Source organism: Kiloniella laminariae DSM 19542 (assembly GCF_000374005.1).
Taxonomy (GTDB): Bacteria; Pseudomonadota; Alphaproteobacteria; order Kiloniellales; family Kiloniellaceae; genus Kiloniella; species Kiloniella laminariae.
Window position 1 is genome coordinate 800,823 of the sequence record NZ_KB893134.1, and the last position, 56,867, is coordinate 857,689.

The following is a 56,867-nucleotide window of genomic DNA, read 5'->3' on the forward strand; positions in this document are numbered from 1 at the left end:
CGCGGAAATTTCCGGGCACTATCCGGTTTGCTGGATGATGTGAAGCCGCTGAAGATAAACTTTGGATCGCTGGCAGCAGAGAATACCACCGCTAAACGTATGTTCATGCTGATCGCCCAGATCATCAAATATGTAGATGCTTCTGCCCCGATACGCTTCCTGATTGCTGAATGCGACACGCCCTTTACCATTCTTACCGCGCTTTATTACGCGCGCCTGTTTGGTGTTGACGATGTTCTTGATATTTCGCCGCTGTTTGAAACCGGCACAGCACTTGAGCGCGGCAGTGAAGTTATCGCGGAGCTGCTGGAGAACGAACACTATCGGGCTTATGTACAAAAACGCGGTCGCCTCTGTATACAAACTGGGTTCTCTGATGCAGGACGTTATCTGGGGCAGGTTTCAGCGTCTCTGGCGATAGAACGGCTTCACATGAAGCTGGCGCGACTGATGGCTGACCAGAAGCTGTCTGGTGTCGAGGTGGTGATCTTTGATACCCACGGGGAGTCCATCGGACGAGGGGCCCATCCGGTCAGTTTCGCAGATCGACTGAAGTATGTGTCTTCGCCGATGACCCGTTCGCTCTTTGCCAAAAACCAAATTCCGCTGAAGCATGAGGTCAGCTTCCAGGGGGGGGATGGGTATCTGTATTTTGGTACACCCAAACTGGCGATGACGACTTTGACCCGTTTGCTGGAACATGCCCTGGGCAAACCCGAGGCAGACGACGACGATGCGTTCTATACCAACACAGACTATTCCCTCGATTTTTTCCTGAGTCTCAAGTCGTTTCATGAGACAACACTGGAAAACCGCGATTATGCAGCCTTGCTGGGTTCTTTCAGTACCAACCTGCTCTATCAGACAGGATCCCGTAAAAGTAAACGGCAACACGAAAAGCATCATGGCATTGATCGTGGGCACCCTTCGCAGATACGGGCGATCCCGCACAATGCCATCCTGCAACAGCTGGGGTATCTGGCCAATACAGCTGGCGGGTTCGGGACGGCAATTTCGCGGGATCTTGATGCTTTCGTCAAATTGCACGGTGAATCAGATCGCGTACGGCGCTTCATGGATATGGTCTCCTACGCCAAAGGCTTGAGCAGTCTCAATACGCCGGAAGCCTATGCGGCTTTGTTTAATCCACGTTACTGGCTGGCAAAAGCTTACGCTGTCAAACATACCTTAAGATCGGAAGACCAGCTCCGTCTCTCTGAGCTTGTGGCTGATACGGGACGTTATGACGGTATGAGCCGAATGCTCCAATCCTTCCGCCGGGATGCCATCAGCCTGCATCGCGGGCTTGATGCCCTCAGTGCAGATGGTCAGGAAAAGGTCTTCCCGTTCGATACCCGTCGCCGGATCAATCTGATTATCCTGCATGTTGTGCGGTTGTGTCTGATACAGGAAATTTTCCTTCTGGCCATGCGTATTCCCCCTTTTGCCACGCGGAATGACCTGACACTTGATGATCTGATTCAGGATATACTGGCGATGGAAATTCCTGCGGCTATCGCGGAATTGAAAGCTACTTTTCCAGTGTATCAGACCCAGACACATTTTGATGAAGGGGACTACGGCGAACCAAGCGAATATCGCGATAATGAAAACCGGGATTACTCAAAAGAACACAGAAGCATCTTTGGTCCTATAGAGGAACTCTATGATCTTTGTCGCCGGATTTCCGTGGCGGTTTCAAACAGTATCGGTGCCCATGGCTGATCTCCGTTAATCAGCAATGCTGGAACATCAGGGAGCTGTCAGCTCCCTGATTTGTTTGGGATATGGTTTTGGTCACGGGTTTGACTTGGCCGGGTAAAAAGCGAAACAATGCACGGCTTCAGGGCTTGATGACTTAATGGAGGATGCTGTGATTGAAGAGGTGTTGGAGTTCTGGTTTGCTGAGGGAATGGATCAAAGATGGTTTGTTAAGGACCCTGAATTTGATGCACTGATCCGTGATAAACTGTTACCTCTTTATGAACAGGCCGCCGCCGGGGAGCTGGAAAGCTGGCGTCGGGATGGCAGAGGCTGTCTGGCCTTGTGCATCCTTCTTGATCAGGCTCCAAGGAATCTCTTTCGGAATGATCCCCGTTCTTTCGCTACAGATGGTTATGCACTGCAGGTTGCCAGGGATGCCGTTTCCAGGGGATGGGATGAGTCCTTGCAAGAGGAAGAAAAGGTTTTCCTTTATTTGCCTTTTGAACATAGCGAAGAGCTTGAGGATCAAAGGACGTCTCTGGAGCTCTTTGCCGGGATCGGGCGCGCTTCCGGTTGGTACAGTTATGCTGTGAGGCATGAGGAAATCATCCGTCGTTTCGGGCGCTTTCCGCATCGCAATGCAGTCCTCGGGCGAGAAACAACACCCGAGGAAGCCGCTTTCCTGCTTGAGCCAGGGTCATCCTTTTAAAAAAGGCAGGGTCGATCAGCGACCATGTGGCTGGCTGTAGTCGATCTCGGGGCCTGTCGGGATGATACCTGTGGGGTTGATTGTCGCGTGGCTGCCATAATAATGCGCCTTGATATGAGGAATGTTCACCGTTTCGGCAACACCCGGATATTGGTAAAGCTCCCGGGTTAAAGCCCAGAGGTTTGGATAGTCCACCAGCCGCTTCTTGTTGCATTTGAAGTGCCCGAAATAGACCGGATCAAAACGGATCAGGGTGGTGAAGAGCCGCCAGTCAGCTTCGGTCAGATGATTTCCTGTCAGGTATTTCTGGTGATCCAGACGGGCCTCGAGCTCATTCAGCGTGGAGAAAAGGGCTGAATAGGCTTCTTCATAAGCCTCCTGGCTCGTAGCGAAACCACATTTGTATACCCCGTTGTTCACGGCATTATAGACCAGTTCGTTTACCTGATTGATTTCCTGCTGCAAGGCTGTTGGATAAAAGTCCGGGGCCTCCTTTTCGGCAAAGGCATCAAAGGAAGAATTCAGCATGCGGATGATTTCTGCAGATTCATTGCTGACGATAGTCTGGTCCTTCTTGTCCCAGAACACTGGTACCGTGACCCGTCCGGTATAGAGTGGATCTGCCCTGGTATAGATCTGATGCAGATAGTCTTTGCTATAGAGATGATCTTCGGTCGCCCCCAGATCGCCGGGCTGAAACTCCCAGCCATTTTCTTTCATGCGCCAATGGACAACGGAAACAGAGATGGCTTTCTCAAGTCCTTTGAGCTTTCTGAAAATCAGGGTGCGATGCGCCCAGGGGCAGGCCAGATTGACATAGAGGTGATAGCGCCCACTCTCTGCCGGATATCCTTTTTCACCATTGGGACCTGATGACCCGTCAGGGGTGACCCAGTTCCGGAACTGGGAATCCTTGCGCTGGAACCGGCCATTGCTGGCTTTGGTTTCGTACCATACATCATGCCATTTTCCTTCTACGAGCTTGCCCATACTATTCTCCTGTTATTCTTTTGTCTTAGATGAATGTGATAATTTATGGCTGATCCTGATCAGGCTGCCGGTAAGTCGAGAAAGAGGATTTCAGCATTTTCTTCTGCCTTCAGTTCCAGAAATTCCTCCTCCTGAATCAAGGCTGCATCCCGTTCGCCAAGAGTTGAGCCGTTCAGGTCAATCTGTCCTGCGGCAACAACCAGATATCCCTGGCGACCATGAAGGATCTCTTGTTTAAGGCTTTCGCCCTTTGCCAGGTGACTGCCAAACAGAGTCGCATCCTGATGAATATGCAAGGCTTCAGGGTAGTGTTGCTGACCAGAAGCCAGGGCGTGAAAGCGACCCTGATAATCTTCAGCAGCAAAAACCTTTTGTTCCCACCGGGGGGGAAGATTTTTTACAGAAGGCTGGATCCAGATCTGAAAGAGGGTCGTCGCTTCTGGGCCATGATTGTATTCACTGTGAAGAATGCCGCTTCCAGCGCTCATAACCTGGATATTGCCCGCGGGTGTCAGCCCCTTGTTGGAGAGGTGGTCTTCATGGGAAATTGTCCCCTTTCTGACATAGGTAATGATCTCCATGTCCTGATGGCCATGCATCGGAAAACCGCTTCCTGGTTGAATTTCATCATCGTTCCAGACCAGGAGAGGTCCAATGCCTCTGCGGGATGGATTGTTATATCCTGCAAAACTAAAATGATATCGGGCATTGAGCCAGTCATTCGAAAAGCGGCCGAGTGAACCAAAAGGGCGGATATCAATCATCGTTTTATTCCTTGATAACGCGTTGCTTGGATAACGCATTTTTTGCTGTTCTCTTTAAAATAGTTATGTTGATATCAGAGTGTAATATGTGAAAATGGAACAAGATTGTTTCTATTTGGAAACAGTCAGGATGCAAAACTTTGAATTTAAATGAAATGGCGGTTTTCGCTGCCGTGGTTGAACATGAGAGCTTTACGGCCTCAGCCAAGGCACTGGGAGTGAGCAAGTCTGCAGTGTCAAAGCAGATTAATCGTCTGGAAGATCGCCTGGGAATTCGTCTGCTAAACCGTACGACACGGAGACTTTCTCTAACGGAGGCAGGTGCCGTTTTCTTTGAGGGATGCCAAGAGGTCATGTCCGTGGCCCAAGGAGCCGAACAGGCTGTATCCCGTCTGAGTAATACCCCGCGCGGTGTGCTTAAAATCAATGCGCCCATGTCATTTGGCATCAAGCAGATGGGGCCGCTTTTGACCGCGTTCCAGAAGGTCTATCCCGAGATAGAAATTGATCTGGTTCTCAACGATCAGCTGGTGGATCTGGTCGATGAAGGGTTTGATGTGGGGATCAGGATCGGGAGCTTGATGGACTCCCGTCTGATGGCAAAGAAGGTTGCCGATTGCCGTATGGCGGTGGTTGCTTCACCCAGCTTGTTATCTCCAGAGGAAACACCCAGAGTTCCAACCGAACTGAGTGGGTTGAATTATCTGCAGTATAGCTATCTTTCCCGGAAATCAGGATTGAAATTCTCCAGTGATGAAGGGCAAGTTATGGTTCAGGTAAAAGGAAAAATGACGGCCAACAACGGGGATTTTATTCTTTCTGCTGTTATGGCAGGGATGGGGATTGCCTGTATGCCAACATTTATATGCGGGGATCTTATTCAACAGAAGCGTCTGGTGCAGTTCCTGCCGCAATGGGAAATCGACACGGATATTGCGATCTATCTGGTTTATCCTGTAAATCGCAACCTACCACCCAAGGCCCGGGCCTTTATTGATTTTACTTCAAAACATTTTGCTGGGCGACCGGCGTGGGACGAAGGTTTTTGATTGTGTCGTATCATTTTGATTCATTGAGCTTATCCGAAGAATTCATACGATAGAGAAAGTTTTCTTTGAGTTGTTTAAAATTCATGCTATCGAGAAATAGCACTTAGAAATCCTTGAGCAGGGCCTTATCGCTTTATGCAAAAGTTAGTTGAACAGCTGCGACGACGACGAACCTGCCCTCGAACATCAGTTCGCAGGGCGGTGGATTTGTATGTCGTTAAAAGGGCTGTCCAGTAACTTGATTTTCAGGTGACCCTGCACAAACCAGAGACAACAGTCTGCTTTATGTCTCTTTATTTTTGTAACCCCGATCTAAGGGGTTAACTGCAGGATATCCCATGTGTGATTTTACAATCTTTCCCCAGGCCCTTGAAGACGCGATTCTTCTCGACCCTCTGCTGGATATTACCTTTGGCAGTGATCGGAAAGCCCGTCCTTCCTATCGGCTCCGTGATGGTATCGATCCGGTTGAGCAGCTNTGTTTTTCAGCCAAATCACCAGAGGGTGATTTTCTGGCAACCTTGCGTTTTTGGCCGGTTTTGATCGGGGGAGAGGAGGCTGTACTGCTCGGACCTCTGGCGGTCCAGCCACATCTACAGGGTAAGGGGATCGGCAAGGCGCTTGTTGCCCACGGCGTGAAGAAAGCCAAAGACCTGGGGTACAGGATCTGTTTCGTGGTTGGTGAGCAGCGGTATTATGCTCCCTATGGCTTCGTTCCGGCACATGCCCTTGGTTTTGATATGCCGGTATCTGTTGATACTGACAGATTCCAGGTCAAGACGCTGCAAGGCACAGATTTTGAGCTTTTGCCCAAAGGAGTGATTGAAATCTGGAACAGAGCTCCGGTCCGAAAGAGGAAGGCGCTTTAACGCCCTTCGCGGTACCAGGCGGCAATGGCCGTAAACAACATCAGACTCAGGAATAACCAGGGAGGCAGCAGATCTACTCTGCTGTCACCAATAACGCGTTCTGCTTTTCTGGGTAAGAAGCCAAGCCAGTTATTTCCATGCAAGACGGTTCTGCCGGGAGTGAGGCGTAATTGAGGCACCTCTGCTTTTTGTAATGATATGATCCCACCTCCCCGGCTTTCTATGAGTGGTGTCAGAGGGGCTGGGTCAGTAATGACCTTCTCATGTTCTGGGCCATTTTGGTGTTGCTGGGCCACAAGTGAGCGCGGACCGTCATTGATTGTGTAAACGCCGGGTTCCGGGGCCTCAATAGTCTTGATGGCGAGACCATTGTTTCCGGGTTCAAGGGGAAGAGGGAGAATCTTGCCGGAAGGGGATTCGACTGTGAGCTCTACAGGGGTGTCAGACAAACTCTGCCGGTGGATTGTCAGGCGGTCATTAACCAGACTGGCTTTGAGCTGTTCTTCATCGAGTTCAGGTTCTTTCATCAGCCAGTGCACCAAGCGGCGGATTAGCTCTGTTTGAGGGCCACCCCCTTCTACGTTTCGGCCCCAGAGCCAAATATGGTCACTGGTAATTTGGGCGACCCTTCCTTTACCAAAGTGATCAAGCACGAGCAGGGGTTGGTCCTTTGCGCCTGTCATAACTGTCCATCCACTCAGGGTGTCTGTGTCTACCTGGCGGAACCAGCGCCCCCAGGTGGGGGGCTGAATGTTATCTGTATTGGCATCGGGCAGGGACGCAGTCACCGGGTGCCGTAGCCCCAATTCTGTGACGAGTGGATGAAAAGCTGTCTCGCTGATGGTGCCCAGAGGTTCTGCAGGCAGCATCGTACCCAGAGATGTATTGTAAAGGGATGCGGGGGACGCATAACCCGGGCCTCCGACTTCGAGCAAGGCTCCTCCCTGTTCTACATAGCGTACAATGTTGGTGAGATAGTGGCTGGGCAGAAAACCTTGCCGTTGATACTGGTCGAATATGATCAGGTCAAAATCGGCGAGTTTGACTTCGAACAGTTCATGGATCGGGAAGGCAATGAGCGAAAGCTCCCGGATGGGGGTTCCATCCTGTTTCTGAGGGTGACGCAGGATAGTGAAGTGAATAAGATCAACGGATGGATCCGCCTTGAGAATATTCCGCCAGGCACGTTCACCGGGGTGCGGTTCTCCCGAAATCAAAAGAACTTTCAAACGATCTCTGACGCCATTGGTTTCGAAAATGGCCCGGTTATTGATCTCGGTAATTTCGTTAGGCAAGGGTTCTACTGAAAGATCAAAGGTGGTCAGTCCCCGGTTTTCAAGGAACAGTTCCTGGGTAAAGGGAATGCCAACTGGAACCTGTATCTCTGAAATTTTTTCGCCGTTCTGCCGCAGGGTAACCCAGGCAGGTAACGAGAGATCCTCCGCATTGTCATCGATAATCCTGTAGGTGAGTTTGGCGGTTTGGCCGATAATGCTGAAAGCAGGGGCTTGCTCGATGATCAGTCGCCTGTCCTGACGCTCGGGGTTTCCGGCCAGAAGCAGGTGAAGCGGGATCTCATCTGGAATGTCTGTTTCTGCGACGGAAGCCGGGACATCATGAACCAGCCCATCAGAGATGAAGACAATACCGGACAAACGGTTTTTTTCTTCCTGGGTCAAATTGATGTTGGCAAAGATGTTTGTACCCTGTGCTTCGGTTCCGCTTACGCTGACTGTTTTTAAAACCAGGTCGCTGCGTTTGTTGACCTGGTTATGTAAGTCACTCAGTGCATCGGATGCCTGCCTGCGCCTCTGGCCATAGGTCATGGAGGGACTGTTGTCGACGACAGCCATTATCAGTTCAGGGAGAGGCTCGCTGATTTTCTCGTGCAGGGTCGGATTGGCAATAAAGAGAGTGATCAGGGCAATGAAAATGCTTCTGAAGAAACTGCCTTTGCTTTTGAGAAGAAAAAGGCCGAGCAGGGTGACAAGAGACAACCCGATAAACAGATAAATCACTGCCCAGGGTAACAGAGGTGCCCACTCTATTCCGTAGTTGGTTATCATTGGCCCAATCTTTCAAGAATATGAGGGATGTGAACCTGATCCTCTTTATAATTTCCGGTCAGAGCGTACATAACAAGATTGATGCCAAAGCGATAGGCCAGCTCTCTCTGGCGTTCTCCTCCCCTGATCATGGGATAGAGGGGAAAGCCTTCAGGGGTCATTGCCCAGGCCTTGGCCCATTCATTTGATCCCACGAGAACTCTGGCAACCCCGTCATGTCTGTAGCGGTCAGTCTTTTCAGCCCAAAGATCCCTGTTGTTATGGTGTCCGGGGAAACTTTCCAGCAGATAGAAAGAACGGGTGAGCACGTGATCAGGGGGAATAAGCTCCAGATCAGGGATGGCAATTTCTTTTGTCAGCCTGAGGAGGTGCCCATTATTCCCCGCACTGCCGATGGCAGAATTTAAAAGGGCGGTGGCTTCTCTCAAATCAAACAGGATCAGGCCACCATTCTGGATATAGAGGTTAAGCCGACGTTTCGCCGCAATAGAGAGCAAGGGTTGAGATGGTGTAACTGGCCAGTAAAGCAGGGGATAAGGGGAAAGCTGGTTCAGATCCAGATCTATCCCGGTGACCTGGACATTCTCGACTGCTGTGCGCCGATGGAGCTGTCTGGACAGGCCTTCAAGCCCTGCCTGGCTATTCCTGTCCACCTCGAGATCTCCGGTAATGACAAAAGCCAGATAGGTACCAAGTGTGGCTTCAATTGCTTTGGGATCAAGAGGTTCTGATTGAGCTTTGAGAGGCTGAGGTACAAGTAAGGTCAGGAAAATCAGGGAAACAATAGAGATGGTGCTTTTGCTGAGTCCTCGTAATCCTATCAGGCCACGCAGCCAGAGCGAGAGCGTCTGGTCGAGCAAGAACAGCAGCAGGGCACAGAGAAGCAGTGGGATCTGCAGAGGGCTTTCCTGTTGGTCGCCGTAGATAATCTTGTCTTGTCCGGGCACAGTGACAGCCTGTTGAGGGGGGATTGATCCAGCAAGATTGACAGCTTTTTCAGGCTCGTTTCTGCCGTAAAATCCAGGAGGTGTTGCGGGGGTTGCTGTTACGTCCCGGGAAGAGATCGGGATAGACAGACTGCTGTTTTGTACCGGGGTGAGGACCCCGTAAGCGTCCATCATATCATGTAGAGGCAGATCTATCCCCCGGTCTTCGGGGCTGACAACACCCTGACCGTATTCCAAAATACGTTCGAGCATCTCGACAAACAATCCCGACAAAACAAGGTTTGACCACCTGGTATTGGCTGTGGTGTGGACCAGAATAATATGTCCCTTGCCCCTGGTTTGCGCGGTGATCAGGGGGGTGCCGTCAAGAAGGCTGGCCCAGGTCTGCTGCTCGAGCTCGGGGGTCGGTTGGGCGAGGAGCTGACCTGAAACAGTAACATCCGAGGGAATTTTCAGTCCCTTTAAGGGAGAGTTTTCAGCAAAGTCCTTAATGGCCAAAGGCTGTTCCCATGTCAGGCTCCCGGCAAGATTGCGGTAGCCACTGCGCAGGGGTACAGGCAAGAGACTATCTCGTTGTGCAGCAAGATTTGGGCCGGCAAACCTGAGCAACAAGCCTCCCTGTTCAACCCAGTTTTGCAATTTCACTTCTTCTGCGGGGGCAATAACTTCTTCGTCAATGACAACGATGGCCGAAAGTTCTCGGGAAAACAGCCGGTCGATCGGTCCGTCACGAACGTCCGTGAACAATCCCAGGGCTCTGTTGAGATAATAGTGTTCTCCGAGCAGAGTGCTGTCGTCAACAGCCCCTCCGCTATTTAACAGACCTACGGGGAAGCGTCGGTTGCTACGATCCATCAGATATTGTGTTGCTGCCGTTTCAATGCCTGAGATGCTGATCTTATGTATCCGGTTGTGCAGTTCATTCGGAAGGGTAAGCAGAGCAGTTGCTTCTGTGATACCAGCTGAAAGAACAAGTTTCTGGGAGGCAAGAACCTCGTTGTTTTTTGACAGGGCAGTGATGGTTCGTTCGTCATCCAGACCAGAGGACAGCCGAGCCAGTTGTATACTAAGACCTGATCCTTCGGAGGTGATCTTTTCTATCCACAAGGGGAGAGAGATCGACGGAGGGGCGTAGAGAGAAACATCCCCCAGGCTGGTCAGGCGCTGATGCAGGATGTTGTCGGGATCAGCAGCTTGCAAGCCCGAGGACAGCCAGGAAATCTGGAGAGGAGATTCTTTTTTCAGGACGGTCTCTATTGATAGCAGGGCATTGTTCTGATCGGCTTCCCAGCCTTTGGGAGAGGGAAAGTGTGGTATCTCTGCCAACAAGTTCTCTACCTTTTGAAAACCAGTAAATTCAAAAGTGCCATCTGTGTCGGCTGCGGTGAAAAGAACGGCGACCTTTGTATTTGTAGCCTCAGTATGATCCAGGATTTGTCTCAGACGGTTGATCTGATTTTGCCAGCTTGATGCAGCTGACCAACCATTATCAAGCAAGATCAAAGTGGTCTGGCTGGTTGTTGACCTTTTGTCCGGTGCATATATGGGGTCGGCCAGGGCCAGAATAATGAGCAGAAGGATCAGGGAGCGAAGAAGAATAAGCCACCAGACCGTTTTGAGGGGTTTGGCATTGGTACCCTTTAATCCCATCAAAAGACGCAAGGGCGGGAAAACTACTTTTCTGGGTGCGGGAGGGGTGATGCGAAGCAGGAGCCATAGAGCCGGGAAACTCAGCAAACCAAGAAGAAGCCAGGGATTGAGAAATCCGATAAGCCCGAGGTCAAGCATAGCGACCTCCGGCTTTATTGCGTGAATCATATTTTCTGGAACTTATGCTCTGGCGTTCGGACACGTCGCTATAAAGTGCCAGCAATGCCTTGCTTGCGGGTTGATCTGTCGCATGTATCAGGTGTCTCCACCCCAGTTTATTTGCCAAGAGAGCAAGATCTCTGTTGTGTTCTTCAATTCGCTCTTTGTAGCTTTCCCTGATTGAATCAACATCAGGGTGCAGCCATTCATTACCGGGGTGATGGCCTTTGCTGTTCAGGCCTTCAAAAGGGAGCTGGAATTTCACACGCCCGCTATAAGGCAATTTCAGCTCTGCCGGGTCCAGAATCTGGACCAGCCAGACTTTCAGCTTCAGGGCAGCCAGTCGATCAAATGTTTCCTTTTGTTCTTCGATCGGGGACAGAAAATCAGAGAAGCAGATCAAGGCAGCATGCGGCGTGACGTGTAGATTGGCGGGGAGATTATCCGAATTCCCCGCTTTCTGTTCCAGTTGCTGTGCCAGAAACTGCACCGTGGTTCTGGCCGATGACGGGGGGCGTCCGCTCCCGGCCAGAGCAATTTTTTCTCCGCCGCGGAGCAACAGGGTGGCGAGAGCGAGAGCGATGACAGAAGCTCTGTGGTGCTTGCTGCAAGATGACCAGGGAGACATCCAGTCCATACCAGGATCACCTGCGGTCCATAGCCAAAGGCTCTGGGCTGTCTCGCGTTCTTTCTGTCGGATAAAAACACCCGAGTTGTCAGCTGTGGAGCCCGCTTTGGCAGAGCGCCGCCAATCAATACTTCTGGGAGTGTCGCCGGGATTGTAACGACGATACTGCCAGAACTCGTCGCCCTGTCCCGGATGGCGTCGGCCATGCGTTCCCTGAAACACTGTGGCTGCAACACGCTCTGCCTCGATTTGAAGCGGTGATAATGTTGATGCCAGCTTCTCGGCTTCTGTCTCTCGCGTTGTCAACAGCTTGCTCATACAGTGATCCGCTACGTCAGAGGAGTGATCAGGCGATTTATAATATCAGTCAGGGTGATGCCTTCGGCACGTGCCGTGAAATCCAGATGTATCCGGTGACGCAAAACAGGCATGGCAAGAGCAACGACATCTTCCAGAGAAGGGCTTAATCGTCCCTGAAGAAGACAACGTGCCTTACTGGCCATCAAGAGCGCCTGGCTGGCCCGGGGGCCGGGTCCCCAGGCGACAAACTGGCGAACCAGTTCATCGTTGGTGTCTTCCGGACGACCGTTGCGCACCAGTGCCAGGATACCTTCAAGAACGTCCTCACCGACCGGGATCTCTCTCACTAGTCTCTGGGCTTCGAGCAGTTCCTTGGCTGTCAGAACGGTTTCTGCGGTGGGCTCACTAGTCCCTGTTGTGGCAAGAAGCATCTGGCGTTCGGCTTCTTTGTCGGGATAACCGACATAGATCTCGAGCAGGAAGCGGTCAAGCTGTGCTTCCGGCAGGGGATAGGTTCCTTCCTGCTCCAGGGGGTTCTGGGTTGCCAGAACATGAAAGGGTGCTGGCAATTTATGGCTGATACCAGCAACGGTTACAGTATGTTCCTGCATCGCCTGTAGAAGGGCAGATTGCGTACGGGGGCTGGCCCGATTGATTTCATCGGCCATCAGAAGTTGAGAAAAAACGGGGCCGGGAATAAAGCGAAAAGAGCGTCGCCCTGTTTCATTCTCTTCAAGAACCTCTGCACCGATGATGTCAGAAGGCATCAGGTCAGGAGTACACTGAATACGTTTTTCGTCCATGCCGAAGACGATACCCAGATTTTCGACCAGGCGGGTCTTGGCGAGGCCTGGAGCGCCAACCAGCAGCGCATGCCCCCCGGCGAGCAATGTTATCAGGACCTGCTCGATAACATCCTCCTGCCCAAAGATGACTTTGCCAAGGTTGGCATTGAGCTGGGCAAGGCGTTCACACAACAGATCGGCTTTCCGGGTAAGATCGTCGCTGGTTCCCTGGGAGTCCTGTCTCAAAGTATCCTTGCTCCTGTATTTGATGTCCATATGTCATGCTCTCCCGGATAAATTGTCTTTGGACCGACGGGGTTTATTGCTCGGTGATATCCAAAGATAGTATCATGAGTCCTGCTACAGGTATGTTAACACCTTGGTTATAATGGACAGAAACACGAACTCTGCCTAGGGGAATTACCTCTTTCAGACGATTGGGTGAAGGCAGTTACCCGGAGGAGAGGCTATTCATGGAAAAAGATAAACAGAAAATAACTGATGACACTGCCATAAAAGAAGCTGTTGCTGCTCTGCCATTGACCAGTGATGTCGACATGAGAATCGCGCGGGATGGGCAGTGGTATCACGAGGGCCGGAGGATTGAACGCAAACCTCTTGTCCGGCTGTTTTCAACTGTTCTTAGGCGGGATGCAGAAGGAGCCTACTGGTTGGTGACACCCGTTGAACGGGCCAGGATACTTGTTGAGGATAGTCCTTTTGTTGCCGTCGAAATACGCCATAGTGGCGAGGGGCAGAACAGGATTGTTTCCTTTCGAAACAATGTTGATAGCTGGTTTGATCTGGATGGAGATCATCCGATTCGGTTTGAGACGGAGAGTGGAGCTGCAGGAGAGATACAGAATAACAGTGAAAAAGAGGTTCCGGTTCCCTATCTATTGGTGAGAGACGGGCTGGAAGCACGTGTATTACGCTCGGTTTACTACCAACTCGTTGACCTCGCCGAGGTCCGAGAAGACAAAATTGGGGTCTGGAGCAAAGGAAAGTTTCATGTTTTCGGGAATGTCGAACAAATAGATGAGTGACTGGGAAAGAGACTGGACCGCAGGACAGCTGTCATCCTTATTTGCTGGAATTTCGCTTGATGGAGAGAAACGAAATGCAGTATCTGGAGCTGTGATTGACAGTGCCCAGTCGCGGAACGAGATTTTTGTCCGTGGTGATCACGATATGAACCCCGATTTTTATGAACCGGATAAAGCTCTTGTTGCTGCTGCTGTCATTGTGCCCTTGGTCGAGCGCCCTGATGGTTTCACGCTTTTGTTGACACGTCGTACCGATCATCTCCATGACCATGCCGGGCAGGTCAGTTTCCCTGGCGGGCGCATTGATCCGGGGGATCTGGATCAGGAAGATGCCGCCCTGCGGGAGTTCGAAGAAGAGGTTGGTGTCCCTCGAAGCCATGTTTCCCTGATTGGTCGCCTGGATACCTACATTACCCGGACAGGTTTTGAGATTACGCCGGTTGTTGGCCTTATCAAACCACCTTTCCCTGTCGACCCGGACAGTTTTGAGGTTGCCGAGGTGTTTGAAGTCCCCTTGAGTTTCTTTCTCAAACCGGGAAGCCGCCAACGGCATAACAGGGAGTTTGAAGGGCGCAAAAGATATTATTATGCCTTCCCCTATCAGGAATACTTTATCTGGGGGGCGACAGCAGGGATGATTGTCAATCTCTGTGATATTCTTGCTCGCCCTGAAACTCTGGATTCTGAACGGATAGAAAACAGCTGATGTTGACACGTCTCCTTCTGATTTTACTGCCTGTTGTTTTGCCCTTTGCGCTTTACTTTATCTATTATCTGCTGACGCGGAGCAAAAGAACCACTGTTGATGGAGAGCAGGACGAGGCCGAACTTCCCTGGATCGAACGTGGCCCCTGGGCCGGGTTGTTTCTCGCGGGTGTTGTCCTGTCTGGAATGGCTCTTGCTTTCCATTTTTCCCGCTCTACTGGCCCTGCGCCAGGAGACAGTCTGACGCCGCCCAAATACACCCCCCCATCGATTGAAAAACCTGTCTCTGATTTATGACTGATACTTTCCAGCTAGAACCACAGTCCTGGATGCAGGTGCCGGAAACCTTGCGCGTTATGCGGGCCTTGAGTGCTGCAGGGCAGGACGTGAGATTCGTCGGCGGATGTGTCCGCGATGCCTTGGCCGGGCGCGAGATCAAAGATATCGATATTGCCACGCCGGATTTGCCAGAAGTTGTTATGGAACTGCTCAAGTCTTCAGGGATCAAAGCTGTTCCTACCGGGATTGATCACGGAACCATCACCGCTGTCTGTAATCATAAAACCTATGAAATCACAACGCTGCGGCTGGATTTGGAAACCGATGGGCGGCATGCCAAAGTTGCCTATACCGATAACTGGGTGGAGGATGCGGCGCGCCGAGATCTGACGATCAATGCTCTTTCCTGTTCGCTCACCGGACGGGTTTTTGATCCTTTTGGTGGGGTTGAGGATCTGAAACAACAGCGCGTCCGTTTTGTTGGCGATGCAGCGACCAGGATCGAGGAGGATGCCTTGCGGCTGCTGCGGTTTTTCCGCTTTCAAGCTTGGTATGGTGGAGAGACGATAGATTCCCTCGGTCTTGCAGCAACACGGGACAAGGCGCATCTGCTCAAGGGGCTGTCGGCGGAACGTGTTCGATCAGAGTTGCTGCGGTTGCTGGCGGCTCCGAATCCTGTACATGCTGTTCAGTCCATGCTGGAAAACGGAATTTTCCGACACTTTCTGCCCGATGTTGAAGATACCTTGGTCTTTGAGCGCTTTATCAAGCTTGAAGGGCGCCGGGATCCTCTGGCTCGGCTGGTTGCTCTGACGGCAGGGAGTGTGGAAGAAGAGCTAAAGAGCCTGCCTGAAAGGTTACGGTTCTCCGGTGCAGAGCAGCAACATTTCCTTTCTCTTGCCCTGCCGGAACAGAAGGTAAATCTGGAGCTGACACAGGAAGAAGTTCGCGCTGTGCTCTATCGTTTGGGAGCGGGGCTTGTATCTGATTTGCTGCGACTTGATATGGCTGTTCAGTCTCAGAACTTCGAGCCCGAAAATGCCCGGTGTATCAAGGAACAGATTGCACTTTGGCGTCCCGTCTTTTTTCCTCTTCAGGGCCGGGATCTTCTCGCTGCGGGGATGGCGCCAGGCCCCCGTGTGGGGCGTGTGATAAAAACAACAGAAGACTGGTGGATTGAACAGGATTTCAAACCGACAGTGTCAGAATGTGTGGCCTTTGCCTTGGGCAAGGAACGCCTCTGAAGAAAGCGCGACAGAACAAATAGCTGAAGCACTTTTTTCCGTTTCTGATTATACCAAAGACGCTTTAGGCATAATAACGGCTATCGGTATCATATCCTTCAAGGCGGAATTCATAGAGGAATTTCAGGCCAATTTTTTCGAGTACTCTGGCTGAGGCCTGATTGTCGGGACTGGTTATTGCAACAATCTTATCAAGTTTCAGAATATTCCTGCCATAGTCGAGAACAGCTCTTGCCGATTCTGTGGCATAGCCTTTGGCACAGTGCTCGGGCATAAAGGCGTATCCGATATCAGGGTGATCAAGCCCGGGTCTGCTGACCAGCCCGCACATGCCGATAGGACTACCGTTCTCTTTTAATTCAGTGAGATAAAGTCCAAAGCCATTTTTCCGGTAGCTGGCGATCGGGCCGGTTTTTATATAATCTCTTGCCTGTTCAAGGGTTCTGACGCCCTTGTCCACGATGTACTTGATGAAGGAGGGATCGTTGAGAAGCGCCAGGATAAAAGGTGCATCGCCTTCGTTGAGTTCTCGCAGCCTCAAGCGGTCAGTTTCAATCAGTGCAGCACAGGAATGTTGGCTCATTGTTTCAGGTCTCTGCTCAGGGCCAGGCTGCCTCGGGGGGCATGGACATTAGAATGGCTTCGACGTTGCCGCCGGTTTTTAATCCGAACATGGTGCCACGGTCATAAAGCAGATTAAACTCGGCGTAGCGTCCGCGGCGGAACAGCTGATGTTTGCGTTGCTCGTCTGTCCAGCTTTTCCGCATGTGCCTGCGCACCAGTTGAGGATAGATCTCCAGAAAAGCACGGCCAATATCCTGTGTGAAGGAAAAATCGGCAGCCCAGTCACCAGTGTTGAGGTAATCATAAAAAATTCCGCCAACACCCCGCGCCTCGTTGCGATGAGGAATGAAGAAATATTCGTCACACCATTCCTTGAAGGTTGGGTAATAACCGGGATTATGCCTGTCGCAAGCCGTTTTGTATGCCTGGTGAAAGTCCTTTGTGTCCTGTTCGACCGGATACATTGGATTGAGATCACCGCCCCCGCCAAACCAGCTGGTCGTGGTTACAATGTGACGGGTATTCATGTGAACAGCCGGAACCAGGGGGGAGCGCATGTGGGCAACAAGTGAAATGCCACTCGCCCAGAAACGCCGGTCTTTGCTGGCTCCTGGAATGCGCTGGGCAAATTCTTCGCTGAATTCCCCCATCACGCTAGAGATATTGACGCCAACCTTTTCGAACAGGCGCCCATGCATGATCGACATTTCACCGCCTCCGCCACCATCTCGTTCCCAGACTTTGCGTTCAAATCGGCCTGCTGCCGGGCTGCCTTGCCCCTCAAGAACAGGGCCTGCCAGTTCGTCTTCCAGCGTTTCAAATACTGCACAGATCTGATCACGCAGACTGCGGAACCAGTCCTGCGCCTGTTCTTTATGGTTTGCCGGAGCAGCGTGATCTGGAAAGTCTTTATTCGGAGCCTGGCGTTCGTACATTAATAATCTCGTCTGTTTCTTTTCAGATGATCTGGGGACAGAAGATGGGGGCAACGTAGAATTTTTATAGAACTTTCAGTTCAGGAAAGCTAGCTGTCTGGCGCAGAGCCTCACCCAGGACCATTGCAGCAGAAACCGCAACATTGAGGGATCGGACTCCTTGGGTCATCGGGATAATTATTCGAGCATCCGCATAGTTGTAAACATCTTCGGGAACGCCGGCAGATTCTTGTCCGACCATCAGAGTGTCGTTTGGTCCAAAGGCAAAATCGGTGTAGCTGCAGTCGGCTTTGGTCGAGAGCAGGACAAGGCGGCCTTTGGTTTCTTTTGTGTTTCTTTGGCTGAGGAAAGCGTTCCAGGAACTGTGGCGAAGCAGTTCGGCCTGTTCGAGATAATCCATGCCCGAACGTTTCAGCTTTTTGTCGTTAAGGACAAATCCGCAGGGTTCGATCAGGTCAACGGGAACCTTCATGCAGGCGGCAAGACGCAGCATGGTTCCGGTGTTTTGGGGGATATCCGGTTGGTAAAGAGCAAGGCGCATGATGTAAAATCAGGAATATGAGGAGGTTGAAGGGTGCCAGCAGAGAAAAAAAACAACATTTTCCTGCCCGACTCACACTTAGAGTCTTTGCGTTTCGATGACAAATCCTTTATAGCCTGTCACTGAATATGGGACTAACCCTAACCGCGACAGGATGTCACATCCGAACCTGATCCTAGCAATGCTTAGATGGGGGCGCACAACGGGTTAGACAAGAGCGTTCGCTCAAATCGCCTGTATCATAATGCAGTTTCCTAATCAGGGGCTGTTTGATTGAGAGATGAAAATAGGGATTACACAAATGGCAGACGGCGCGACTCCTGCGAATTCCGCCCAAGGGTCCGGCGAGACCCGGCGTGAATTTCTGTACCTAACGGCCGGGGCTATGACAGTAGTCGGTGCGGCCGGGGCTTTGTGGCCAATGATCGACTCTATGAACCCATCCGCGGATGTTCTGGCTCTATCCTCTACCGAGGTGGACCTGGCTCCGATCGAGGAAGGTCAGAGTGTGACCATTACCTGGCGTGGTAAACCAGTGTTTATCCGCCGCCGCACAGGTGCAGAGATCAATACAGCTGAAGAAACACCCCTGGCGGACCTGCCAGATCCTCAGCCTGATGCTGATCGTGTTGAAAAACCTGAATGGCTTATTCTTGTGGGTGTTTGTACACACCTTGGATGTGTGCCGTTGGGACAGAAAACGGGTGAATCCCGTGGCGAGTTTGGCGGCTGGTTCTGCCCTTGTCATGGTTCTCACTATGACACTTCCGGTCGTATCCGTAAGGGTCCGGCACCAAAGAACCTGGAAGTGCCTCCGTATGTCTTCCTGACTGACAGTTCAATCAAGATCGGCTAAGGGGCGCGTCATGAGCTTTAAATCTAACAACAAAGTTGTTCAGTGGGTCGAAGATCGCTTGCCGATCATTTCCGTGATGCATCACAGCATCTACGAATACCCGATGCCAAAGAACCTGAACTATCTCTGGAACTTCGGTTCTCTCGCAGGTTTTGCCCTGGTTACAATGATTGTGACCGGGATTATTCTTGCCATGCAGTATACCGCGCATGTCGATCTTGCCTTCAACTCGGTTGAGCGGATCATGCGCGATGTAAACAACGGCTGGTTGATCCGCTATATTCACATGAATATGGCGTCATTCTTCTTCATTGCCGTTTATATCCACATGTTCCGTGGGCTCTATTACGGGTCATACAAGGCACCGCGTGAGCTGCTGTGGCAGCTGGGTGTTGTGATCTTCCTGCTGATGATGGCGACTGCTTTCATGGGCTACGTATTGCCATGGGGCCAGATGAGCTTCTGGGGTGCGACTGTGATCACCAACCTCTTCTCAGCCATTCCGATTGTCGGCGAGAACATCGTGACCTGGCTCTGGGGTGGTTTCTCGGTTGATAACCCGACCCTGAACCGGTTCTTTGCCCTGCATTACCTGCTGCCCTTTATCATTGTGGCTGTTGTTATGCTGCACCTGATTGCCCTGCATACAGTGAGCTCAAACAACCCGCTGGGCATTGATATGAAGGGTCCACAGGACAGCCTGCCGATGCAGCCTTACTATACCATCAAAGATCTATTCGGTGTTGGCGTCTTCCTGCTGGCTTTCTCTGTCTTCCTGTTCTGGGCACCAAACTACATGGGACATCCGGATAACTACATTCCAGCAAATCCGCTTTCGACACCTGCGCATATTGTGCCAGAATGGTACTTCCTGCCGTTCTACGCGATCCTGCGGGCGATCCCTGACAAGCTTGGTGGTGTTCTGGCGATGTTCGGCGCGATTGCCGTGCTCTTCATTCTGCCATGGTTGGATCGTTCTCCGATCCGCAGTTGCAAGTTCCGTCCAGTTGCCCGGATTTTCTTCTGGGTCTTCCTGCTCAACGGTTTGGCGCTGGGGTATCTCGGTGGTCAGCCTGCTGAAGGTTGGTATGTTATCGCCAGCCGTGTTGCAACAGCCTATTACTTCTTCCACTTCCTGGTGATGATGCCTGTGATTTTGCCGATGATCGAACGTCCGCGGGAATTGCCGAGCTCAATCCATGAAGCCGTAATGAAGTCCTGAGAGAGGGAAGACCAATGAAGAAAATTCTATCTGGCTTCTTCGCCGTATCGCTTGGTTGCCTTTCGCTTCCCGTTTTTGCTGCAGGTGATGCTGTTGAGCTGCCTGAGCAGGAGTGGAGTTTCGATGGTGTCTTTGGCACTTACGACAAGGCCTCCATGCAGCGTGGTTATCAGGTTTACAAAAATGTTTGTGCCAACTGCCATTCTATGGACCTTGTTTCCTTCCGAAATCTGGTAGATTTGGGATATAACGAGGACGAGATCAAGGCATTTGCTGCTGAATATACCGTTGAAGACGGCCCAAATGATGAAGGGGAAATGTTTGAGAGAGCAGCTCTTCCTTCTGATCGGTTTGTCGCACCTTATCCCAATGAAAAAGCTGCTGCGGCAGTAAACAATGGCAAGGCGCCTCCTGATCTCTCATTGATGGCGAAAGCACGTGTCGGTGGGCCTGATTATATTTATGCTTTGCTGACAGGCTATGAAGATGCCCCAGCAGATGTTGAAGTTGGTAATTTGACCTACAACAAATACTTCCCTGGCCACCTGATTTCAATGTCTGCGCCCCTTTTCGGTGATGACGTTGAATATGGCGATGGCACGGAAGCGACTGTTGAGCAGATGGCAACTGATGTTTCGCACTTCCTGATGTGGGCGGCTGAGCCTAAGCTGGAAGCCCGTAAACAGACTGGTGTGAAAGTCATGATCTTCCTGATTATTTTCACCCTGATCATGTATGCGGCGAAGCGCAAGGCCTTCGCCAAGGTACACTAGGACAGCAAGCTGTCTGATTTAAGAAAAGGCCGTCCAACTGGGGCGGCCTTTTCTTTTTGGGACATGATATCTTGGGACAGGCAAGGGCAACAAAGGATGAGAGAATTCGCAGCACGTTGAAAATGTCGTATGGTCGTTGAAGAGAGCGCACAGGATTTTATCGTTGAGGAAGAAAGTATGCTGTTTGCCGATACGTTACAGGGAATAGATCATCTGCTGTTGGGTGTTGCCCAGCTTGAAGAGGCGCGCCATGCTTATCTGCGGCTCGGATTTCAGCTGACACCGCGGGGCAAACACATTGGCTGGGGCACGGCAAATTACTGCGTCATGTTTCCGGACGATTATCTGGAATTACTTGGAATTGTTGATCCGGAACAGGATACCAACGGCCTAGACCAGTTTCTGAAAAGAGGGCAGGGAGGGCTGGGAGTTTCTTTCTGTGGAGAGGCGCTTGCCACAACAGCCGAGTTGTTAACTCAACAGGCTGTAGCAGTGGATGGCCCTCATATCCTGAAGCGCATTCTTGAGCTGGAAAGTGGTGATGTGATGCCCCGGTTCGAGTTGCTGCGTTATGGGCAAGAGGTCACGGCAGGTATCTCATCCTTTATATGTCATCATAAAACGCCGGAGATCGTCTGGCAGAAACAATGGCTGGTTCATCCCAACGGGGCGCAGGGTATACGCAGGGTAGTCTATGTCATGCCGGATCCCGGTGAGGTCATTGAACGTTATGCCCAGTTCTTTGGCGAGGATGCCGTTATTGTCTCGGACGGCTTTCTTGAAATCCAGATTCAGGGAGCTAATCAGGTCATCCGAATTATAGCAGAGGAGGATCTGGACCGTTTCTATCCGGGGATGGAAGCACAAAACCGTGATCGGGACCTCTATATGGCGGCAATACATCTTTGGTGTGCCGATATAAAGACCACTGAGGCTTATTTCGACCATTATAGAGTTGCGTATCGAAAAGAGGGAGATCAGCGGCTCAGGCTCGATAAAAAGGATGCCTGTGGTGTGGTACTGGCATTTGATGTTAGATAAACGATACAGTAGAAGGCATATTGTTCAATTCTGGCGCGGTATTGTTTTGATTATAAGCTGATTGGTTTTTTCAAATAGAATGCCGGGCCTGTTCCATTATATCAGTTGTTCAGAAAATTTTCTCGGGCCCAACCTCCAGGTAACTTAAATATGAGACAGCATTTCGCTAAATATCGCGGACAGGGGGCAGCTGTGCCACCAATCCCCAATCGCCACTTCATTTTCTGGAGCTGGTTAGGGGCCTGTGTTGCGATCGCTGCTATTGCCTGGTTATCCAGTGCTGCTGGCGCCCCTTTTATCATGGCACCATTTGGCGCGAGCTGTGTTCTGATCTTTGGGCTACCCAACAGCCCATTGGCACAACCCCGAAATCTGGTTCTGGGGCACTTGATTGCAACAGTTGTCGGTTTGATCGTTATGGAAGCGTTGGGGGTTGGCTGGTTGTCCATGGGGATCGCCGTGGCCTCGGCCATTGCCCTGATGCAGATGACCCGGACTTTACACGCCCCGGCTGGTGCAACGCCTTTGGTTGTGATGCTGGAGAATGCTGACTGGTCCTTTCTTTTTACACCGGTTTTAAGCGGAACTCTTGTGCTTCTTGTGGTCGGGCTTGTTGCCAACAATCTGTCCCGTGAGAGAAGCTATCCTGAGTACTGGTAAGCAGGCTTAAATCGCCCAATAAAAAAGGTGGCTTGCGGGCCACCTTTTTTATTGAGCTTGATCTGGGAACCTGAAAATCAGACGTTAAAGCGGAAGTGGAAAATATCACCGTCTTTGGTCAGGTACTCTTTACCTTCGGCCCGCATTTTTCCGGTATCTTTTGCGCCCTGTTCGCCATTGCAGGCGATGTAGTCATCATAGGCGATGGTTTCGGCGCGAATGAAACCGCGTTCGAAGTCCGTGTGGATTTCGCCTGCGGCATTTGGTGCTGTAGAGCCAGCCACAACAGTCCAGGCCCGTGCTTCTTTGGGGCCGACAGTGAAGAAGGTCAAAAGGCCGAGCAATTCGTAGCCTGCGCGGATAATTCGTTTCAGGCCGGTTTCCTCCAGTCCGAGATCAGCCAAAAACTCTGCCTTTTCTTCTGCATCAGAAAGGGAGGCAACTTCGGCTTCGATCGCTGCAGAAATGATAACGCAAATACCGCCTTCGGCTGTGGCGCGTTCTTCGACCAGACGGGAATAGGCATTGCCTGTTGCCGCATTTTCTTCTTCCACGTTGGCAACGTAAAGAACCGGCTTGGCTGTCAGAAGTTGCAACTGGTCATAGATCGGCTTGTCATCTGCCGAGATGTCGGCTGTGCGTGCTGCCTTGCCGTCCTGAAGGACGTCGTAAACGATATTGAGAACAGCCAGCTTGGCTTTGGCTTCCTTGTCGTTCCCCTTGGCCTTTTTCGTGTTGGAGGCAATCTGTTTTTCTACGGACTCAAGGTCGGAGATAAGCAGCTCGGTCTCTACGGTTTCTGCGTCACGAATAGGGTCAACAGAACCATCAACGTGAGTGACTTCGCCATCAAAACAGCGCAGGACATGAACAATGGCATCAACAGAGCGGATGTTGCCGAGAAACTCGTTCCCCATACCTTCGCCCTTTGATGCACCGCGTACCAGACCGGCAATATCGACAAATTCGAGCTGCGTCGGAATGATTTTCTGCGAGTTGGCGATGGCAGCAATCTTGTCCAGGCGGGAGTCCGGGACAGAGACCCTGCCGATGTTGGGCTCAATTGTACAGAAGGGATAGTTGGCTGCTTCTGCTGCGGCGGTTTCCGTCAACGCATTGAAGAGGGTGGACTTGCCCACGTTTGGCAGGCCAACGATGCCGCAGTTGAAACCCATTATTCTCGCCTTTCGCTTGTGTCCCCAGGCAAATCATTGTGCTGGGGGCAGTGTGTTATTTTTCGTCTGAGCGCGTTTTACTATGAGTAAGCCAGCGCGCCAAGGAGGATTGCCATCCCCCGGCATGCTGTTTTGTTTTTTCTGTTTCAGTTTTAGCAGGCCTTGTTTGCTCGACGGGGGCGTTGCGCAGCTTGCTTTTGCCTGCCGTCACACCGTCAGTTGCCTTACTATTCTCGGTCTTGTCTTTTTTCGGGCGTGGCGGGGCAAGTTCCTGAGCGACCCGCGACATGAAACCGGAGTCGTCTCGCTGGGCAAGAAAGGCCGCATGTCGGGAAATGGCTTCGAGTTCTTTCTCCAGCCAGGCCTGTTCTGATTTGGCAAAGTCGCCCAGCACATGACCTGTCACCCGGTCCTTGTGTCCGGGGTGACCAATGCCCATACGAATCCGCCAGTACTCTTTGCCGAGGTGGGCATCAATGCTTTTGATGCCATTATGTCCTCCCGAACCTCCGCCTTGTTTGATGCGCAGTTTCCCGGGAGCAAGATCAAGCTCGTCGTAGAATACATAGATATCTTCGGGAGCAATCTTGAAGAACCGGGCTGCCTCGCCAACAGCGCGGCCAGATTCATTCATATAGGTTTCCGGCTTGAGGATGAGGATCTTATCCTCTCCAAGGCGGCCTTCGGAAACCTGCCCCTGAAAGCGTGCTTTCCAGGGCGAAAAACGATGGCGGCGAACGATATCGTCCACCGCCATGAAACCGATGTTGTGCCGGTTTTTTTCGTATTTCTGTCCGGGGTTGCCAAGGCCGACAAACATTAACATGTTGGCTTTCCTCAAGTTCTCCGGTCAGAAAGAAGAAATTAAGCTTCTTCTGCTTCTTCTTCTGCTTCTTCTTCGTCAGCATCGCCGGATTTGGCAGACTTGACAGAGCTAGGTACTGCAATGGTCGCGATAGTGAAGTCACGATCAGAGATAACGGGCTCGGTTCCTGCTGGAAGTTTAACAGAAGAGATGTGAACGCTGTCGCCCAGTTCAAATCCGGCCATATCGACTTCGATATGCTCAGGGATCTGGTCGGCGCGACAAATCAGTTCGATGTCGTAGCGTACAACGTTCAGAACGCCGCCTTTTTTCAGGCCTGGGCAAGCTTCTTCGTTGATGAAGTGCACAGGAATGTCGACATGAACAGTTGTCTTGGCAGAAACGCGCAGGAAGTCAACGTGCTCAACCATGTCAGTCACAGGGTGAAGCTGGATGTCGCGCGGAAGAGTACGCTCTTTCTTGCCATCAACTTCGATTTCCCAGAGGCGGGTACCGAAATGGCCAGTTGTGTACTCTTTCATGATTGCGCGCGGGTCCATGTTAATCATGGTTGGCTGCTTTTTCGCACCGTAGATGACGGCAGGAACCAATCCTGCGCGACGTGCGGCACGAGCGGCCCCCTTTCCGGCTCGTTCACGAGCTTCTGCGCTCACTTTAATGATGTCACTCATTTTATTCTCCAGTAAGTCAAAAAACAGCGGCAGTGCGATTACGCGCTGCCGTTGCAGGTATCGGCCAGCCTCCAGGGGTGCTGAGCCGTAGAATCCGCCCGTCTTTTATACGGGCGGATGCATTTCGTCAAATTAATCCGTCAGCGGGGCTGATCAGTCGAACAGACAGGAAACCGATTGTTCGTCACTGATCCGTCGCATGGCTTCCCCCAAAAGAGGCGCCACGGAGATCTGTCGTATGTTATGGGCAACGCGAACAGCTTCGGTCGCCTGGATTGAATCTGTCATAACCAGTTCTTCCAGTGGAGATGCTGTAACACGAGCAACGGCACCACCGGAAAGGACGCCATGGGTGATGTAGGCAGAAACGGCTGTTGCGCCAGCATCTTTCAATGCCATGGCTGCATTACACAGGGTTCCGGCTGAATCAACGATATCATCGATCAGGATACAACGCTGGCCTTTGACATCACCAATAATGTTCATCACCTCGGAAACACCGGCTTTTTCACGGCGTTTGTCGATGATGGCAAGATCAGCATCAAGACGCTTGGCAATTGCCCGGGCACGCAAGACCCCGCCAACATCAGGTGAAACGATGGTCAGAGGTTCTTTTTTCATGCGCTCCTGGATGTCTTTACTAAAGACAGGTGCAGCAAAAAGATTATCTGTCGGGATGTCAAAGAACCCCTGGATCTGACCTGCGTGTAAATCCATAGTCAGCACCCGGTCCGCACCGGCTGTTGTGATCAGGTTGGCCACCAGTTTCGCAGAGATCGGCGTACGGGGGCCGGATTTACGATCTTGCCGGGCATAGCCATAATAAGGAATCACTGCTGTGATACGGCTGGCTGAGCCCCGTTTCAACGCATCAATGGTAACCAGAAGTTCCATCAGATTATCGTTGGTAGGGTAGGAGGTCGGCTGAATGATGAACACATCTTCGCCACGTACGTTTTCGTGAATTTCCACAAAAACTTCCATATCTGAAAAACGCCGGACAGATGCTTTTGTCAGGGGCAGATTCAGATAGGCGGAAATGGCCTCGGCCAATGGTCGGTTGCTGTTACCCGTTAAGATTTTCACGCCAAAATTCCCGGCTTAACTGGGCCTGAACTCGCTAAAAGTTGGGGCCCATAGTTGTAAGTTTGGACGGGCGGAACTTATCAATCCCTGACATTCCTGTAAACGCCCATAAAGACTCATTTTTTTCTTAATTGAGAACAGATTGATTCTGAAGACTCTTTTGTTGCAAAAGATCGGCGATTCCAAGGGCGGCACCCTCTGCAATAACCTCGGCTGCAGGGTCAATGATACGAGAGAGCGGCAGGGCCGGTACAGGGTTGGTTTGTTCTATCAAGCCAATTTGCTCTCCAGAGTTGTGATTCGTTACTGTCCAGCGCAAAGTCAGAAGCAACAGGTCGGTCTCAGGTTTCTGGTCAATCTCGAGTCTCAGGATCAGGGGGGCAGTGATGTCGCCTGTATCCAAGTCAGCTTCCGGCTGCAGATTAATTCCACGCAGCTTCAGGGAAGTCCTGAGCTCAATCATTAAATTTTCCTGGCTTTTCTCTGGCAGGCTATCGGGAAGAGCGCTGAGGTACAGGTTGTTTTGAAAATTGATTGGTTCTTCAAGTCTCACAGGCTTTGAAGATTTTTCAGCAAGAATTTCCTGATTCAGGCGGGGGACAGTCCTGCTGATCAGTTCCTGCATCAGGATTTTGGGATTGGAGCGGAGAACCTGCAGGGGAATTTGGGTTTGTTCCTGTAACTCGAAAAGAGGAGACGATATTGCGGAGTCACTGACACTTGTTTCCAGACTGAAGATGACATCCTCGGACTCCAGAGCGGATGTGTCCTGGTTTAAGGGGGCATCAGAAAGTGGTGTGATATAGAAACGGCTTTCCAGATACAGGCTGCTGACTGTGGGATGGAATTTTGAGGCTGGCAATCCCTGTTCCAGCAAATCCTTGCTCAGTGTATCCTGGGCCCAGAGAGCCAAACGAGGTTCAAAAGGATGGCTTTCCACAAACTCAATGCGTGGAAGGGCAACGGACAGGGGCTGTGTTCCCGAAAGGTGAAGGAGCGGATTTTGGGTTGGTGCCGGATCGATAAAAGGTCGGGGGAGAGGGCCGCAGGCAGACAAAAAAGCAGCCAGTCCGATCAAGGATAGTAAAACGGAGACTCTCATGTGTTTCTAGATATCTTTCTGATCACTCTTTTTCTGGGCGGGAAGGTTCATACAAAAGTGCAGGTTGCGAGCAATCCAAGAAAACAGAGCAGGAAAAAGAACAGAAGATGCGGCATTATTCTTCCAATACTATTGCTGAAAGACCTCGGCCATAATCGGCTTCCTTGAGGTGACAGGAGCGGCGGTAACTGAAAAAGAGGTCTGCTTCACTATAGGTATCATTTTTGGAAACCGAGAGCTGTTTGATGCCACTTTGTTTCAGCCTGCTGCCGACATAGCGGCGCAGGTCAAAGAGAAAGCGGCCTTCCCGGGGAGAGGGGATGAAATACTCCAGATTACTTTCCTGTTCTTCACAAAAACGCTGTGCGAATTCGGCACCAACTTCGTACGACATCTGTGCGATGCAGGGACCAATGGCGACATGAATGTTCTCACGTTTGGCGCCGAGCTTTTCCATTGCGAGCAATGTACTGTCTGTGACACCTTTGATCGCCCCTTGCCATCCTGCATGGGCTGCGCCGATTACCCCGGCAAGGGGATCCGCAAAAAGGACAGGTGTACAGTCTGCAGTCATGATGCCCAAAGCTATTCCAGGTCTGTTTGTAACCAGTGCATCTCCTCTGGGCGCCCCTTCCGGACTGGTCCAAGTCTGTTCGACAATATGTACATCGGCAGAGTGAAATTGATAGGCCGTTACAAGGCTGGCGTCAGGGCTGTCCATTCTGGCGAGCGCCCTAGAGCGATTTTCCAGAACATTTTCTCTTGGCTCGTCAGCGCCAAAACCACAGTTGAGGGAGCTGTACAGACCTGTGCTAACGCCACCTTGCCGGGTGAAAAAACCGTGCCGGATGCCATTCAGATTTTCAAGAGCGGGGCTGTTCAGCATGACGTATCCTTGTTGTGTTCATGGCCTGAAGCTTTCGGGAAGGCCGCAGGTGTTGGCAAACCTTGAGATGTCAGAGCCAACACCTTGAAGAGTTCGCCCATCTGGTCCAAAGCGGTGAGGCGATGTTCGGCTGCAGTAATATCGAGAACCTGTGCGTCGCTGCCGTTGCGGCGCAACATTTCTGCTCTTTGTTCAATGCCGAGAGCGCGGAGAAAATCGCCCTGAGTGATCGGGCCATGAGATTTACAGCGGGCCTTTTCAGCGCTTTCGATCAAGGCAGGAAAATCAACCAAGGCTGAAAGGTCTGCCGCCCCGGGTTGCTCCAGGACCGGATGATATTTGTGTGCTCTGACGGCCTGCAGGCTGGGGCGTGCCGTTGGCGTTATCCAGCCATAATCAATGATCAGGGCAGCGCCGCCCTGTTCGTCAAGGTGTGTTGCTATTTCGTGTGCATAGCTGGAGGCAAGAGGAGAGCGTTCGACAATCGCACCTTCTGCCGCTTCTCGGAGGCAAGAGGGCAAGAGAGTTTCAATGGCTTTTGACGGTGGGGAGAGTGTGAACTGCAAGCTGGGTGATACATCACCGGCAGGACTTTCTGCCCCTGTTGTTTCTTCAGCCCCTGTTGGCGTATCTGACAGAGTGACCAGACGTTCACACCATCCCTGGGGCGCACGTTCGAATTGCCGGATCGGCAGAGCGTCAAAGAATTCGTTTGCCAGGAAGAATGTGGGACCTTCGGGCAGGCTGGATAAATCCTCGTGCCATGTCACAGGATATCCCGCGAGCGCTTCTTTCTGTTTTTTACGGAGGGTTGGGCTTATTTCCACAAGATGGATTTGCAGGCTTTGGACAAAGCCGGGAACGCCGGGAAGCATGGTTGCGGTTCTGAGCAGGTCCGACATCAGAGTGCCTCGGCCAGGCCCAAGCTCGACCAGATTGATCGTGGTTGGCCCCCCCATGTTGTACCAGGTGTCGGCGAACCACAGTCCAATCAATTCGCCAAACATCTGGCTGATTTCCGGGGCTGTAATGAAGTCACCTTTTGTTCCGAAGGGCTCTCCTGCCATGTAATAACCGTGTTTGGGGCTGATGAGAACTTCAGCCATATAATCGGCCACTGTGATGGCCCCCTCCAGACGAATTCGGTTTGCAATGCGGGCAAAGGCCGGAGAACTTTCCTTTCGTGCAGTCATTTTTTCCCTGATCCGGCTTTGTTTTTAGCAGCGTCAGCAGCCTTGGGGGAAATATCTTCCGGCTTGTGTTCCGGTCCCGTGATCTGTTGAGGCAGCCGGAAGGCAAGCACGGCAATCGCGAGGCCGACAAGAATCATGGGGACAGAGAGCAACTGGCCCATCGTTGCGCCACCAAAGAGGAAACCGATGTGAGCATCAGGTTCGCGGAAAAACTCGACCGTTGAGCGCGAGAGACCGTAACCGATCATGAACAGGCCGGAAATTAGTCCCCGTCTTTTTAAGCCGTCCAGCCGAACAACGAGGTAGAGAACCAGGAACAGGGTCACGCCCTCAAGCCCGGCTTCGTAAAGTTGGCTCGGGTGCCGGGGCAAAGGTCCGCCATTGGGAAAGACCATACCGATTTCCGCAGTGGTGACGCGGCCAAAAAGTTCACCATTGATGAAGTTGGCAAGACGTCCAAGGAGCAGACCGATCGGCGCGGCACAGGCAATAACATCGGCCAGCGTGAAGAAATGGATTTTCTCGCGACGGGCAAAGAAGAACATTGCCGTAATCACGCCGATCAGGCCGCCATGAAAAGACATGCCGCCTTGCCAGACGGCAAAGATCTCAAGCGGGTTGCTGAGGAAATAGGTGAAATTATAGAACAGTACATAGCCCAAGCGGCCGCCAAGTATGATCCCGAGGGTTGCCCAGACCATAAAATCATCCATGGCAATCGGGCGTACCAGACGCGGTGCCTGGAAACAAAGCCAACGGCAATAGCGCCAGCCGATGACAATGCCGAAGATATAGGCCAGTGAATACCAGCGTATAGCGAAGGGGCCAATCGAAACGGCAATGGGGTCAATTTCGGGATAAGCCAGAGCGGTGAGCAGCAGGTCCTGTGTCATCGGTAAGCATTTTCCCGGGCAAGGTGTTCCTGGACGTAGTGGGTGACACCTTCTTCGAGCGAGAGAAAGGGGTGGTCATAGCCAGCTGCTTTGAGCTTGGTCATGTTCGCTTCGGTAAAATACTGGTATTTGTCCCGGATAGCTTCGGGTGTGGGCACATATTTGATGTTTTCATTTTTGCCCATCGCGGCAAAAACCGCACGCGCTAGGTCGGAAAAGGTCCTTGCCTGCCCGGTGCCAACATTGAACAGGCCGCTGACCTTGCGGTTGTCTTTGAGCCACAACATGACATTGATGCAGTCATCGACTGAAATGAAATCACGCAACTGGCCGCCATCGGAATAATCGGGATGATGAGACTGGAAAAGTTTGGCAGGCTCGCCCGTGGTGATCTGTTTAAAGAGGTGGTAGGGCACACTGGCCTGACCGCCCTTGTGGTACTCATTGGGGCCATAAACATTGAAAAATTTCAACCCGGCCCACTGTGGCGGTTGCGGCGCGTTGTTGGCAATCCGGCGTGCGACCCAGCGGTCAAACAACTGCTTGCTCCAGCCATAGCCGTTGAGTGGCAGCAGCTTGGCCAGATGCTCTATGCTCTGGTCGTCATCAAAGCCTTCTTCCCCGTCGCCATAGGTAGCGGCAGAGGAGGCATAGATGAAAGGAATGCGGCGAGTTGCACAGATATTCCAAAGAGTTTTGCTGAGACGGAAGTTGTTGTCCATCAGGGCGTCACCATTGGTTTCAGTCGTTGCCGAAATGGCCCCCATATGGAATACGCCGCTGATTCTCTCCCCGTGCTGCGAGAGATAGTCTTTCATCTTTTCGGGAGGAATGATGTCTTCAAGTTCATGTCGTGCCAGATTACGCCACTTGTCACCACTGCCCAGCCAGTCACAAACAACGACTGATTTACCTTGCTGAACCAGTGCGGCAACAAGGTTTGATCCGATAAACCCGGCTCCGCCAGTTACGAGATACATGCGAGAGAACCTTCCTCTGTATTGCTTCATCCTCCCCTATATATGCTTTCTGCCACCGGGAGAGAAGCGCCGGAGGGGATATTTTTACGTATTCTTTCTGTTTCTAGGCTGTTTCTGGGCGCGGATGTGCGAACTCCGGTTGATGAAGTCGCCAGCAGAGGCCATATTAGGGACAGTTCAAAGCTGATTCAAATCAGCCGTCATGATGACAAGCACTGTGAAAGGCAAAGAGTGATGCAGACCCAAAATCGGATTCTTGATGATATGGCAAAGGTCGCCAGCAGTGCGATGGGAGCTGCGGCAGGAATGCGTGGCGAGATAGAAGCAAGGGTACGCGAACAGTTCGAACGGATACTGTCCCAGATGGATGTGGTGCCGCGCGAAGAGTTTGAAGCGATGAAAGCTGTTGCCATTAAGGCGCGCGAGGTTGGTGAAGATCTGGCTGATAAGGTTGCTGCCCTCGAAGCCCGGTTGTCCGAAATTGAGGCCGCTGCGAAACCTGCGGCTGCAACGGTTAAAAAGACAGCGACCAAGGCAACTGTGAAAAGCGATAAAGCAGAAAGTTGACTATGCTGCTGGATCGGTCATTTATCACTGGCCGTGATTATTTTCTGGCGCAGATATGATCGACATGGGCGGAAGCCTGGCAGTGTAGCTGTAACGAACAAAGCCCCGGAAAATTTCCGGGGCTTTGTTTTTAATCTTTTCACTTGTATCGCGGAATCATTTTATGGCAGTCTATATTTGGTAGTGCGTTGTCGGAGATGACCCATATCTTGGGTGCTTCAACGCCTATTTGATCTTGCCCGGCTATTCCAGTGAGGAGTCAGTGCAATGAACTCAGACGCTACAAGTGAGCTGCTACCATTCAATCCCATTGATGTTATCGAAGAATGGGTCCTGGACTGTAACTGGGACTTTGAACGTGAGAGCGATTTCGAACTCATGGTGGTTATCGACGGGATCTGGTGTCCGCTTCATCTTCATTTCCAGTGGCAAAGTGAACTGGAAGCCATGTTCTTCGCCTGTCACGGCGAAGTTGAAATTCCCCAGGAGGTATATAGCCAAATTTGTGAGTTACTGATGAATGTCAATAACCAGTTATGGTTGGGGCATTTTGATCTGATCCCGGAAACGGGGAGCCCGGCGTTTCGGCATACTGTTCCTCTTCGGGGGCAACAGGCTTTTAACGGGGATTTGACAGAAGACCTGGTTGCAACGGCTCTGGCAGAATGGGATCGCCTGGTGCCAGCTATCCAACTTGTTTGTGCCGGAGACGCTGTGGAGAGCGCCGGGGTCGATCTGGCCTTGATGGAAGTCGCCGGAGAAGCGTAAAGTTCCTGTCTTGATAATCTGGACGGGATATGTGTGATGTTGATTGATGGACCTTTGCTGCTTATCGGTTGTGGCAAAATGGGGGGAGCGTTGCTTCAAGGGTGGCTGGATCGAGGGCTGCCGGGCAGCTCTGTGACCGTTGTCGATCCCAGTGCCAGGGCAAGCTACATGGGGGTTTATCGTGATCAGGGGGTTGTTACCCTGGAAACACTGGCTGAAGTTCCAAAAGATTTCAGTCCTGTTCTCGTGATGTTTGCAGTTAAACCCCAGATGATTGATTCAACAATCGGGGAGTATCGACGCTTTGTCCGTTCCGAGACGGTTTTCCTTTCTGTCGTTGCCGGGAAAAAAATCTCTTTCTTTGAAGAGAAACTGGGCAAGGGTGTTGCTGTGATCAGGACCATGCCGAATACCCCCGCAGCGGTTTCACGAGGGATGACAGTTCTCTTTGCTAATCAGAATGTAGATGAAAATCAGCAGGCTGCCTGTGGGGAACTCATGGCGGCTGTTGGTGAAATTGCCTGGCTAGACCAGGAAGAACACATTGATGCGGTCACCGGTGTTTCCGGGAGTGGGCCAGCCTATATCTTTTTCATGGCGGAATGTCTCGCGCAAGCCGGGATTGATGCTGGTCTGCCGGAAGCCTTGGCGAGGAAATTGGCAGATACAACTGTTTCCGGGGCTGGGGAATTAATACATCAGTCAAAAGAAAGTCCTTCTCAGCTGCGTATCAATGTGACCAGCCCGAACGGAACGACCCAGGCAGCACTTGAGGTGCTGATGTCGGAAGACGGGCTCCAACCACTCGTGACGAAAGCTGTTGCGGCTGCAACGAGCAGAAGCCGGGAGCTGTCCTAGAATAACTTGAAGCTCAATTTGGTTCGAGAAGGCAAGGGGGCTGTTGATGTAAAAGGAGCTTGGGGAAGAGTTTTTTGCTACTATATATACCCTGTGGATTCTTCACTTAGGGAGGTAGACCATGAAAAAAACGGATATTCCCAAGCATATTCTGCAAACGGCGATGCATCTTTCGACTGAGCAGGGCTGGCAGAATCTTTCCCTTGCCGAAATCGCGGTTGCAGCAAAGCTGCCGCTGTCTGAACTTTACACAATCTTCCCCTCCAAGGCTGCTATCTTGAAGTATCTGGCAGCTCAAGCTGATCTTCAGCTTATGGATGGGGAGGAAAAAGACCGCCTGGAGCAACCTGTTAAAGACCGTTTGTTTGATCTCTTGATGAACCGCTTCGATACGCTTAGCCCTTACAAACGAGGTTTAAAAGCCGTGATCAAGGCCGAGAACGGCGATCCATTTGCTGCGGTTGCCCAGTTGTGCCATCTGCGCCGTTCGATGGGGCTGGTGTTGGAGGCGGCAGGGATCTCGACCAGTGGACTTCGAGGCGTTTTGAGAACCAAGGCGTTGAGCGCTGTTTATCTCGCGGCTTTTCGCGTCTGGTTGAAAGATGATAGCGAAGATATGGTCAAGACAATGGCCTCACTCGACAAGGGGCTGGGCAAGCTTGATAGCTGGGCGCGGAGGTGTTCGGGAACATTTTGCAGCAAACGAAATGAAAAAGCGGCCTAGAGATCTTGTCATTATAAAAGCGCCTCTTCACTATGTGCCGGATGAAGAAGGAGTTTTAAATAATGGCAGAAGCGACTGACCAGATCGGCTTTGATGATTTTTTGAAGGTTGATATCAGGGCGGGGACCGTGATTGATGCCCAGCCTTATCCCGAAGCACGTAAACCGGCGATCAAGCTGTGGGTCGATTTCGGAGAGGAAATTGGTGTACGCAAGTCCTCGGCACAGATCACGGTGCACTATCGTCCTGAAGATCTGATTGGGCGTCAGGTTATGGCCGTTGTAAACTTTCCCCCGCGCCAGATCGGCAGTTTTATGTCTGAAATTCTGGTGCTGGGCGCGTCTGATTCCGAGGGGGCGATTGTCCTTCTGGCGCCAGACAAAAAAGTCCCTAACGGAAGCCGTATGCACTAACCCAAGGGATAATGCAGCTAGAACGGTAGAAGTATCCTGGCCCGCAGCCCGCCTCCGGGGGCGTCTTCCAGAGACAAGTCACCCCCATGGTTGCTGATTACATCGTTGGCGATGGAAAGCCCAAGACCTACACCTCCCGTTGCCTGATTGCGGGACTGTTCAAGCCTGAAGAAGGGCTTAAGGACATCAAGACGGCTTTCGGGAGGAATGCCGGGGCCGTCATCGTCAATGGTAATTTCAAGCAAATAACCGGAAGCCGATTTTCGTTTTCTGGCACAGACCATAACGTGCCGGGCATAGCGTTGGGCGTTGGTGACCAGGTTGCTAACGGCACGTTTGAAGCTTTCCTTGCGTAACTGGATGACGATGTCTTCTTCAATATGAAGGTCGATCGGGTTATTGTTTTGCCCAAGCTGATCCATCAAATCCCGGAGCAGACCGCTTATCTCGCAACTGGTGGTTTCCTCGCGCCCCTCGCCACGGGCAAAAGCCAGATACCCATTGATCATCTGCTCCATCTCGATCACATCGGTCTGCAGGTTTTTTATATCCTCATCCTGTCCTGACATAGCAAGTTGAAGCTTCATCCGGGTGAGCGGTGTTCGCAGGTCGTGGCTGACCCCGGCCAACATAGCTGTGCGTTGCTCGACCTGTCTCTTTATCCTTGATCTCATGCGGATAAAGGCCCCGGAGGCTTGTCTGACCTCAGTCGCTCCCTCTGGTTTGAACCCCTTTACATCCCGCCCTTTACCAAAACTTTCTGCCGCTCGGGCGAGCCGTTGAATGGGACGAACCTGGTTGCGCATGAAAATTACCGCAACCCCGAAGGTGATAACGGAAGAGCCGACCATCCAGAGAATGACAAGGTAAGTTGTCGAGGTGAACAAACGTTTACTAGGGACCAGGATCAACAGGACGCCGTTGTCGAGCTGGATCTGTATCTTGACCTGATCCTCGAGGCTGACAGTGTCGATTTCATACTGGTGTATGAAATCAAAATTTTTAATCATCTGCTCGCTGATTGCTTGATCAAGCCGGCGTTCCAGTACAGACCAGTCAGGAGTCCAGGCAGTTGGCGGCAGGGTTATGTCATGGTGCAGAGTCAGGGAGAGATCTGTGGTTTTTTGCATCAGGCGAAAGATACGGGCCTGTTCATAGGGGGTCTCAGCTTTCTCGAGCAGCAGGATCGCCATTGAGATGTCCCCAGCCAGACCCTGGGCCAGGCGCTTGGTTACTGTCTCGTAATGCCGGTCATAAAACACCCATACTGAAATGGCCTGAACCAGCAACAGAGGGGTGATAATAATCAGCAGGGATCGTCCCAGAAGGGAACGCGGCAGAAAACGCTTCAAAAATGAAGGGGATCTTGTCGTCAGATCGGTGGTGACGTTCTGATCCGGACTGTCCTGAGCTGTTGTATCTCTTGCCATCTATCCGTTCACCCGGGTTCAGTCTGTTTGCAAGACATAGCCGATGCCCCTGACTGTCTGAAGGTACCGGGGATAGCGGGGATCCTGTTCGATTTTACGCCGCAAGCGTGTCACCTGAACATCAACGGTCCGGGCACTAGAAAGTTCTACGCCTTCTTCGATAAGCTCGTCCCGGCTGACGGGCATTCCTGCCTTGCTGGCCAAGGTTTTTAACAAAGTAGCTTCTACATCGGTCAGGTGGATGAAGTCATCTTTCTGCCAGAGCTGAGATTTACGCATGTCAAAACGGAATGAGCCAAATACAATATTGTCTGTGGCTTGTTGGGTTTCCGGCACTACGGATTGAATCCGCTTGAGGATGGCATTAATTCTCAAAACCAGTTCCCGTGGTTCGAAAGGCTTGCAGAGGTAATCATCGGCACCGGTTTCAAGCCCGGTTATCCGATTTTCAGTTTCCGCCATGGCTGTAAGCAGCAGTATGGGGACTTGAGTGTTCTCGCGAAGCGAGAGAGTCAGATCTAGACCGCTTTCACCGGGCATCATGATATCGAGAACCAGCAGGTCAAAAGAAAGGGAAGCCAGCTGTGCCCGTGCCTCGGATGCATTGCCGGCTGTGGTGACAATAAACCCCTGGTCGCTGAGGAATTTTTGCAGGAGATTTCGAAGGCGGGTGTCATCATCAACAACCAGCAGGTGGGGGGGCATTTCCTGTATATTTCCCGTTATCATTTTGACCAGTATAGCGTTAGGCTGTTGTTTGCCCAGAGGGAGTTTATGTTGGAGCGTCCAGCAGGAGAGAGCTGTTTTCCTGAAACTGTGCAGGAAGCACTTCTGGTTTCGAGCTTAACGGCTGAAGCGTTGTCGATCATTTTCTTCCATCATGTTCAGCAAGACCGAACGAAAACCTGCGACGGCTTCTGCCCCGGATTCTTTGTAGGCCCGGACTATACGTTGCCGCTGGACCTCGAACAGCTTGTCATCAAGCTCTTGTCCTTTAGCGGTTAGCTTAAGTAACCGTTGGCGCCGGTCAACTGGACCGGGGGTCTGGCGGATGAAACCTTCGCGAACCAGTTGTCCCAAAACGCGAGACAGACTTTGCTTGGTGATGCGCAAAATAAGAAGCAGTTCGCTTACCGTAATGCCTGGATGACGACCGACAAAGTGAATAACACGATGATGAGCCCGGCCAAAATTGTATTCGGCCAGGAGTTCATCGGGCTCACCTGTGAAATCACGATAGGCAAAAAACAGCAGTTCTATCGCCTGCATTATTTCGTCTGTGCGGAGGAAAAGGGGATTGGTTCCAGATTTTATGTCAGTCATGTTGACTTATCTATCAGTGTAATGTTACTTATTAAAAATAAATTTTGATACAAATGATCAAAATTATCGGAAATTGAAGAATTATTTTACCTTTTTCTGTTGTTCAAATCCGATCGGATGATCCGGATGGGGAGATTCAGTTAAGGGTGAAGACTATACCACCTTGGACGGGAAAGCTATGACTATGCTGCCATTTGATGATCGCGACGGGTTTATCTGGTACAACGGCGAAATAACTCCCTGGCGAGACGCCAAAATTCACATCCTCAGTCATGGCCTGCATTATGCCAGCAGCGTCTTTGAGGGAGAAAGAGCTTATGGCGGCAAGATTTTTAAAATGAAAGAACATCACGAACGTCTGTTGCGTTCAGGTTCGCTGCTTGGTTTTCAGATTCCCTATTCCGTGGCCGAGATAGATCAGGCCTGCGAGAAGGTTTTGAAGGCGAATAATATCGTAGACGGCTATCTGCGCCCTGTGGCCTGGCGGGGCAGTGAAATGATGGCGGTTTCTGCCCAGAAATCAAAGATTCACCTCGCAATTGCTGCCTGGGAATGGCCGGCCTATTTTTCGGCAGAGGCCCGGCTTGAAGGTATCAGACTGGATTTTGCCGAGTGGCGACGCCCGGACCCGGCGACAGCACCTGTTGCTTCGAAAGCGGCTGGTCTCTATATGATTGCAACGCTTTCCAAGCATGCGGCTGAGGCCAAGGGATACAATGATGCGCTGATGCTCGACTACAGGGGGCAGATTGCCGAAGCAACCGGGGCCAATATTTTCCTGGTTCAGGATGGAAAGATACATACACCAATACCGGATTGTTTTCTGGACGGTATAACCCGGCAAACTGTCATCGCACTGGCTCGCTCAAAGGGCTATGAGGTTGTCGAGCGGGCGATCATGCCGGAAGAACTGGCCAATACACAGGAAGTTTTTCTGACAGGTACAGCCGTAGAGGTGACGCCGGTACGTGAAATCGCCCAACACCACTTTACCCCGGGGACGATTACCCGGGATCTGTTGCTTGGTTACGATGAAATGGTTCGCAAACCAGGCTGACAGGCTGGTAACGATGCTTATATGATAGGGGCAGTTCCATTTGGGACGGCCCCTTTTGTTTGCAGGTGATGGGAATGAGCAGAGCTTTTGTCAAGGAACCGGATGGAGATCAGGTGCCGGATGATCAACCTGAACTGCCGGTTTCCGCGCATCCAAACTTTGTAACCGTTGAGGGTTTAGCCCTGTTACGTGGGCGACTGGAAGACGTGCGACGAAACCTCTCTGTCTTGCGGACTGCAGATCAACAGGACATGAAAAACAAAATGCAGCAGAGCAAGCTTGGCCGGGACATGAGATATCTGGAATTGCGACTGGCCAGTGCAATTCTGATCGATGCTGCGCAACAGCCTGAAGCGCAGGTGGCGTTCGGAGCATGGATGCTGCTGGAGGATGCGGCAGGAAAACGTTATCGCTACCGGATTGTGGGAGAGGATGAGGCTTCCCCTGTTGAAAACAAGATCAGCTGGGTGTCTCCATTGGCGAAAGCAGTTCTGGAGGCAGAGGTTGGTGAGTTAATTGTCTGGCAGAGACCTGTTGGCAATCTGGAGCTGGAGCTGCTTGCACTGTCCTATACAGGGCCTTGTCAGGACATTCTGCCCGGGTGATCAGCTTTTAAGCCAGCGCTCTGTTGCCTCTGTATCGCCATCCCGTGCATCGACCCATTTGCCACCTTCAGGCGTTTGTTCCAGTTTCCAGAAAGGGGCCTTGGTCTTGAGGAAATCCATCAGGAATTCGCAACTTTCAAAAGCGGCCTGTCGATGCTTGCTGCAGGTGACAACCAGAACAATCTGGTCTCCCGGTGCCAGCTGACCATAACGATGAATGATCAGGCTGGCATCAAGCTCCCAGCGCTGGTGGGCTTCGGTTTCAATTTCCCGCAGCATTTTTTCTGTCATGCCGGGATAGTGCTCAAGCGTCATGGAAGAGATCTCTGTATCTCCGGCAATATCCCTTACCAGCCCGATAAAGGCGGTGACGGCACCAATAGCTGGATTGCCTTCTGTCAGTTTGCGGACTTCCAGGGCCAGATCAAAGTCTTCAGACTGTACACGGATCATATCAGCCCCCGGTTACCGGCGGAAAAATGGCAACTTCATCACTGTCCCGAATTTCCTGGTCAAGGTCAGCGTAATCCTGGTTAACGGCAATCCGAAGCAAGTCACGTTTCTTCAGAGCTTGCGTATAGCTGTTGCCCAGTTCAGGCAGCCAGTTCAGCAGGTCGTTGACTGTCCGAACATTTGTCGGGAGAGAAATGTCTTCCGAGGACTTGCCGATTTCAGTTCGCAACCAGGCAAAATAAAGAATTTTCATAGGCCAACCTCATTAAAGGGCAGGTAGGTGATGGTCTGTCCGGGCTCAACAGTAAGGAGATCTTCAGGTAGCTCTGCGAAGCCGTCAGAAGCACAAACTGAGGAAAGCACACCTGCCCCTTCTCTGGGAAATTTATGAGCCTCGAGCCGGCCTTCATTATTATTGCGTAAATGTACCCTGATCCATTCACGTCGATCTGCCTTTTTTCGATGGGAGAAGGCAGCGGTGACGGGAAAACAGTGTGGAGCTTGAATGTTCCCGCCTGACAGTAGGGTAATGAGCGGCCTGACAAAGTTGGCAAAGGTAACGATCACAGCCACCGGGTTGCCAGGAAGGCCGACAAAGGCAGTTGGGCCGATCTGGCCCAGGGCGATAGGGCGGCCCGGTTTGATGGCCAGGCGCCAGGCATGCAGGCTGCCCTGGCATTCAACGGCCTGTTTGACATGATCTTCCTCGCCGACAGAAACTCCCCCGGAGGTCAGGATCAGGTCAAACTTTCCCGCGGCCTCGCCAAGGGCTTGCCGGATGGTCTCAAAGTCGTCGTTTAAGATTCCGAGATCGGTTACGGCACAACCCAAATTTTGCAGAAGCCCGGTAATGGTAAAGCGGTTGGAATCATAAACCTGGCCGCTTTTAAGCGTTGTTCCGGGGTTCTGTAGCTCATCGCCGGTTGAGAAAAGGGCGACCTGCAAGGGGCGTCGAACCGGAATTTCTGTTATCCCGACAGCTGATATCAGACCAAGATCCTGAGGTTTGAGCGAGTGTCCTGCTGAAAAAATGGTGGTTCCGGCTGTAACATCTTCTCCAGCTTTGCGCGAATTCGCGCCACGCTTGATCCCGCTCGGGATAGAGACGTTGCCCTTTTGATCCAGTGTGCAGTCTTCCTGCATCAAGACTGTATCTGTTCCTTGTGACATGACGGCTCCGGTGAAAATCCGGACGGCAGTCTGCGCTTTTATCTTGTCGGGTAACGGTGTTCCGGCAGCCATGCGCTCGCTGATGGGCAGGACTGTGGATGTCCCAGGAACCAGATCATCATAAGCAACGGCATAGCCATCAACCGCTGAGTTGTCATGTGGAGGAACATTCACAGAAGAAAGCAGATCAGAGGCAAGAATACGGCCCAGACAGAGAGGAACCGCTTTAATCTCGATGGGGGCAATACAGCGGACTTTCTCGGCAAGAAGCGAAAGAGCCTCTGCTGTCGTCATCAGCTTGCCGCCATGGGCAAAGCAGTCATCTGATAACTGTGCCATTAATCGGCTGCCTTTCTGATCTGTTTATCAAGTTCACAGGTCATACAGATAAAATCGGCTATGGCTTCAGGATCATTAAGGTCAAGCACAGGCAGCTGTGTATCGGAAAAGGGTTCGTCTGTGGCAATGGCTATAATCTGGGGGTCGTCCAGATGCAGCATGCGTTTGCCGACCGAGGGGCGGTAAATTTCCAGTTTCTGGTGGCTTTCTCTTTTGAACCCTTCGACAAGGAGGAGGTCAACGGGAGACATATGGGGGATCAGCTCTTCCAGAGTTGGTTCTTTTTCGTCGCGTAACTCGTGCATCAGGGCCCAGCGATTACCGGAAGAAATCATGACTTCAGATGCACCGGCTTCCCGATGTTCATAAGAATCCTTTCCGGGTTTATCCACATCAAATCTGTGGTGTGCATGCTTGAGCGTTGACACCTTGAGGCCTCTGTTGACCAGGGTCGGTATCAACTGTTTAAGCAGGGTGGTTTTGCCGCTACCGCTCCAACCAGCAAAGCCGAAAATCTTCATGCCGTTTCCTCTGGCTTAATCATTGAGTTTGTTGAGTGCGATATAGCCCGTCATCAATCATGTTTCTATGTTATAGATCAAATCACACAATGGCGATTACAGATCTTGGGCCAGAGTTGCAGAGCGGGAAGCTTACTCGGTATTGAAGTAGTCGTAAATTGACTGGGCCACGACCCGACTGATCCCTTCAACCGCCGCCAGATCCTCAATACCAGCCCGGGCAACCGCATCCGCTGATCCAAAACGGAACAAAAGGGCTTTTTTTCTTTTGCTGCCGATACCGGGAACTTCATCGAGACTTGATTTCAGGCGAGCTTTGCTCCGCCCCTTTCTGTGTGTTTCGATGGCATAACGATGGGCCTCGTCCCGCAGGCGCTGGATAAAGTAAAGGACTGGGTCTTTCGGATCGACCAGGAAAGACGGGCGATCCGGGAGAAAAATCCGCTCCCTTCCTGCATTTCGATCCTGCCCTTTTGCAATGGCAACAATGGGAATGTCCGAGAGCCCCAGCTCTTCAAGAACTTCCATCCCGATGGTCAACTGTCCCTGTCCACCATCCAGTATCAGGAGGTCAGGCCATTGATCGCCCTGTCTGTCGGGATCTTCCTTCAGACTGCGAGAGAGACGGCGGGTCAGGACCTCGCGCATCATGGCGTAGTCATCTCCTCCCGTATAGTTCGCTTGTGCGGGAGTCGCTTCTGAAGCAACGGACGGCTTGTCACCCCGTATCTTGAATTTGCGATAAGCCTTTTTCAGAAAGCCCTCAAGCCCTGCCACAATCATGCCACCGTAAGCTTCGCTTCCTTGTGTATGGCTGTTGTCATAGACCTCGACACGTTCAGGCGTGCTGTCGAGCGAGAGCATTTCGGCCAGTCCTTCGAGCAGACGGCGCTGGCTGGCGCTTTCTGCCATGCGTCTGGCGAGGGCTTCGCGGGCATTGCTTGTGGCGTTATCAAGGAGTTTGCGTTTGGCTCCCCGCTGGGGGTGGTTAACCTCGACCTTTGATCCTGCCTTGCTGCTGAGCGCTTCTGCCAACACGGTTTCTTCGGGAAGTTCGTGGCTGGTGAGAACTTGTTTCGGCACCGGCTTGTTGGCGTAAAACTGCGCGATAAAAGAGGTCAGTACCGTTTCTGAATCGATTGTTCTGTCATGGCTGGGAAAGTAAGAGCGGTTACCATAATTTCGCCCTGCCCGGAAAAAGAAGACCTGTATGCAGGACTGTCCGGACTTTTCATAGAGAGCAAAGACATCGGCATCACCAAGATCTGGAATATTGATTTCCTGTTTTGACTGAATGTTGGTCAGGGCACGGATGCGGTCGCGGTAAATGGCAGCTTGTTCGTAGTCCTGTGCCTCGGCAGCCTGTTGCATCTTTTCTGCCATCCGCTGCTGAAAGGCAGTGGATGAACCCGAAAGAAACTCTTCAGCCTCCTGGACATGTGTTGCATAGCTTTGCAAGGAGACCCGGCCAACACAGGGCGCGGAGCAGCGTTTGATCTGGTACATAAGACAAGGGCGGGTGCGCAGGGAATAGACACCGTCACTGCAGGAGCGGAGAAGGAAAGCTTTCTCGAGTGCTGTAATGGTGTGGTTTACGGACTTTGCATCGGCAAAGGGGCCAAAATAGCGACCTTCCCGCTTTTGTGCCCCACGATGTTTCGTGACCTGAGGAGCTTCGTGGTCACCTGTGATGAGGATATAGGGAAAGGATTTGTCATCCCTCAGAAGAACATTGTACCGCGGTTTAAGGCGTTTGATCAGGTTACTTTCCAAGAGTAACGCTTCCGCTTCGGTATTGGTGCGCACGATTTCCATCGAACGGGTTTCCGAGACCATACGCTTGAGCCGATAAGGAAGCTGATCTGTTCGCGTATAGGAAACCACCCGTTTTTTCAGGCTTTTTGCTTTGCCGACGTAGAGCGCATTCCCTTTGCTATCAAGCATGCGATAGACACCAGGAGAATTGGGAAGTGTCTGTACAACTTGCTGGATAACAAGAGTGCCCCGGGCAATGTTGCCTGATGACTGCTGGCCTGTACCCTCGCTCTCATCTGTAACATCTTCGGGCTGTTCCCAGATGATTGCCGCGTCTGACAGGCCCGAGAGGCGGGATGATGCCTCTTCTGTTGGTGCGGCATAAACGTCGGTTTCCTGTTCGGCCATCGCCGAGCGTTTCCCTCCCTGTGAAGGGTCTTTCTTACTTGATCGGGGGGATGGCGTTTTTGGCATGGCTTAAAAGATTGAACCTGAAGCGGAGGACATTGTTTAACCGGCGTTGATCATAGCGCTGTCAGAATATTATCTGAAAGAAAAGCTGTACACCTGTTCTAAATGGCGATTTCCTGTGAACAGGTCAAGAACACTTTATTAACGCTGAAAGGGGACTCTAGAGCTCTACAAGGATTCGTGGAGGTCAGAGGAAAATGGCCTTTTTTGGAAAAAAAACATATCCACGATTCCTGTGGATAACTATGTGGCTATCTTGTGAGCCTGTCTCTATGGCCCTTGAAAACCTTGGGGTTCTCATAGGCTGCTTAAAAAATAGGCAAAATATATAACGTATTGATATTGTTGGTGATAATTAAAGTCAACGGCTCCTGAGATAAAAAAAGTAGATTTTTTTGACTTGACGATGACAGAAGTGTTTCTCCTGTGCACAAGTGAAATTAAATTACAGCGAAAGCAGTTGTTTTCTATGGATTCCCGCCAAGCTCTTTCTGAGAATCCGGGGGAGGACAAACGGATTGGTGGAGATAAGGAGTTTCGAGGGCTCGTTAATTTTTGCGAAGAAGTCGACCAAGCGCTGAAACAGAAAAGGCCGAGGAAAGTATCTCGGCCTTTTCAACAATCAAGTATCGCGGGGATATCTCAAGAGCGTGTTCGTGTAATCTCGATACCAACCCCTGCAACATCAGGATAGCGATCAAGTTTTTCTATTCGCATGGCGACAGTCTTGATCCGCTCATCAAAAAAACAGGCTTCTGAAATTTGAGTGGCAAGCGTTTCAAGTAAACGGACATTGTTTTTAAGGCAGACATCCCGAACTTTTTTGACCAGTGTACCGTAGTTCACAGTTTCATCGATCTGGTCATCGTTTACGGCTACAGGGTTGAGCGAGAGCTCCAGGCTCACACGCAGCCTCTGGGGGCGCAGGCGCTCTTCATCGGTCAGACCGATATGACAGCTGAGGGTTAAATCCCGAACGACAAGCCTCTGCTCTGTCAGATTGCTTTTTATCGCGGGTAATTTCTTTTCGGGAGCCATAGGTGACTGTCCTTCCGTTTCTTTGAGCCATGCCTGTGGTTTTTCTATTTTCAGGCTTTTTCTGACGCCAATCTATGGACTCAAGGGGCCAAGGTCAAAACCCATTTCGCGGACCGAGGGGCTTTGGAAAAGGGGAAGGCTCACCTGTATGTAAACTAGCTCAAGAAAAGCTTGTCCCTGAACTGGTAAAGGATATAGGCCACATAGAGAACCAGAAAAAAGACGCCCTTGGAGCGGCAGATTTTCCCGCCCAAGGACATGACGGGAATAATCAGAAGGCTGACTCCAGCCATCACCCAGATATCAAACTGCAAGATGGAAGGGGAAACAGTGAAAGGAGTTACGACGGCCAGAATACCAATGATCAGCAAAAGGTTGAATATATTCGAACCAAGAGCATTCCCGAGGGCAACTTCGGTATGTTTTCGTAGACCGGCAACTATTCCCGTTGCCAGTTCTGGCAGGGAAGTTCCCAGAGCAACCAGGGTAACACCGATAACGGTTTCGGAAATTCCTGCTGCCCGGGCAATGCTCTCTGCGCCGTCAATCAGCAGCTCTGATCCAAAAATCAGGAAGAGAACACCAATGACAAGGAGAAAGGCGGCAAGCGGGACGGAACCCGGGGCAGCGGCAAGCTCTTCTGCCAGTTCAGGATCGGCTTCCTCTTTCGGATTACACTTCTTTTCCCGGTAGTAACTCCTGCCAATGTAGAGAACCAGGAGTGCAAGCATAAACAATCCATGCCAGAGGGTGAATTCCCCCAAAAAGGCAAAGATAATGAAGACTGCGGTTGCCAAAATCATGGCAATGGTATCGCGCATCACATCACAAGGCTTGGTCTCAAGGGGGTAAATCAGGGCGCCGACCCCAAGTATCAGCAGAATATTGGCGATATTGGAGCCGACAATATTTCCGACCCCTATGTCTGTTGACCCCTCCAGTCCGGCGGTCACAGTTACCATCAGTTCAGGCATGGAGGTGGCGCAGGCGACAATGGTCAGGCCGATCAGCATGGGAGAAAGCCCCAAATGTCGGGCTATACTGATGGCTCCTCGCAGCAGAATCTCTCCTCCAACCGCCAAGAGAACCAGGCCGCCGCCTACCATCAGAAATGCCATTGCCGTCATGAAAAAATGCCTTTGGTTAATCCATAGCTTATGTGCCGCGCAAATTTACTGCGCAGCACATATCAGGCTTTTAAATGCCTCTGCGTTGCTGGTTTTTCAATAGCTGATCACGATTATTGCCAGTTTCTCATGATATTCACTCTGTCAGGCCGATCTTTCCTGCAGTTGGATGAAAGACCTTTCGATCTGAAACTTTGCTGTTTTGATGCAAATCCAGCTGTTTCGCTTATGTAGTATTGATCCCCATGTGGCCCTGGAATCACATTATTGTTATGCTCGGGGATACAGGCACCAGGGATTTAGTCGCGGGTTTTTTCTCGAGGCATGATTACTGACACTTTTGTGCCTTTTCCCTCTTCGCTGGAAATTTTTAGTTCGCCACCATGTGCGGCGACCAGCTGTGAAGTGATATAAAGCCCCAAGCCGACACCCTTGCCTGCGGCCCAGGATGAACTTGCAGCCTGGGTAAAGGCTTTGCAGACATCATGAAGGCGGTTTTCAGGAATGCCGATACCATTATCAATAACAGTGAAGATCAAATTCATGTCCTTGTCACGAGTAATGACGAGAGAGACTTCGCCCCCTTCAGGGGTGTACTTGACGGCATTGGCAAGCAGGTTGGTGAGAATCTGTCTGAAACGGCGTGCATCGCCAATCAGGAAGAGGCCGGGAACAGTATTGCTGAGCTTAAAGGCCTGGTCTTTTTTTATGGTTTCAATTTCAAAGGTGGCCCGGCAATAATTAACCAGTTGCTCAAGACCAAACTGTTCCTCGTAGAGTTTAAGCTCTCCCTGCTCAATTGTTGAGGCATCAAGAAGTTCATTAATCAGTTCGAGCAGATGGCGAGCACTTTGATCTATGTCCTTCAGGGCATTTACCTGTCGCTCATTGACCGGGCCATAGATTTGGTGGCTGAGCATTTCGGTGAAGCCAATTATTGCATTCAGGGGCGTTCTGAGCTCGTGGCTCATGGTGGCCAGAAAATTTCCTTTGGATTCATTTGCTGTCTCTGCTTCCTGTTGTGCCAGAGAGAGTTTGTGCGTTCTCTCGCTTACTCTTTTCTCGAGATCAAGGTTGAGGCGGCGAAGATCTTCCTCAGCCTGAACGCGCTGCGTGATATCTTCTTCAGTGATGACAACGACTTTCCCTCCTGAAACAGGATCAAGCCCTACCTCAGCAGTAAGGGTGTGCCACTTTTCTCCGAGAGATGTCTGAAGCATGAGATCGGTTCGAAAACGCTTCCGGTTTTTATAGCGTCCAAGAATTCGCTTGAGAATTTCTGGATCATTATAGCGAGTTTCCAGGGTGACTTGTGTATTGTTTCCATGGTCGTGAACGTTGGCGGCAGCGGGATTTTGAGCCAAAAGTCGGCCATCCATGGCAAAAGTGCTGATCATCAGAGGGGTATATCTGACAGCCTCGAGAATACGTTGTGCCCTGTGATCAAGCGTGCCCTGAGTTTGAGGCGTGGATTCAATGAGAACAGCTTTTTTATTGTCTTCTACTGTGACTGGGGTAAAGGTCATGACAACCATCTTTGGGCTGCCATTGGGATAAAGTGTCCAGTGCTCCTCTACCCTTTCCCCCTGCGATGTATGTGAGAAAATTTCCTGTAGCCGCGTGCGGACGATCATGGAATCTGTGGAAAAATCTCGGGAAACAAGATCCGCTAAAGTTTCTGCTTCCCAGAAATGCAAGGCGGCCTCATTACCCCACCAGATATTATGATCTGTCATGTTGAAAACCCAAATTGGGGTACTCAAACGATTAAAGGCAGAGAGATCCTGCCAATTCTGAAAACGGGGTAACTGTTCCTTAATCGTGGGTTGCATGCATAAATTCCCAAAGGAGACGAGCAGACTATCACCGCGTAGCAGGGCGGTCCAGTTTAAGAGGGGTCCCAGCCATTTTTACAACACGCCATTTTTACAGCAGAGTGGCCACAGGCTACGGTTATCATCGCTTTTTCCCGCGGGCGTATTTCCTGCTTTTTGACTGGGCATCAGCCTGTGCGATCCGCGCCGTCAAAGAGTCCCCTGACGGGGTGCTCAGTCCAAGTTCGCTATCCTGCAGCTGTTTGATTTCGTCTCGGATACGGGCTGCCTCCTCAAATTCGAGATCTGCGGCAGCTTCATGCATCCGTTTGGTCAGATCCTCTATGTAACTTTTGAGGTTGTGGCCAACGCGGTGAGGTGAAGCTGTATCATCAAGCGGTACGGTAACGTGATCACTTTCATAGACAGAGCCGAGAATATCCCCGATCTGTTTGCGGATTGTTTCCGGCGTTATGCCATGTTCCTCGTTATAGGCCTGTTGTTTCTCGCGACGGCGATTGGTTTCTTCCAGGGCTCCTGTCAGAGAACGGGTCATCTTGTCTGCGTAGAGGATGACTCGGCCATCGACATTACGTGCCGCGCGGCCAATGGTCTGAACCAGGGATGTTTTTGAACGAAGGAACCCTTCTTTATCTGCGTCCAGGATACAGACAAGGCCGCATTCAGGGATATCGAGGCCTTCCCGGAGAAGGTTGATCCCAACCAGAACATCAAAGATGCCTTTGCGAAGATCTCTGATGATTTCCATTCGTTCTATGGTGTCGATATCGGAATGGATATAACGGACCTTGAGACTGGCTTCGTGGAGATACTCCGTCAGGTCTTCTGCCATGCGTTTGGTCAGAGTCGTGACCAGAACCCGCATGTTTTTGGCAACGGTTTCCTTACATTCCTTTATGAGATCATCAACCTGGCTCTCTGTCGGGCGAATGTCACAAGGCGGATCGAGCAAGCCAGTGGGACGGATGACCTGTTCGGCAAAAACACCACCAGTTTCATTGAGCTCCCAGGGGCCCGGGGTTGCTGAAACAAACACGGTTTGGGGGCGCATTGCCTCCCATTCCTGGAATTTCAGAGGGCGGTTGTCGATACAGGAAGGCAGGCGGAATCCGTATTCCGACAAGGTGGACTTTCTGGCAAAGTCACCATTGTACATGCCGTTGAGCTGACCGATGGTCACGTGGCTCTCGTCAACAAATAACAGGGCATTGTCCGGGAGGTATTCAAACAAGGTGGGCGGTGGTTCCCCCGGAGCCCGTCCCGTAAGATAACGGGAATAGTTTTCGATGCCAGCGCAGGCACCCGTCGCGTCGATCATCTCCAGATCAAACATGGTGCGTTGTTCCAGACGTTGGGCTTCAAGCAGTTTGTTTTCCTGGTTGAAGCGTTCCAGCTGGACTTTGAGATCAGCACGTATGCCTTTGGCAGCCTGTATCAGGGTTGGCCGCGGTGTGACATAGTGGCTGTTGGCATAGATACGAATACCGTCGAGGTCGGCTGTTTTTTCACCTGTTAGCGGGTCAAACTCGCTGATCGCCTCAATCTCGTCCCCAAACATGGAAACCCGCCAGGCCCGGTCTTCATAGTGCGCAGGAAAGACTTCCAGGGTGTCTCCGCGAACCCGGAAGGTACCACGTCCAAAGGCAATGTCGTTGCGGGTATATTGTAACTCTACAAGTGATTTGAGGATGTCGCGCATGTCGACTTCCTGTTCGACCTTCAGCCCCAGCGTCATCTGGGCATAGGTTTCTGGTGAACCGATACCGTAGATGCAGGAAACCGAAGCCACGATAATAACATCTTCGCGTTCGAACAGGGCACGGGTAGCCGAGTGGCGCATCCGGTCAATCTGTTCGTTGATCGAGCTGTCTTTCTCGATATAGGTGTCTGTACGGGCGACGTAGGCTTCCGGCTGATAATAGTCATAGTAAGAGACAAAATACTCGACCGCATTATCAGGGAAAAAAGACTTCATCTCGGCATAGAGCTGCGCTGCGAGCGTTTTGTTATGGGCCAGAATCAGAGCGGGGCGCTGCAATGTCTGTATGGTCTGGGCCATAGTGAAGGTCTTGCCTGATCCCGTGACACCAAGCAGCACCTGACTGCGTTCTGCGTTCTTCAGCCCGGCGCAGAGCTCGGCAATGGCCTGGGGTTGATCACCAGAAGGAGCAAATTCTGATTCAAGCCGAAAAGGGCGGGAATCGTCTCTCGAGAAGCTGTCGGTGATCCGTTCAATCAGTGAAGAAGTCATAGGCAGTCCGGTATGTTTAGCAGTTAGCTCTTCCTGCGAAAAGCAGCTGCAGGGTTTCAGATTATATCTTCATTGTTGTTCTGTTGTTCAAGCAGTGTCTTGTAACGTTCTTGATCCATGGCCCCCTCACTGTTGATGAGAAGAATACGCGAATCTGCTGAGAGATGAAGAATATCTCTGGAATCTTCATGAGTTGCGACCATCATCAGGGCAGCCAGGCCTGCAATACTTGATTCCCCGGCAACCAGTACAGGGTCGGAAAACGGTGGGTTGGCCAGCAACCGCATGGTAGGGCCGGTAACATTATCCGGAATAGTTATAAAGGCATCGGCGCCGCGAAAGAGGATTTTCCAGGCGAGGGGGGAGACCTCGCCACAATCCAATCCAGCCATAATAGTATGAACTTCACCTGTTTTCTTGTCTCCGCTTGCCCGGGTCGGAACACCCGCTGCGGCTGAGGCATAAAGACAGGCGGCGTTTTCCGGTTCAACAATAATTATCCGGGGTCGCCGTGGCCCCAGAAGCTGCCAGAGATATCCGGTGATTGCGGCGGCCATTCCGCCAACTCCGGCTTGAATGAATATATGGCTCGGGGGCACAGCTTCACGAAAAGGTCGCTTGAAGTACTGGATGAATATTTCGCGGGCGATGACGCTGTAGCCATGCATCACCTGCCCCGGGATCAAGTGATATCCTTCCCAGGAAGTGTCCGAAATTACATGATAGTTCCCGGCTCTGGCAGTATCTGCACAATGGCGGACGGTATCATCGTAATTCAGTTCTGTCTGGATGACTTCGGCGCCAAATTCGGTGATGGCAGCGATGCGTGCCTTGCTGCAGCTTCGGGGAACAAAGATGATTGCTTTGCAGCCGAACAGCTGGGCGCCCCAGGCGACGGATCTGCCGTGGTTACCATCTGTTGCTGTCGTGACTGTAATTTCCCTGACCAATTCCTTGTGTTGCCCCCGGCGTAAATCTTCTGCGCTGCTTTCGAAACCGCCGTTTTCATGAAGCAATCTCTGTAACAATTTCAGGACAGCATAGGCTCCGCCCAGCGCTTTGAAGCTGCCCAGAGAAAATCTTTCACTTTCATTCTTGAAACTGATGTCTGCCAGATTAAGTGTTTCTGCAAGGCCGGGGAGCTGGATCAGATTGCTGATCTGGTATCCGGGCCAGCTCTGGATTTCTGCCTGTGCTGCTTCGCAGCCTGCCTGTGAAAAGATATCCTGTAATTCTGCCGGATAAGGGGCATTGTGTTCTGCATCTGGATTAGGCAGAAGGCTAAAAGGGGATTTTCTCCAGAGGGATAGGGCAGGGTCTAGGGGCATGGGCTATTTATGTCTGACGCGAGGGGTGATCTGGTTTGTTTCGGATCTGTTCTTATATTGATACTCTTTTTTATAGGGGGACGAAAAGCCCCCAGAAGCGAAGTTAGTTGTAAATTAGAATTAATCTAAAAAATATTTGACTTTGTTCAAGCTGGACGATTAAGTAGGCCCGTCGCGCAAGAGCCCTTGCGCGGAATTCATAACATCATCGCGTAATTCGATGCGCGATCTGACGAATGACCTGCCCCGGATCCCGTGGGCTTAACGAGAAGGACTTGCGCAGCAATGCTGACTATTGGTGATAAGTTTCCAGAGTTCGCTCTGACAGGTGTTGTATCCAACAGCCCATCCGATGCTTTTATCGACATCACAGACAAAAGCTACGAAGGTAAATGGAAAGTCGTTTTCTTCTGGCCAAAAGATTTCACCTTTGTCTGCCCGACTGAAATTGCTGCTTTTGGTGCGCTGAACGAAGAATTCGCCGACCGTGATACGCAGATCCTGGGAGTTTCCACGGATAGTGATTTTGTTCACATGGCTTGGCGCAAGGATCACGCGGATCTGAATGATCTGCCTTTCCCGATGGTGTCCGACATCAAGCGTGAACTCTGTGAAGCACTGGGTGTTCTTGATCGCGATGCTGGCGTTGCTCTGCGTGCGACCTTTGTCGTTGATCCTGACGGTATCATCCAGCATGTGGCGGTTAACGGCCTGAATGTTGGTCGTAACCCGCAGGAAACTCTGCGTATTCTTGACGCGCTCCAGACAGATGAACTCTGCCCTTGCAACTGGAACAAGGGTGACGAAGTTCTTCGCGTCGCCTAATTCGGTCAAGCAGACCAGTTTGGAAAAGGCGGACACGGGTAACCGGGGCCGCCTTTTCTTTTGTCCATTTGCACTCCAGATTTTCTGCCAGGTTCTCTGCCAAATTCTCTGGTTGCGAGAAAACCCCCGCTCCCGGAAGCATCAAGCTTCTGCCTGAAATAATGAAAAAGGGATAGTCATGTCTGTAAGTGACCTGAAGGCGATGTTGCCGGAATATGCCAAGGATCTGAAGCTCAATATTACCAACGTCCTGACCTCGACTGTTTTGAATGAGCAACAGATCTGGGGCGCAGCTCTGGCTTCGGCTCTGGCCAGCCGCAATGCTGCTGTGATCCGGGCAATCGAGTCTGAAGCCAAAGAAAAGCTCTCGGCTGATGCCTATACGGCCGCCAAGGCCGCTTCGGCCATCATGGGAATGAACAACATTTATTACCGCTTTGCCCATCTCAGTGGCAATGAAGACTATCTGAAACTGCCTGCACGTTTGCGGATGAACATTATTGGCCGACCCGGTGTGGACAAACTTGACTTTGAGCTTTGGTCGCTAGCGGTCTCTGCCATCAATGGCTGTGGTATGTGCATTGAATCGCACGAAAAGCAGGTTGCTGCCGGTGGTATCAGCAAAGAGGGTATCCAGGATGCCGTTCGCATTGCTGCTGTTATGCATGCCGTTGCTGCCACGCTGGATGGGGAAGCAGCCCTGGCGGAGTGATCCATATCCTGAGAGTATTCTGTGCATAAGGAGCGCATTATGTGCTCCTTATTGCGATTAATCTCAAAGGTGTTTCGTCGTGTTACCACGTTTGGAAAGCTGTTTCGGGCTGGTGCCGCTTACCAAAACGGGAGATATGCTACTTTTGGGGGATGACTGTCACGTCTCCGCTGTCACTGACTACGACCCGTTCGGCAAGGAAACTTTCCGGCGAGAGGATGGCGGCGAGGGATACCGAGACGGTCGAGAGGAAAATGATCGACAGCAAAATAGCCGTCAGGCCAAGCAGGCCGGTTCGTCTGCTGCTGAAGGAATTTTTATTGCGAACAAAGCCTGTTCTGATCATTTAATGTCTCCCCTGAGATTCTGCACCTGTGCGATTTTCATACATTAGTGGGGAACTGTGACCCCTATGTTGTGGGATTACGGCAATTTGATGTTTTTTGACACTGAGACCGGGACAGGAAGTTACTGGGGAAGCTGTTGGGGGAAAATCCCGGCAATAGCAGACGTAAAGCCTGTCATAACCTGTCATAAAGTGAACAGGAAACAAGATTCCCGGTTGCGATGACTCTGTCGGTTATATTACGGTGCCGCTGTGCATAACCCCGTCTTGAAACTCGAAGGCCCCTGTCGGCAACGACCGGCTGCGGGCAAAATAACAGGAGCATACGGTCATGCCGCAAATTGCGGATCGCCTCTCGCGTATCAAACCATCCCCGACAATCGCAGTTTCAACCAAGGCCCGCGAGCTTAAAGCCGCCGGGCGTGACGTAATCGGCCTCGGCGCTGGTGAACCGGATTTTGAAACCCCGGATAACATCAAAGCAGCCGCCATTACCGCGATCAATGGCGGGGATACCCGTTATACTGCCGTTGACGGGACTCCAGAACTCAAAGCTGCTATTTGCGAAAAGTTCAAACGGGATAATGGTCTGGAATACACCCCTGACCAGATTACGGTTGGCACCGGAGGCAAACAGATCCTCTATAATGCTTTTATGGCCACACTAAATGCCGGGGATGAGGTGATCATTCCTGCTCCATTCTGGGTTTCCTATCCTGATATGGTGTTGTTGGCTGAAGGCGAACCTGTTGCTGTACCTTGTATGCAAAGCAATGGTTTCAAGCTCCAGGCAGAGGACCTTGAAGAAGCGATCACAGACAAGACCCGCTGGGTGATTCTCAACAGCCCGTCCAACCCGACAGGTGCGGCCTATTCCTATGATGAGATGAAGGCTCTGACAGACGTGCTTAAAAAGTATGAGCATGTCATGGTGCTGACAGATGATATGTATGAGAAGCTGGTTTATGACGGTTTTGAATATGTGACACCCGCACAGGTCGAGCCATCACTCTATGATCGTACTCTGACCATGAACGGTGTCTCCAAGGCCTATTGCATGACGGGATGGCGCATTGGATATGCTGGTGGCCCGGTTGCTTTGATCAAGGCGATGGCGAAGATTCAATCCCAGAGTACTTCCAACCCCTGTTCCATAAGTCAAGCCGCTGCCGTTGAAGCGCTGCGCGGAGATCAGGGTTTTATCGCCCGACATAACGATGTCTTCAAGGCGCGGCGTGATATGGTTGTCGACATGTTGAACGACTGTCCGGGGATCAACTGCTCCAAACCTGAAGGGGCGTTTTACGTCTATCCTTCCTGTGAAGGGACAATTGGTAAAAGCACACCGGAAGGTAAACAGATTTCTTCGGATGAAGATTTTGTCACCTACCTGCTTGAAAGTGTTGGTGTCGCAGCGGTGCAAGGGAATGCTTTTGGTCTTTCTCCTTATTTCCGTATTTCCTATGCGACGTCTACGGAAAATTTGAAAGAGGCCTGCGAGCGAATCAAAAAAGCTTGTGAGGCTCTGAAGTAAGAGGCTGATAATCCAACCTCTCGCGAGAATAACAAAAGGGCGTGCCGTTATGGTGCGCCCTTTTGCTGTTTATGCTGCACCTCGCGCAGTGGTGATTTGTCCGTGAGGGCATCGGGAGCTATCTCTGTTACAGTACAAGACAGAGGAAACGGTCAATGTTTATCAAAATTCGCAAGCGCTGGGAACTGAAGGAGCATCAGGCAACCTCAGAGAGTGTTTACATAAACAGGCGTCAGTTTATGCAAAAGGCCGCAATTGGCAGTGCAATCCTTTCTGCCGGGCTGATTGCAGGCTGTGAAGAGCAGAGTGCTGAAGCCACCACGCCAGCGGGCGAAAAGACATCAAACCTTGATCCTTCTGCCCACTACTATCCGGCAGGCCGAAATGAACTCTATAAACTTGATCGTGCTCTGAGCGATGAACGTCTGGCGACGACTTATAATAATTTTTACGAGTTTGGCTCTTCCAAGAACATCTATCAAAAAGCACAGGCCTTGCCGATCCGCCCCTGGGATATTGTTCTTGATGGCATGGTTGAAAAACCATTGACGCTGGCAATTGACGATCTGCTGGCCAAAGTTGAACTGGAGGAACGCCTTTATCGCCACCGCTGTGTTGAGGCCTGGTCAATGGCCGTGCCCTGGACCGGTTTCCCCTTGCGCAAGCTTCTCGCACTGGCCCAACCCCTTTCTTCTGCCCGGTATGTCCGGATGGAAACCTTCAATCTGCCTGATGTTGCTGTTGGGCAAAAGGCCAGCTGGTACCCCTGGCCCTATATCGAGGGACTGACCATCGAAGAAGCCAGTAATGATCTGGCATTTCTAGCCACGGGAATTTATGGCAAGCCGATGCCGAAACAGAATGGAGCTCCGCTGCGTTTGGTGACCCCCTGGAAGTACGGTTTTAAATCTAGCAAATCAATCGTGCGCTTTACCTTTACCGATGAACGTCCGGTTTCTTTCTGGGAGGAAATCCAGGCATCGGAATACGGCTTCTGGGCCAATGTTAACCCGGAAGTTCCCCATGCCCGCTGGAGCCAGGCAACAGAACAGCCGCTGGGCCAAAGTGACCGTATCCCAACACTTCTGTTCAACGGCTATGCAGAAGAGGTCGCAGGCCTCTACAAAGGGCTGGAAAACGAGCGTCTTTATGCATGAATGTTAGAAGCTAATAGGTACAGGTAATAAATACCGAAAAATCCTTCATATGAAGGTTTAAGTCTTCGGGCATATATTCTCGTTTTTGGGAGCTGCTATCCTTATAAACAATATCGGCTCGACCTAATAATTCCATTAATCGGGTGGCCTTAACAGCAAAATTGACGTTTTGGGGGATATCTCCTGTCATATGCGCAACCGCAACGGCGTTTAACTTAGCAGCTATAACCCCGACCAATTGACCATATTTGTTCACAAGGGCTCCTCCGCTGTTTCCAGGTTGAACCGGTACAGAAACCTGGATGTAGTTATTATCACTTCCAAGGCCTTTGAGGGCATTGATCCTGCCGTCACTGTAACTGCCACCATCAGATAGGACACCTGATAGAGGGAAACCGTAAGTAGCGACATATTCCCCTTGCTGTGGTGAGGCGGAAAATGTGGCATACTTTTTTGAGATTAGGCTCGTTTTTATCACAGCAAGATCGTCATCTTTTGATGAGACAGCTACTGTCGCAGCAGGTTTTGCACCAATATTAGACTGGACCGAAATGGTTTTACATTCGTCAATAACATGATGGTTTGTTGCAATATATCCCTTATCATTAACAAAAAAACCTGTGCCTGTAGAAGATCCTGCCTTTTCTTCGGGGGGATGTTTTTTTGTTTCAACAAAGTTTGTGGCTAATTCTTGAAGTGATATTATTCGGCCGACTTCTTTGGTGCTGCTAATATTTCTTAGTGCTGCTGCCGTTGCCCCGATGAAATCATCCTCTTCAAAATCGCCCATGTGTTCGCCAAAACCAGTGTAGACTTGTTTGCCAGTTTGGTAATCTACGGCTGAGCAGCTTACTTTTTGAGATATCCCGATTACAGCTCTTTCCGCTGTTCCTGCTGCGTTGCACTGGAAGACAAGAGCATCTTCAATTTCAAAGTTTTCAAGAACGGTTGTGTAGAAGTTA

The 56,867-nt window shown here is 51.3% G+C and carries 57 protein-coding genes (2 of these 57 cut by a window edge); 24 read left to right on the forward strand and 33 right to left on the reverse strand.

What is annotated here, in order from left to right:
- Both B152_RS0103890 and B152_RS0103895 read left to right on the forward strand, forming a co-directional pair.
- Window positions 1-1,725, forward strand: the 3' portion of a protein-coding gene (locus tag B152_RS0103890) for a phosphoenolpyruvate carboxylase (RefSeq protein ID WP_020591075.1). 1,263 nt of this gene lie to the left of the window's left edge; the window shows 1,725 of its 2,988 coding nt (coding positions 1,264-2,988); its start codon lies off the left edge, out of view; its stop codon occupies window positions 1,723-1,725.
- 148 nt (window positions 1,726-1,873) lie between these two features.
- A complete protein-coding gene (locus B152_RS0103895) occupies window positions 1,874-2,413 on the forward strand; it encodes a DUF924 family protein (RefSeq protein ID WP_211212110.1) in 540 nt (179 codons plus the stop codon).
- 15 nt (window positions 2,414-2,428) lie between these two features.
- Here the strand turns inward: B152_RS0103895 and B152_RS0103900 are convergent, their stop codons facing one another.
- Both B152_RS0103900 and B152_RS0103905 read right to left on the reverse strand, forming a co-directional pair.
- Window positions 2,429-3,403: a glutathione S-transferase family protein gene (locus B152_RS0103900; protein WP_020591077.1), complete on the reverse strand. Its 975-nt coding sequence runs from the start codon at window positions 3,401-3,403 to the stop codon at window positions 2,429-2,431.
- A 59-nt stretch (window positions 3,404-3,462) separates the two neighbouring features.
- Entirely contained in the window at window positions 3,463-4,167 is a 705-nt protein-coding gene (locus B152_RS0103905) for a pirin family protein (protein ID WP_020591078.1), read from the reverse strand.
- Window positions 4,168-4,307: 140 nt separating this feature from the next.
- Here B152_RS0103905 and B152_RS0103910 point away from each other — a divergent pair, with 140 nt between their 5' ends.
- Both B152_RS0103910 and B152_RS22390 read left to right on the forward strand, forming a co-directional pair.
- Window positions 4,308-5,216 carry a LysR family transcriptional regulator gene (locus tag B152_RS0103910; protein ID WP_026261263.1) on the forward strand — a complete coding sequence of 303 codons (909 nt, stop codon included), beginning with the start codon at window positions 4,308-4,310 and terminating at the stop codon, window positions 5,214-5,216.
- Between the two features lie 338 nt (window positions 5,217-5,554).
- The gene (locus B152_RS22390; RefSeq protein WP_020591080.1) at window positions 5,555-6,085 is read left to right on the forward strand and encodes a GNAT family N-acetyltransferase; all 531 of its coding nucleotides are present in this window, start codon (window positions 5,555-5,557) and stop codon (window positions 6,083-6,085) included.
- On the opposite strand, the gene B152_RS0103920 is transcribed toward B152_RS22390, so the two are convergent.
- Genes B152_RS0103920 through B152_RS0103935 form a run of 4 tightly spaced genes read right to left on the reverse strand, consistent with a single transcriptional unit; the run spans window position 6,082 to window position 12,896 of the window.
- Window positions 6,082-8,151 (reverse strand): hypothetical protein, encoded by a 2,070-nt coding sequence (locus tag B152_RS0103920; protein WP_020591081.1) that lies wholly within the window; start codon window positions 8,149-8,151, stop codon window positions 6,082-6,084. The genes B152_RS22390 and B152_RS0103920 overlap by 4 nt on opposite strands.
- Entirely contained in the window at window positions 8,148-10,886 is a 2,739-nt protein-coding gene (locus tag B152_RS0103925) for a DUF4159 domain-containing protein (protein WP_020591082.1), read from the reverse strand. Before B152_RS0103925 ends, B152_RS0103920 begins: the two co-directional genes overlap by 4 nt.
- Window positions 10,879-11,853, reverse strand: coding sequence for a DUF58 domain-containing protein (locus tag B152_RS22395; RefSeq protein WP_020591083.1), 975 nt, complete (start codon window positions 11,851-11,853; stop codon window positions 10,879-10,881). Before B152_RS22395 ends, B152_RS0103925 begins: the two co-directional genes overlap by 8 nt.
- Window positions 11,854-11,864: 11 nt before the next feature.
- On the reverse strand, window positions 11,865-12,896 hold the full coding sequence (locus B152_RS0103935; protein ID WP_020591084.1) for an AAA family ATPase: 1,032 nt from the start codon (window positions 12,894-12,896) through the stop codon (window positions 11,865-11,867).
- A 197-nt stretch (window positions 12,897-13,093) separates the two neighbouring features.
- On the opposite strand from B152_RS0103935, the gene B152_RS0103940 reads away from it, so the two are divergent.
- From B152_RS0103940 to B152_RS22405, 4 genes are read left to right on the forward strand one after another with little or no spacing between them, the layout of a single operon-like run.
- On the forward strand, window positions 13,094-13,666 hold the full coding sequence (locus tag B152_RS0103940; protein WP_020591085.1) for a DUF1285 domain-containing protein: 573 nt from the start codon (window positions 13,094-13,096) through the stop codon (window positions 13,664-13,666).
- Window positions 13,659-14,372 (forward strand): CoA pyrophosphatase, encoded by a 714-nt coding sequence (locus B152_RS22400; RefSeq protein ID WP_020591086.1) that lies wholly within the window; start codon window positions 13,659-13,661, stop codon window positions 14,370-14,372. Before B152_RS0103940 ends, B152_RS22400 begins: the two co-directional genes overlap by 8 nt.
- Window positions 14,372-14,668: a hypothetical protein gene (locus B152_RS0103950; protein WP_020591087.1), complete on the forward strand. Its 297-nt coding sequence runs from the start codon at window positions 14,372-14,374 to the stop codon at window positions 14,666-14,668. The genes B152_RS22400 and B152_RS0103950 overlap by 1 nt, the downstream gene beginning before the upstream one ends.
- Window positions 14,665-15,894, forward strand: coding sequence for a CCA tRNA nucleotidyltransferase (locus B152_RS22405; protein WP_033405423.1), 1,230 nt, complete (start codon window positions 14,665-14,667; stop codon window positions 15,892-15,894). The genes B152_RS0103950 and B152_RS22405 overlap by 4 nt, the downstream gene beginning before the upstream one ends.
- Before the next feature lie 64 nt (window positions 15,895-15,958).
- Here the strand turns inward: B152_RS22405 and B152_RS0103960 are convergent, their stop codons facing one another.
- From B152_RS0103960 to B152_RS0103970, 3 genes are all read right to left on the reverse strand, one after another.
- Window positions 15,959-16,477, reverse strand: coding sequence for a GNAT family N-acetyltransferase (locus tag B152_RS0103960; protein ID WP_020591089.1), 519 nt, complete (start codon window positions 16,475-16,477; stop codon window positions 15,959-15,961).
- 16 nt (window positions 16,478-16,493) lie between these two features.
- Entirely contained in the window at window positions 16,494-17,393 is a 900-nt protein-coding gene (gene hemF, locus B152_RS0103965) for an oxygen-dependent coproporphyrinogen oxidase (protein ID WP_020591090.1), read from the reverse strand.
- A gap of 64 nt (window positions 17,394-17,457) precedes the next feature.
- Window positions 17,458-17,934: a tRNA (cytidine(34)-2'-O)-methyltransferase gene (locus B152_RS0103970; RefSeq protein ID WP_020591091.1), complete on the reverse strand. Its 477-nt coding sequence runs from the start codon at window positions 17,932-17,934 to the stop codon at window positions 17,458-17,460.
- A 301-nt stretch (window positions 17,935-18,235) separates the two neighbouring features.
- On the opposite strand from B152_RS0103970, the gene petA reads away from it, so the two are divergent.
- From petA to B152_RS0103995, 5 genes are all read left to right on the forward strand, one after another.
- Entirely contained in the window at window positions 18,236-18,790 is a 555-nt protein-coding gene (gene petA / locus B152_RS0103975; protein WP_026261265.1) for a ubiquinol-cytochrome c reductase iron-sulfur subunit, read from the forward strand.
- Window positions 18,791-18,800: 10 nt separating this feature from the next.
- Window positions 18,801-20,012: a cytochrome b gene (locus tag B152_RS0103980; RefSeq protein ID WP_020591093.1), complete on the forward strand. Its 1,212-nt coding sequence runs from the start codon at window positions 18,801-18,803 to the stop codon at window positions 20,010-20,012.
- 14 nt (window positions 20,013-20,026) lie between these two features.
- Window positions 20,027-20,785 (forward strand): cytochrome c1, encoded by a 759-nt coding sequence (locus B152_RS0103985; RefSeq protein ID WP_020591094.1) that lies wholly within the window; start codon window positions 20,027-20,029, stop codon window positions 20,783-20,785.
- Window positions 20,786-20,914: 129 nt separating this feature from the next.
- Window positions 20,915-21,826: a VOC family protein gene (locus tag B152_RS24930; protein ID WP_020591095.1), complete on the forward strand. Its 912-nt coding sequence runs from the start codon at window positions 20,915-20,917 to the stop codon at window positions 21,824-21,826.
- Window positions 21,827-21,976: 150 nt separating this feature from the next.
- On the forward strand, window positions 21,977-22,486 hold the full coding sequence (locus tag B152_RS0103995) for an HPP family protein (RefSeq protein WP_020591096.1): 510 nt from the start codon (window positions 21,977-21,979) through the stop codon (window positions 22,484-22,486).
- 77 nt (window positions 22,487-22,563) lie between these two features.
- Here the strand turns inward: B152_RS0103995 and ychF are convergent, their stop codons facing one another.
- From ychF to rfaD, 9 genes are all read right to left on the reverse strand, one after another.
- Window positions 22,564-23,661: a redox-regulated ATPase YchF gene (gene ychF / locus B152_RS0104000; protein WP_020591097.1), complete on the reverse strand. Its 1,098-nt coding sequence runs from the start codon at window positions 23,659-23,661 to the stop codon at window positions 22,564-22,566.
- 55 nt (window positions 23,662-23,716) lie between these two features.
- Window positions 23,717-24,487, reverse strand: a complete 771-nt coding sequence (gene pth, locus B152_RS22415; protein WP_020591098.1) for an aminoacyl-tRNA hydrolase — start codon at window positions 24,485-24,487, stop codon at window positions 23,717-23,719.
- 38 nt (window positions 24,488-24,525) lie between these two features.
- Entirely contained in the window at window positions 24,526-25,158 is a 633-nt protein-coding gene (locus tag B152_RS0104010) for a 50S ribosomal protein L25/general stress protein Ctc (protein WP_020591099.1), read from the reverse strand.
- Window positions 25,159-25,311: 153 nt separating this feature from the next.
- Window positions 25,312-26,244: a ribose-phosphate pyrophosphokinase gene (locus B152_RS0104015; protein WP_020591100.1), complete on the reverse strand. Its 933-nt coding sequence runs from the start codon at window positions 26,242-26,244 to the stop codon at window positions 25,312-25,314.
- Between the two features lie 127 nt (window positions 26,245-26,371).
- Window positions 26,372-27,346, reverse strand: a complete 975-nt coding sequence (locus tag B152_RS0104020) for a hypothetical protein (protein ID WP_020591101.1) — start codon at window positions 27,344-27,346, stop codon at window positions 26,372-26,374.
- 115 nt (window positions 27,347-27,461) lie between these two features.
- Entirely contained in the window at window positions 27,462-28,232 is a 771-nt protein-coding gene (gene pgeF / locus B152_RS0104025) for a peptidoglycan editing factor PgeF (protein WP_020591102.1), read from the reverse strand.
- On the reverse strand, window positions 28,226-29,425 hold the full coding sequence (locus tag B152_RS22420) for a class I SAM-dependent methyltransferase (RefSeq protein ID WP_020591103.1): 1,200 nt from the start codon (window positions 29,423-29,425) through the stop codon (window positions 28,226-28,228). Before B152_RS22420 ends, pgeF begins: the two co-directional genes overlap by 7 nt.
- Window positions 29,422-30,303 (reverse strand): prolipoprotein diacylglyceryl transferase, encoded by an 882-nt coding sequence (gene lgt / locus B152_RS0104035; RefSeq protein ID WP_157230816.1) that lies wholly within the window; start codon window positions 30,301-30,303, stop codon window positions 29,422-29,424. Before lgt ends, B152_RS22420 begins: the two co-directional genes overlap by 4 nt.
- Before the next feature lie 11 nt (window positions 30,304-30,314).
- Entirely contained in the window at window positions 30,315-31,298 is a 984-nt protein-coding gene (rfaD, locus tag B152_RS0104040) for an ADP-glyceromanno-heptose 6-epimerase (protein WP_020591105.1), read from the reverse strand.
- A gap of 234 nt (window positions 31,299-31,532) precedes the next feature.
- Here rfaD and B152_RS22425 point away from each other — a divergent pair, with 234 nt between their 5' ends.
- The 5 genes from B152_RS22425 to B152_RS0104065 all read left to right on the forward strand — a co-directional run bounded on the left by B152_RS22425 (window position 31,533) and on the right by B152_RS0104065 (window position 34,628).
- Window positions 31,533-31,865 carry an accessory factor UbiK family protein gene (locus B152_RS22425; protein ID WP_033405719.1) on the forward strand — a complete coding sequence of 111 codons (333 nt, stop codon included), beginning with the start codon at window positions 31,533-31,535 and terminating at the stop codon, window positions 31,863-31,865.
- A gap of 267 nt (window positions 31,866-32,132) precedes the next feature.
- Window positions 32,133-32,633, forward strand: coding sequence for a type III secretion system chaperone family protein (locus B152_RS0104050; protein ID WP_020591107.1), 501 nt, complete (start codon window positions 32,133-32,135; stop codon window positions 32,631-32,633).
- Between the two features lie 36 nt (window positions 32,634-32,669).
- Entirely contained in the window at window positions 32,670-33,491 is an 822-nt protein-coding gene (proC, locus tag B152_RS0104055; protein WP_020591108.1) for a pyrroline-5-carboxylate reductase, read from the forward strand.
- A 121-nt stretch (window positions 33,492-33,612) separates the two neighbouring features.
- Window positions 33,613-34,215 carry a TetR/AcrR family transcriptional regulator gene (locus B152_RS22430; RefSeq protein WP_020591109.1) on the forward strand — a complete coding sequence of 201 codons (603 nt, stop codon included), beginning with the start codon at window positions 33,613-33,615 and terminating at the stop codon, window positions 34,213-34,215.
- 62 nt (window positions 34,216-34,277) lie between these two features.
- Window positions 34,278-34,628, forward strand: a complete 351-nt coding sequence (locus tag B152_RS0104065) for a tRNA-binding protein (protein ID WP_020591110.1) — start codon at window positions 34,278-34,280, stop codon at window positions 34,626-34,628.
- A 17-nt stretch (window positions 34,629-34,645) separates the two neighbouring features.
- Here the strand turns inward: B152_RS0104065 and B152_RS0104070 are convergent, their stop codons facing one another.
- From B152_RS0104070 to B152_RS0104080, 3 genes are all read right to left on the reverse strand, one after another.
- Window positions 34,646-36,058, reverse strand: a complete 1,413-nt coding sequence (locus tag B152_RS0104070) for an ATP-binding protein (RefSeq protein ID WP_020591111.1) — start codon at window positions 36,056-36,058, stop codon at window positions 34,646-34,648.
- A gap of 18 nt (window positions 36,059-36,076) precedes the next feature.
- Entirely contained in the window at window positions 36,077-36,763 is a 687-nt protein-coding gene (locus B152_RS0104075) for a response regulator (protein WP_020591112.1), read from the reverse strand.
- 138 nt (window positions 36,764-36,901) lie between these two features.
- The gene (locus B152_RS0104080; RefSeq protein ID WP_026261269.1) at window positions 36,902-37,381 is read right to left on the reverse strand and encodes a MarR family winged helix-turn-helix transcriptional regulator; all 480 of its coding nucleotides are present in this window, start codon (window positions 37,379-37,381) and stop codon (window positions 36,902-36,904) included.
- Window positions 37,382-37,559: 178 nt separating this feature from the next.
- Between B152_RS0104080 and B152_RS0104085 the strand changes: the two genes are divergently transcribed.
- Window positions 37,560-38,438, forward strand: a complete 879-nt coding sequence (locus B152_RS0104085) for a branched-chain amino acid aminotransferase (protein WP_026261270.1) — start codon at window positions 37,560-37,562, stop codon at window positions 38,436-38,438.
- A gap of 74 nt (window positions 38,439-38,512) precedes the next feature.
- Entirely contained in the window at window positions 38,513-39,043 is a 531-nt protein-coding gene (locus B152_RS0104090; protein ID WP_020591115.1) for a GreA/GreB family elongation factor, read from the forward strand.
- Here the strand turns inward: B152_RS0104090 and B152_RS0104095 are convergent, their stop codons facing one another.
- From B152_RS0104095 to B152_RS0104140, 10 genes are all read right to left on the reverse strand, one after another.
- Window positions 39,044-39,496 carry a molybdenum cofactor biosynthesis protein MoaE gene (locus tag B152_RS0104095; protein ID WP_020591116.1) on the reverse strand — a complete coding sequence of 151 codons (453 nt, stop codon included), beginning with the start codon at window positions 39,494-39,496 and terminating at the stop codon, window positions 39,044-39,046.
- Between the two features lies 1 nt (window position 39,497).
- A complete protein-coding gene (gene moaD, locus B152_RS0104100) occupies window positions 39,498-39,749 on the reverse strand; it encodes a molybdopterin converting factor subunit 1 (protein WP_020591117.1) in 252 nt (83 codons plus the stop codon).
- A complete protein-coding gene (locus B152_RS0104105; RefSeq protein ID WP_020591118.1) occupies window positions 39,746-41,005 on the reverse strand; it encodes a molybdopterin molybdotransferase MoeA in 1,260 nt (419 codons plus the stop codon). Before B152_RS0104105 ends, moaD begins: the two co-directional genes overlap by 4 nt.
- Window positions 41,005-41,526 (reverse strand): molybdopterin-guanine dinucleotide biosynthesis protein B, encoded by a 522-nt coding sequence (gene mobB / locus B152_RS0104110; RefSeq protein ID WP_020591119.1) that lies wholly within the window; start codon window positions 41,524-41,526, stop codon window positions 41,005-41,007. The genes B152_RS0104105 and mobB overlap by 1 nt, the downstream gene beginning before the upstream one ends.
- 132 nt (window positions 41,527-41,658) lie before the next feature.
- Entirely contained in the window at window positions 41,659-43,605 is a 1,947-nt protein-coding gene (gene uvrC, locus B152_RS0104115; protein ID WP_425402023.1) for an excinuclease ABC subunit UvrC, read from the reverse strand.
- 789 nt (window positions 43,606-44,394) lie between these two features.
- Complete coding sequence (gene folB, locus B152_RS22435) at window positions 44,395-44,790, reverse strand: dihydroneopterin aldolase (RefSeq protein WP_020591121.1); 396 nt, start codon at window positions 44,788-44,790, stop codon at window positions 44,395-44,397.
- Window positions 44,791-44,945: 155 nt separating this feature from the next.
- Window positions 44,946-45,917 carry a calcium/sodium antiporter gene (locus B152_RS0104125; protein WP_020591122.1) on the reverse strand — a complete coding sequence of 324 codons (972 nt, stop codon included), beginning with the start codon at window positions 45,915-45,917 and terminating at the stop codon, window positions 44,946-44,948.
- A 299-nt stretch (window positions 45,918-46,216) separates the two neighbouring features.
- Window positions 46,217-47,653, reverse strand: a complete 1,437-nt coding sequence (locus B152_RS24935; protein WP_211212111.1) for a PAS domain-containing sensor histidine kinase — start codon at window positions 47,651-47,653, stop codon at window positions 46,217-46,219.
- A gap of 220 nt (window positions 47,654-47,873) precedes the next feature.
- Window positions 47,874-50,003 carry an excinuclease ABC subunit UvrB gene (gene uvrB / locus B152_RS0104135; RefSeq protein ID WP_020591124.1) on the reverse strand — a complete coding sequence of 710 codons (2,130 nt, stop codon included), beginning with the start codon at window positions 50,001-50,003 and terminating at the stop codon, window positions 47,874-47,876.
- Between the two features lie 56 nt (window positions 50,004-50,059).
- Window positions 50,060-51,331: a diaminopropionate ammonia-lyase gene (locus B152_RS0104140; protein WP_020591125.1), complete on the reverse strand. Its 1,272-nt coding sequence runs from the start codon at window positions 51,329-51,331 to the stop codon at window positions 50,060-50,062.
- 285 nt (window positions 51,332-51,616) lie between these two features.
- On the opposite strand from B152_RS0104140, the gene B152_RS0104145 reads away from it, so the two are divergent.
- Window positions 51,617-52,156, forward strand: a complete 540-nt coding sequence (locus B152_RS0104145) for a peroxiredoxin (protein WP_020591126.1) — start codon at window positions 51,617-51,619, stop codon at window positions 52,154-52,156.
- Window positions 52,157-52,334: 178 nt separating this feature from the next.
- Window positions 52,335-52,868: an alkylhydroperoxidase, AhpD family gene (ahpD, locus tag B152_RS0104150; protein ID WP_020591127.1), complete on the forward strand. Its 534-nt coding sequence runs from the start codon at window positions 52,335-52,337 to the stop codon at window positions 52,866-52,868.
- Between the two features lie 139 nt (window positions 52,869-53,007).
- Here ahpD and B152_RS0104155 read toward each other — a convergent pair whose 3' ends face one another.
- Window positions 53,008-53,214, reverse strand: coding sequence for a hypothetical protein (locus B152_RS0104155; protein WP_020591128.1), 207 nt, complete (start codon window positions 53,212-53,214; stop codon window positions 53,008-53,010).
- 331 nt (window positions 53,215-53,545) lie between these two features.
- On the opposite strand from B152_RS0104155, the gene B152_RS0104160 reads away from it, so the two are divergent.
- Both B152_RS0104160 and msrP read left to right on the forward strand, forming a co-directional pair.
- Window positions 53,546-54,748 (forward strand): pyridoxal phosphate-dependent aminotransferase, encoded by a 1,203-nt coding sequence (locus tag B152_RS0104160; protein ID WP_020591129.1) that lies wholly within the window; start codon window positions 53,546-53,548, stop codon window positions 54,746-54,748.
- Window positions 54,749-54,903: 155 nt separating this feature from the next.
- Entirely contained in the window at window positions 54,904-55,905 is a 1,002-nt protein-coding gene (gene msrP / locus B152_RS0104165; protein WP_020591130.1) for a protein-methionine-sulfoxide reductase catalytic subunit MsrP, read from the forward strand.
- A 10-nt stretch (window positions 55,906-55,915) separates the two neighbouring features.
- Here msrP and B152_RS24940 read toward each other — a convergent pair whose 3' ends face one another.
- Window positions 55,916-56,867: the 3' portion of a S1C family serine protease gene (locus B152_RS24940; RefSeq protein ID WP_083921797.1), read on the reverse strand. The gene runs 206 nt beyond the window's last position; the window shows 952 of its 1,158 coding nt (coding positions 207-1,158); its start codon lies off the right edge, out of view — the gene reads right to left on this strand; it ends in the stop codon at window positions 55,916-55,918.

Bases quoted from the DNA above. Each gene is read 5' to 3' on its own strand.
- B152_RS0103900 (WP_020591077.1), bottom strand. From the start codon at position 3,403: ATGGGCAAGCTCGTAGAAGGAAAATGGCATGATGTATGGTACGAAACC.
- B152_RS0103905 (WP_020591078.1), bottom strand. From the start codon at position 4,167: ATGATTGATATCCGCCCTTTTGGTTCACTCGGCCGCTTTTCGAATGAC.
- B152_RS0103920 (WP_020591081.1), bottom strand. From the start codon at position 8,151: ATGATAACCAACTACGGAATAGAGTGGGCACCTCTGTTACCCTGGGCA.
- B152_RS0103925 (WP_020591082.1), bottom strand. From the start codon at position 10,886: ATGCTTGACCTCGGGCTTATCGGATTTCTCAATCCCTGGCTTCTTCTT.
- B152_RS22395 (WP_020591083.1), bottom strand. From the start codon at position 11,853: ATGAGCAAGCTGTTGACAACGCGAGAGACAGAAGCCGAGAAGCTGGCA.
- B152_RS0103935 (WP_020591084.1), bottom strand. From the start codon at position 12,896: ATGGACATCAAATACAGGAGCAAGGATACTTTGAGACAGGACTCCCAG.
- B152_RS0103940 (WP_020591085.1), top strand. From the start codon at position 13,094: ATGGAAAAAGATAAACAGAAAATAACTGATGACACTGCCATAAAAGAA.
- B152_RS22400 (WP_020591086.1), top strand. From the start codon at position 13,659: ATGAGTGACTGGGAAAGAGACTGGACCGCAGGACAGCTGTCATCCTTA.
- B152_RS0103950 (WP_020591087.1), top strand. From the start codon at position 14,372: ATGTTGACACGTCTCCTTCTGATTTTACTGCCTGTTGTTTTGCCCTTT.
- B152_RS22405 (WP_033405423.1), top strand. From the start codon at position 14,665: ATGACTGATACTTTCCAGCTAGAACCACAGTCCTGGATGCAGGTGCCG.
- B152_RS0103960 (WP_020591089.1), bottom strand. From the start codon at position 16,477: ATGAGCCAACATTCCTGTGCTGCACTGATTGAAACTGACCGCTTGAGG.
- hemF (WP_020591090.1), bottom strand. From the start codon at position 17,393: ATGTACGAACGCCAGGCTCCGAATAAAGACTTTCCAGATCACGCTGCT.
- B152_RS0103970 (WP_020591091.1), bottom strand. From the start codon at position 17,934: ATGCGCCTTGCTCTTTACCAACCGGATATCCCCCAAAACACCGGAACC.
- petA (WP_026261265.1), top strand. From the start codon at position 18,236: ATGGCAGACGGCGCGACTCCTGCGAATTCCGCCCAAGGGTCCGGCGAG.
- B152_RS0103980 (WP_020591093.1), top strand. From the start codon at position 18,801: ATGAGCTTTAAATCTAACAACAAAGTTGTTCAGTGGGTCGAAGATCGC.
- B152_RS0103985 (WP_020591094.1), top strand. From the start codon at position 20,027: ATGAAGAAAATTCTATCTGGCTTCTTCGCCGTATCGCTTGGTTGCCTT.
- B152_RS24930 (WP_020591095.1), top strand. From the start codon at position 20,915: ATGGTCGTTGAAGAGAGCGCACAGGATTTTATCGTTGAGGAAGAAAGT.
- B152_RS0103995 (WP_020591096.1), top strand. From the start codon at position 21,977: ATGAGACAGCATTTCGCTAAATATCGCGGACAGGGGGCAGCTGTGCCA.
- ychF (WP_020591097.1), bottom strand. From the start codon at position 23,661: ATGGGTTTCAACTGCGGCATCGTTGGCCTGCCAAACGTGGGCAAGTCC.
- pth (WP_020591098.1), bottom strand. From the start codon at position 24,487: ATGTTAATGTTTGTCGGCCTTGGCAACCCCGGACAGAAATACGAAAAA.
- B152_RS0104010 (WP_020591099.1), bottom strand. From the start codon at position 25,158: ATGAGTGACATCATTAAAGTGAGCGCAGAAGCTCGTGAACGAGCCGGA.
- B152_RS0104020 (WP_020591101.1), bottom strand. From the start codon at position 27,346: ATGAGAGTCTCCGTTTTACTATCCTTGATCGGACTGGCTGCTTTTTTG.
- pgeF (WP_020591102.1), bottom strand. From the start codon at position 28,232: ATGCTGAACAGCCCCGCTCTTGAAAATCTGAATGGCATCCGGCACGGT.
- B152_RS22420 (WP_020591103.1), bottom strand. From the start codon at position 29,425: ATGACTGCACGAAAGGAAAGTTCTCCGGCCTTTGCCCGCATTGCAAAC.
- rfaD (WP_020591105.1), bottom strand. From the start codon at position 31,298: ATGTATCTCGTAACTGGCGGAGCCGGGTTTATCGGATCAAACCTTGTT.
- B152_RS22425 (WP_033405719.1), top strand. From the start codon at position 31,533: ATGCAGACCCAAAATCGGATTCTTGATGATATGGCAAAGGTCGCCAGC.
- B152_RS0104050 (WP_020591107.1), top strand. From the start codon at position 32,133: ATGAACTCAGACGCTACAAGTGAGCTGCTACCATTCAATCCCATTGAT.
- proC (WP_020591108.1), top strand. From the start codon at position 32,670: ATGTTGATTGATGGACCTTTGCTGCTTATCGGTTGTGGCAAAATGGGG.
- B152_RS22430 (WP_020591109.1), top strand. From the start codon at position 33,613: ATGAAAAAAACGGATATTCCCAAGCATATTCTGCAAACGGCGATGCAT.
- B152_RS0104065 (WP_020591110.1), top strand. From the start codon at position 34,278: ATGGCAGAAGCGACTGACCAGATCGGCTTTGATGATTTTTTGAAGGTT.
- B152_RS0104070 (WP_020591111.1), bottom strand. From the start codon at position 36,058: ATGGCAAGAGATACAACAGCTCAGGACAGTCCGGATCAGAACGTCACC.
- B152_RS0104075 (WP_020591112.1), bottom strand. From the start codon at position 36,763: ATGCCCCCCCACCTGCTGGTTGTTGATGATGACACCCGCCTTCGAAAT.
- B152_RS0104080 (WP_026261269.1), bottom strand. From the start codon at position 37,381: ATGACTGACATAAAATCTGGAACCAATCCCCTTTTCCTCCGCACAGAC.
- B152_RS0104085 (WP_026261270.1), top strand. From the start codon at position 37,560: ATGACTATGCTGCCATTTGATGATCGCGACGGGTTTATCTGGTACAAC.
- B152_RS0104090 (WP_020591115.1), top strand. From the start codon at position 38,513: ATGAGCAGAGCTTTTGTCAAGGAACCGGATGGAGATCAGGTGCCGGAT.
- B152_RS0104095 (WP_020591116.1), bottom strand. From the start codon at position 39,496: ATGATCCGTGTACAGTCTGAAGACTTTGATCTGGCCCTGGAAGTCCGC.
- moaD (WP_020591117.1), bottom strand. From the start codon at position 39,749: ATGAAAATTCTTTATTTTGCCTGGTTGCGAACTGAAATCGGCAAGTCC.
- B152_RS0104105 (WP_020591118.1), bottom strand. From the start codon at position 41,005: ATGGCACAGTTATCAGATGACTGCTTTGCCCATGGCGGCAAGCTGATG.
- mobB (WP_020591119.1), bottom strand. From the start codon at position 41,526: ATGAAGATTTTCGGCTTTGCTGGTTGGAGCGGTAGCGGCAAAACCACC.
- folB (WP_020591121.1), bottom strand. From the start codon at position 44,790: ATGGCTCCCGAAAAGAAATTACCCGCGATAAAAAGCAATCTGACAGAG.
- B152_RS0104125 (WP_020591122.1), bottom strand. From the start codon at position 45,917: ATGACGGCAATGGCATTTCTGATGGTAGGCGGCGGCCTGGTTCTCTTG.
- B152_RS24935 (WP_211212111.1), bottom strand. From the start codon at position 47,653: ATGACAGATCATAATATCTGGTGGGGTAATGAGGCCGCCTTGCATTTC.
- uvrB (WP_020591124.1), bottom strand. From the start codon at position 50,003: ATGACTTCTTCACTGATTGAACGGATCACCGACAGCTTCTCGAGAGAC.
- B152_RS0104140 (WP_020591125.1), bottom strand. From the start codon at position 51,331: ATGCCCCTAGACCCTGCCCTATCCCTCTGGAGAAAATCCCCTTTTAGC.
- B152_RS0104145 (WP_020591126.1), top strand. From the start codon at position 51,617: ATGCTGACTATTGGTGATAAGTTTCCAGAGTTCGCTCTGACAGGTGTT.
- ahpD (WP_020591127.1), top strand. From the start codon at position 52,335: ATGTCTGTAAGTGACCTGAAGGCGATGTTGCCGGAATATGCCAAGGAT.
- B152_RS0104155 (WP_020591128.1), bottom strand. From the start codon at position 53,214: ATGATCAGAACAGGCTTTGTTCGCAATAAAAATTCCTTCAGCAGCAGA.
- B152_RS0104160 (WP_020591129.1), top strand. From the start codon at position 53,546: ATGCCGCAAATTGCGGATCGCCTCTCGCGTATCAAACCATCCCCGACA.
- msrP (WP_020591130.1), top strand. From the start codon at position 54,904: ATGTTTATCAAAATTCGCAAGCGCTGGGAACTGAAGGAGCATCAGGCA.